40 protein-coding genes (1 of these 40 running past the window's edge) are annotated in these 57,671 nt (G+C 69.3%); 24 read left to right on the top strand and 16 right to left on the bottom strand.

Annotated elements, in window-relative coordinates; all coding sequences use genetic code 11:
• The 6 genes from ACFYY1_RS23795 to ACFYY1_RS23770 all read right to left on the bottom strand — a co-directional run.
• Window positions 1-548, bottom strand: partial view of an IclR family transcriptional regulator gene (locus tag ACFYY1_RS23795; protein ID WP_388588807.1) — the 5' portion only. The gene continues 268 nt to the left of window position 1, outside the view; 548 of the gene's 816 nt are visible here — the first part of the coding sequence; the start codon lies at window positions 546-548; its stop codon lies beyond the left edge, outside the window.
• 110 nt (window positions 549-658) lie between these two features.
• Entirely contained in the window at window positions 659-1,162 is a 504-nt protein-coding gene (locus ACFYY1_RS23790) for a MarR family winged helix-turn-helix transcriptional regulator (RefSeq protein WP_388588804.1), read from the bottom strand.
• A gap of 49 nt (window positions 1,163-1,211) precedes the next feature.
• Window positions 1,212-2,081, bottom strand: coding sequence for a fumarylacetoacetate hydrolase family protein (locus ACFYY1_RS23785; RefSeq protein WP_388588801.1), 870 nt, complete (start codon window positions 2,079-2,081; stop codon window positions 1,212-1,214).
• Window positions 2,082-2,111: 30 nt separating this feature from the next.
• Entirely contained in the window at window positions 2,112-3,149 is a 1,038-nt protein-coding gene (locus tag ACFYY1_RS23780) for a cupin domain-containing protein (RefSeq protein ID WP_388588799.1), read from the bottom strand.
• A 23-nt stretch (window positions 3,150-3,172) separates the two neighbouring features.
• Window positions 3,173-4,387, bottom strand: a complete 1,215-nt coding sequence (locus tag ACFYY1_RS23775; RefSeq protein ID WP_388589159.1) for an FAD-dependent monooxygenase — start codon at window positions 4,385-4,387, stop codon at window positions 3,173-3,175.
• Window positions 4,388-4,755: 368 nt separating this feature from the next.
• A complete protein-coding gene (locus tag ACFYY1_RS23770) occupies window positions 4,756-6,285 on the bottom strand; it encodes a helix-turn-helix domain-containing protein (RefSeq protein WP_388588796.1) in 1,530 nt (509 codons plus the stop codon).
• A 322-nt stretch (window positions 6,286-6,607) separates the two neighbouring features.
• Between ACFYY1_RS23770 and ACFYY1_RS23765 the strand changes: the two genes are divergently transcribed.
• The 4 genes from ACFYY1_RS23765 to acnA all read left to right on the top strand — a co-directional run bounded on the left by ACFYY1_RS23765 (window position 6,608) and on the right by acnA (window position 13,299).
• Window positions 6,608-8,101, top strand: coding sequence for a DUF4246 domain-containing protein (locus ACFYY1_RS23765; protein ID WP_388588794.1), 1,494 nt, complete (start codon window positions 6,608-6,610; stop codon window positions 8,099-8,101).
• Window positions 8,102-8,220: 119 nt separating this feature from the next.
• Entirely contained in the window at window positions 8,221-9,096 is an 876-nt protein-coding gene (locus ACFYY1_RS23760; RefSeq protein ID WP_388589156.1) for an aminoglycoside phosphotransferase family protein, read from the top strand.
• Between the two features lie 225 nt (window positions 9,097-9,321).
• Window positions 9,322-10,212 carry an aminoglycoside phosphotransferase family protein gene (locus ACFYY1_RS23755; RefSeq protein ID WP_388589153.1) on the top strand — a complete coding sequence of 297 codons (891 nt, stop codon included), beginning with the start codon at window positions 9,322-9,324 and terminating at the stop codon, window positions 10,210-10,212.
• A 372-nt stretch (window positions 10,213-10,584) separates the two neighbouring features.
• Window positions 10,585-13,299, top strand: a complete 2,715-nt coding sequence (gene acnA / locus ACFYY1_RS23750) for an aconitate hydratase AcnA (RefSeq protein WP_388588792.1) — start codon at window positions 10,585-10,587, stop codon at window positions 13,297-13,299.
• A gap of 87 nt (window positions 13,300-13,386) precedes the next feature.
• Here acnA and ACFYY1_RS23745 read toward each other — a convergent pair whose 3' ends face one another.
• Window positions 13,387-14,166, bottom strand: a complete 780-nt coding sequence (locus tag ACFYY1_RS23745) for a CHAP domain-containing protein (RefSeq protein WP_388588790.1) — start codon at window positions 14,164-14,166, stop codon at window positions 13,387-13,389.
• Between the two features lie 216 nt (window positions 14,167-14,382).
• Here ACFYY1_RS23745 and ACFYY1_RS23740 point away from each other — a divergent pair, with 216 nt between their 5' ends.
• On the top strand, window positions 14,383-17,244 hold the full coding sequence (locus ACFYY1_RS23740) for a BTAD domain-containing putative transcriptional regulator (protein ID WP_388588787.1): 2,862 nt from the start codon (window positions 14,383-14,385) through the stop codon (window positions 17,242-17,244).
• 74 nt (window positions 17,245-17,318) lie between these two features.
• Here ACFYY1_RS23740 and ACFYY1_RS23735 read toward each other — a convergent pair whose 3' ends face one another.
• The 3 genes from ACFYY1_RS23735 to ACFYY1_RS23725 all read right to left on the bottom strand — a co-directional run bounded on the left by ACFYY1_RS23735 (window position 17,319) and on the right by ACFYY1_RS23725 (window position 18,734).
• On the bottom strand, window positions 17,319-17,516 hold the full coding sequence (locus ACFYY1_RS23735; protein ID WP_388588784.1) for a DUF397 domain-containing protein: 198 nt from the start codon (window positions 17,514-17,516) through the stop codon (window positions 17,319-17,321).
• Window positions 17,513-18,343: a Scr1 family TA system antitoxin-like transcriptional regulator gene (locus tag ACFYY1_RS23730; protein WP_388588781.1), complete on the bottom strand. Its 831-nt coding sequence runs from the start codon at window positions 18,341-18,343 to the stop codon at window positions 17,513-17,515. The genes ACFYY1_RS23735 and ACFYY1_RS23730 overlap by 4 nt, the downstream gene beginning before the upstream one ends.
• Window positions 18,344-18,422: 79 nt before the next feature.
• Window positions 18,423-18,734, bottom strand: coding sequence for an ArsR/SmtB family transcription factor (locus tag ACFYY1_RS23725; RefSeq protein ID WP_388588778.1), 312 nt, complete (start codon window positions 18,732-18,734; stop codon window positions 18,423-18,425).
• A 149-nt stretch (window positions 18,735-18,883) separates the two neighbouring features.
• On the opposite strand from ACFYY1_RS23725, the gene ACFYY1_RS23720 reads away from it, so the two are divergent.
• Window positions 18,884-20,458 carry an MFS transporter gene (locus tag ACFYY1_RS23720; protein WP_388588775.1) on the top strand — a complete coding sequence of 525 codons (1,575 nt, stop codon included), beginning with the start codon at window positions 18,884-18,886 and terminating at the stop codon, window positions 20,456-20,458.
• A gap of 194 nt (window positions 20,459-20,652) precedes the next feature.
• Window positions 20,653-21,297 (top strand): histidine phosphatase family protein, encoded by a 645-nt coding sequence (locus ACFYY1_RS23715; RefSeq protein WP_388588772.1) that lies wholly within the window; start codon window positions 20,653-20,655, stop codon window positions 21,295-21,297.
• A 107-nt stretch (window positions 21,298-21,404) separates the two neighbouring features.
• Here ACFYY1_RS23715 and ACFYY1_RS23710 read toward each other — a convergent pair whose 3' ends face one another.
• The gene (locus ACFYY1_RS23710; RefSeq protein WP_388588769.1) at window positions 21,405-25,250 is read right to left on the bottom strand and encodes a GH92 family glycosyl hydrolase; all 3,846 of its coding nucleotides are present in this window, start codon (window positions 25,248-25,250) and stop codon (window positions 21,405-21,407) included.
• A 498-nt stretch (window positions 25,251-25,748) separates the two neighbouring features.
• On the opposite strand from ACFYY1_RS23710, the gene ngcE reads away from it, so the two are divergent.
• The 9 genes from ngcE to ACFYY1_RS23665 all read left to right on the top strand — a co-directional run bounded on the left by ngcE (window position 25,749) and on the right by ACFYY1_RS23665 (window position 38,142).
• Window positions 25,749-27,197: an N-acetylglucosamine/diacetylchitobiose ABC transporter substrate-binding protein gene (ngcE, locus tag ACFYY1_RS23705; protein ID WP_388588766.1), complete on the top strand. Its 1,449-nt coding sequence runs from the start codon at window positions 25,749-25,751 to the stop codon at window positions 27,195-27,197.
• A 50-nt stretch (window positions 27,198-27,247) separates the two neighbouring features.
• Window positions 27,248-28,171, top strand: coding sequence for a carbohydrate ABC transporter permease (locus ACFYY1_RS23700; RefSeq protein ID WP_388588763.1), 924 nt, complete (start codon window positions 27,248-27,250; stop codon window positions 28,169-28,171).
• A gap of 91 nt (window positions 28,172-28,262) precedes the next feature.
• Window positions 28,263-29,183, top strand: a complete 921-nt coding sequence (locus ACFYY1_RS23695) for a carbohydrate ABC transporter permease (RefSeq protein WP_388588760.1) — start codon at window positions 28,263-28,265, stop codon at window positions 29,181-29,183.
• A 193-nt stretch (window positions 29,184-29,376) separates the two neighbouring features.
• Window positions 29,377-30,576, top strand: a complete 1,200-nt coding sequence (locus tag ACFYY1_RS23690) for an ROK family protein (protein WP_388588757.1) — start codon at window positions 29,377-29,379, stop codon at window positions 30,574-30,576.
• Between the two features lie 122 nt (window positions 30,577-30,698).
• Window positions 30,699-31,796 (top strand): substrate-binding domain-containing protein, encoded by a 1,098-nt coding sequence (locus tag ACFYY1_RS23685; RefSeq protein WP_388588754.1) that lies wholly within the window; start codon window positions 30,699-30,701, stop codon window positions 31,794-31,796.
• A gap of 307 nt (window positions 31,797-32,103) precedes the next feature.
• Window positions 32,104-32,898 (top strand): ATP-binding cassette domain-containing protein, encoded by a 795-nt coding sequence (locus ACFYY1_RS23680; protein ID WP_388589151.1) that lies wholly within the window; start codon window positions 32,104-32,106, stop codon window positions 32,896-32,898.
• Window positions 32,895-34,223 (top strand): sugar ABC transporter permease, encoded by a 1,329-nt coding sequence (locus ACFYY1_RS23675; RefSeq protein WP_388588752.1) that lies wholly within the window; start codon window positions 32,895-32,897, stop codon window positions 34,221-34,223. The genes ACFYY1_RS23680 and ACFYY1_RS23675 overlap by 4 nt, the downstream gene beginning before the upstream one ends.
• Window positions 34,224-34,546: 323 nt before the next feature.
• Window positions 34,547-36,475: a 1-deoxy-D-xylulose-5-phosphate synthase gene (gene dxs, locus ACFYY1_RS23670; RefSeq protein ID WP_388588749.1), complete on the top strand. Its 1,929-nt coding sequence runs from the start codon at window positions 34,547-34,549 to the stop codon at window positions 36,473-36,475.
• Window positions 36,476-36,630: 155 nt separating this feature from the next.
• Window positions 36,631-38,142, top strand: coding sequence for an amino acid permease (locus ACFYY1_RS23665; protein ID WP_388588746.1), 1,512 nt, complete (start codon window positions 36,631-36,633; stop codon window positions 38,140-38,142).
• A gap of 101 nt (window positions 38,143-38,243) precedes the next feature.
• Here ACFYY1_RS23665 and ACFYY1_RS23660 read toward each other — a convergent pair whose 3' ends face one another.
• Window positions 38,244-39,341 (bottom strand): LCP family protein, encoded by a 1,098-nt coding sequence (locus ACFYY1_RS23660; protein WP_388589149.1) that lies wholly within the window; start codon window positions 39,339-39,341, stop codon window positions 38,244-38,246.
• 196 nt (window positions 39,342-39,537) lie between these two features.
• On the opposite strand from ACFYY1_RS23660, the gene galE reads away from it, so the two are divergent.
• The 8 genes from galE to ACFYY1_RS23620 all read left to right on the top strand — a co-directional run bounded on the left by galE (window position 39,538) and on the right by ACFYY1_RS23620 (window position 52,119).
• Window positions 39,538-40,548, top strand: coding sequence for a UDP-glucose 4-epimerase GalE (gene galE / locus ACFYY1_RS23655; RefSeq protein ID WP_388588743.1), 1,011 nt, complete (start codon window positions 39,538-39,540; stop codon window positions 40,546-40,548).
• Window positions 40,549-40,631: 83 nt separating this feature from the next.
• A complete protein-coding gene (locus ACFYY1_RS23650) occupies window positions 40,632-41,738 on the top strand; it encodes a hypothetical protein (RefSeq protein WP_388588740.1) in 1,107 nt (368 codons plus the stop codon).
• Entirely contained in the window at window positions 41,735-43,264 is a 1,530-nt protein-coding gene (locus ACFYY1_RS23645; protein ID WP_388588738.1) for a hypothetical protein, read from the top strand. Before ACFYY1_RS23650 ends, ACFYY1_RS23645 begins: the two co-directional genes overlap by 4 nt.
• Before the next feature lie 182 nt (window positions 43,265-43,446).
• Window positions 43,447-44,739, top strand: a complete 1,293-nt coding sequence (locus ACFYY1_RS23640; protein WP_388588735.1) for a CDP-alcohol phosphatidyltransferase family protein — start codon at window positions 43,447-43,449, stop codon at window positions 44,737-44,739.
• Window positions 44,736-49,289 (top strand): glycosyltransferase, encoded by a 4,554-nt coding sequence (locus tag ACFYY1_RS23635; RefSeq protein ID WP_388588731.1) that lies wholly within the window; start codon window positions 44,736-44,738, stop codon window positions 49,287-49,289. Before ACFYY1_RS23640 ends, ACFYY1_RS23635 begins: the two co-directional genes overlap by 4 nt.
• Window positions 49,279-50,082 (top strand): rhamnogalacturonan acetylesterase, encoded by an 804-nt coding sequence (locus ACFYY1_RS23630; RefSeq protein WP_388588728.1) that lies wholly within the window; start codon window positions 49,279-49,281, stop codon window positions 50,080-50,082. Before ACFYY1_RS23635 ends, ACFYY1_RS23630 begins: the two co-directional genes overlap by 11 nt.
• A gap of 13 nt (window positions 50,083-50,095) precedes the next feature.
• Window positions 50,096-50,839, top strand: a complete 744-nt coding sequence (locus tag ACFYY1_RS23625; RefSeq protein WP_388588726.1) for an Ig-like domain-containing protein — start codon at window positions 50,096-50,098, stop codon at window positions 50,837-50,839.
• On the top strand, window positions 50,836-52,119 hold the full coding sequence (locus ACFYY1_RS23620; protein WP_388588723.1) for a phosphodiester glycosidase family protein: 1,284 nt from the start codon (window positions 50,836-50,838) through the stop codon (window positions 52,117-52,119). Before ACFYY1_RS23625 ends, ACFYY1_RS23620 begins: the two co-directional genes overlap by 4 nt.
• 100 nt (window positions 52,120-52,219) lie before the next feature.
• Here the strand turns inward: ACFYY1_RS23620 and ACFYY1_RS23615 are convergent, their stop codons facing one another.
• From ACFYY1_RS23615 to ACFYY1_RS23600, 4 genes are all read right to left on the bottom strand, one after another.
• Window positions 52,220-54,349, bottom strand: a complete 2,130-nt coding sequence (locus ACFYY1_RS23615; RefSeq protein WP_388588720.1) for a 3-hydroxyacyl-CoA dehydrogenase NAD-binding domain-containing protein — start codon at window positions 54,347-54,349, stop codon at window positions 52,220-52,222.
• Complete coding sequence (locus tag ACFYY1_RS23610; RefSeq protein WP_388588717.1) at window positions 54,346-55,575, bottom strand: thiolase family protein; 1,230 nt, start codon at window positions 55,573-55,575, stop codon at window positions 54,346-54,348. Before ACFYY1_RS23610 ends, ACFYY1_RS23615 begins: the two co-directional genes overlap by 4 nt.
• 274 nt (window positions 55,576-55,849) lie before the next feature.
• Window positions 55,850-57,124, bottom strand: coding sequence for an HRDC domain-containing protein (locus tag ACFYY1_RS23605; protein ID WP_388588715.1), 1,275 nt, complete (start codon window positions 57,122-57,124; stop codon window positions 55,850-55,852).
• Window positions 57,125-57,239: 115 nt separating this feature from the next.
• A partial coding sequence (locus tag ACFYY1_RS23600) for a response regulator transcription factor (RefSeq protein ID WP_388588712.1) occupies window positions 57,240-57,671 on the bottom strand: 432 nt, incomplete at its 5' end.

Below are 57,671 nucleotides of genomic sequence, written 5' to 3'. Positions count from 1 at the left end.
TGAAGCGGTCGGGTCAGCGCGGCATCCTGCACATGGGCCGGGGCGTGGGCGAGCAGGACCAGTCCCACGCCGGTAGCCGTGATGGCGAGCCGTCCGCCCACGCGTGTCAGCGTGGGCACGGCGCTGCTGCAGCCGATGCGCTCCACGAAGACGATCTCCGACTCCTCACGGACGGCGAGTTGCACGTTCTCGCGTGTGAGGGCTGCCAGATCCTCCAGATAGGGCAGCGCGCGCTCACGCAGCCCTTGGGTACGGGGCGCCAGGGACCCGACCTCCCACAACCGAAGTCCGACGCGGTAGCGCCCGTGCTCGTCCCGTTCGAGGGCTCCCCAGGCGAGAAGCTCTCCCAGCATGCGGTGCACGGTGGACACCGGCAGGTCGGCCTTGCGGGCCAGTTCGCTCAGATTCAGATGAGGGTGCTGGGCCGTGAAGGTGTCGAGGATCTGCAGGGCGCGGCCGATGACGGGACCTGTGCCGGTGGCCAAGCGGGGCTGCGGCTGCTGCCGCAGGCTGGGCGGGGCTGCTTCAGGAATGCGATAGTGAGGCAAGATGTGACTCCTCATCCGGGCCCGGGGCGTGGGGCATCTCGTGCCTGCGTTGATGCGTGGGATGTCCAGGCGCCGAGTGGGCTGTCGCCGAGGCAGCTGCTTGACGGGCGTTACGCCTCGTCGTGGAACGACCTGCCGTCCATGGTGGCAATTCTCTGGAGGATCTCCACGGCCAGAGCCCGCTCGCTCGCGGGGAGTGAGCTCAAGAGTTGCTCGTTGACCCGTTCTGCCGGAGGGATCAGTGAGTCGAGCAGCTCGGCTCCCTGGTCGGTCAGACTCAGCAGGGTTCGTCTGCGGTCGTCCTCGTCCCGCACCTGACTCACGTAGTGCTGCTCGGTCAGACGGCGGATCATCTGGTTGACCGTGGAGCGGTCCAGCGAGGTGAGGTGCGCGAGGGTGCGCTGGTCGATGCCCGGTTTCTGGCGCAGAGCGTTCAGGACGGAGAACTGCTGGGAGGTGATCTCCCGGGACACATGCTGGGACCACAGAGCGGTGTGTACCTGTTCCGCACGTCGGATCAGGTGTCCGATGTAGTTGTGCAGATCCAGCGCGCGCGCCACAGTGCTCCGTTCGTCCGTCGCCGAGGTGGTGCCGGCCAAGGAGACGGCCGGCACGCCCAGGAGTCTACGAGTGCGCGGCACCACCTCGTGTGCGGCCCTTCCGTCAGCGATCTCGGCGCCCGGGTCGCTGCTCGTAGGGGGTGGCCCGGGATCCGTCGACGCCCACTTCCAGGCGACCGACCTGCTCGATCTCCAGAACGACCCGGTCGCCGTGGCTGAGCGGCCCCACGCCGGCCGGCGTGCCCGTCGCGATCACGTCGCCCGGGTGCAGCGTCATGACGGAGGAGGTGTAGGCGATCAGTTCACGGACACCGAAGATCAGGTCTGCCGTGTTGGTCCGCTGCCTGGTGGTGCCGCCCACGTCACATCGCAGATCGAGGGTGTCCGGGTCCGGGATCTCGTCCGCGGTCACGACCCAGGGGCCGATGGGGGTGAAAGTGTCGAACGACTTCCGCGTGGAGCGGTCCTCGCCGGAACGGACGGTGATGTCCAGCACGCATGTGTAGCCGAACACGTGGTCCAGTGCGTCGTCGGCGCTGACGTGCGTGGCGGTGCGTCCGATGACGACGCCCAGTTCGCCTTCCTGGTCAGTGCGCTTGTCGGTGTAGGGCAGGAGGATGTCCTGGCCGGGCCCGATGACGGACGAGTTCGCCTTGAGGAAGACGCCGAGTTCGGCGACCGAGGTGGTGTACTCCATCTCGGCCTTGTGGTCGAGGTAGTTGACCGGCGCGCCGACGATCTTGCCGGGGCGTGGCAGAGGGGCTTCGAGGACTGCCTCGGCGAGCGGGACGCGTGCGCAGCCGGCGAGGTCGATCTCTGTCGCGCCGCCGCGGGCGGCGGCCTCGATGTGCTGGTGGAGCGCACCGGCCGCACCGGGGGTGCGGGAGCCGGCGAGTTGTTCGGTCACATCGACGAGTTCGTAGCCGTCGACGAGTCCGAGTCGCCCCTTGTTGAACAGGGCCAGACGCATCATGGCCTCCTTCTGAGGTGTCGAATGGGCGGATCAGGCGCCGGGGTCGGCGCTTTCCGTGCGGTAGAGGCCGAGGGAGCGCATGACGGGCTCGTCGCTGTAGGAGAACAGGACGGCGTCCTGCGAGGAGGAGGCGTTCAGGTGCCGGTAGGACGCCCAGCCGGGCACGGCGAAGGTGTCGTTCTCGGACCATTCCAGCCGCACGCCGTCCACGATCGTGGCCCCCTCGCCGCGTACGACGCTGAAGATGGTGGAGGCCGTGTGCCTGCGTCCGGCTCCTCGGAAGCCGGGGCGCAGACGCTGGATGCGGCAGCCGATGGTGGGCATCACCGGACCGCCCGTCCACGGATTCGTGTATTCGAGGACGATGCCGTCGACATCGCTTCCTTCGGCGGTGTCGGCGATGCCTTCCAGGGCCCGATGCGTCTCCTGCCAGGTGTAGCGGGTGACGGGGGAGTTGGGCCCGTCCTGGGAGAGCCAGACGGGGGTCAGTCGGCCGTGCAGGAACTGCCTGCTGCCTGCTTCGTCGGGCCGGGTGACAGGCTGGAGACGCTGGGGGTACTGCTCGTAGAAGCCGGCTTCCAGAGCGTTGACGAGCGGGTAGTCGAGAGCATCGAGCCAAATCATCGGCTCGTGGCCCTCGTGGGTGTGGTCGTGCCAGTGCCAGCCGGGAGTGAGCAGCAGATCGCCGGGGGACATGAAGACCCGCTCGCCGTTGACCGTCGTCCATGCGCCGCTTCCCTCCAGGATGAAGCGGAAGGCGTTGGACGTGTGCCGGTGAGCCTGTGCGGTCTCGCCGGGCAGGATGATCTGCAGGCCGGCATAGAGGGTGTTGACGGTGGCGGGGGGATCGGTCAGGCCGGGATTGACCAGCATGAGGACTCGCCGTTCGGCCTCCTCCAGCGAGAGAGTCTTGGAGAAGTGCACCAGGTGCGGGCGCAGTTCCTGCCAGCTCCAGCGGTAGGGCACGGCGCGGCTGCGCGGTTGGGCGGGGAACAGGTTCCCGTAAAAGTTCCACAGCGGCGCTGCCCCCAGGCCCTCCAAAGCCTTGTAGGCGAGTTCGTCGGTCATCGTCTCCTCCTGCGGTTGCGGGCTCACAGGGCAGGAACGCCGGTTGCGGTCGGCGTCCACACCCAGGAGATGTCGTCGAAGTCGTCAGGCATACGGGATGAGAGGAGCACATTGCGCAGGGTGGCCCCCATGCCCTCCAGGTGACAGATCTCGCCGAAGCGGCGGGCGTTGGTCTGGATACGCGCCGCCCGCTCGCGGCGTTGGGCGGCGTACGCGGCGAAAGCGTCGGCCGGGTCGGAGAACAGGCCCAGTGCCTGTCCCAGGGCGACGGCGTCTTCCAGTGCCTGGCAGGCTCCCTGGGCCAGGTACTGCAGCATCGGATGGGCGGCGTCGCCGAGAAGCAGGATCCGGCCGTGCACCCAGTTGTCGATGGGCAGGCGGTCGTACAGCGGCCAGCGCCGATCGCGCGACACCAGCGGCAGAGAGTCGCGTATGGCCTGACAGGTGCCGGCGAAGCGTTCCTCAAGCTCTGCCTCGGTGCCCCAGTCGTCGGAGTCCGCCGTGTAGTGGTCGCTCTCGAAGACAGCGACTTGGTTGTACAACTCCCCGCGCCGCACTGGGTATTGCACCAGATGCATGCGGGGCCCGGCCCACACCATCACCGCCTCCGAAGCGGCATGCTGCGACATCCGGCCGGTCATCTTCCCGGTCGGCAAAGCGCCGCGGAAGGCCACGTAACGGGAGCAGACCGGTTCCCCATCGCCCACCAAGGCCTGGCGCAGACGTGAATGCAGGCCGTCCGCGGCAACGACCGCGTCCGCGGTCAGGATCTCCGACGATTCGTCGAAGTGCAGCTTCGCCCCGGATGCGCTCTGTTCGACGTGGGTGACGGTGTGCCCTGTGCGAAGTGTGATGGCAGGGTGCTCCCGGCAAGCGCTCAGCAGTGCGGCGTGCAGATCCGTGCGGTGCGTGACCAGGTAGGGATGCGTGAAGCGCTCGGTGTAGGCCGCACTGCGCAGGTCGAGGGAGGTGATCTGGTCCCCCGTCAGAGCATCCATCATCACGAGTCGGGGTGGGGTGACCGCGCTGCGCTGAACAGCCGTGAGGACGCCGAGTTCCTCAAGTGCGAGAGAGGCGTTCGGGGCGAGCTGCAGGCCGGCTCCGATCTCGCCGAACCGGGCGGCTCGTTCCACGAGCGTCACGTGGTGCCCGGAGCGGGCGACTGCCAGAGCCGCGGCCAGCCCGCCGATGCCGCCGCCGACGACGGCGATGCGGAGAGGATCAGGAGTCACAGGCATATGACCTCCTAGCGTCGAAGGGGTGGAGGACACCGAGAGAGGAGGCGGCGAGCGCGAAGCCTCTAAATGATCTGTACATCAATCATTGGTGTACGGATTATCTTGTGGTGGTGTTGCCCCGATGTCAATGGGTTGTCGATGGAGAGGTCCACATGGCGCGAACTGGTGGCTCGGGTGGTGCGCTTCTTGATCGGCAGGCGGCCGTGAGGGTCTTCGCGTGATCACGGGCCGGACGGTGTCCGGGCCGGACGGCGGCCGCAAGAGCCCCGCGGCGCAGGCCCGAAGTCCCAGAGAAGTCCCGGGTGCCGCCGCACCCCCTTCTGACCCGCATCCTGGCAGGTCGGACAGGGTGCGGCGGCGTTCGTCGGTCAGATGTCCCGGAAGATCTCGATCTGCGCGCCCACGGAGTTGAGCCGCTCCGCCAGCTCCTCGTAACCACGGTTGATGACATACACGTTGCGCAGTACGGAGGTGCCTTCCGCCGCCATCATGGCGAGCAGCACCACCACGGCGGGCCGCAGGGCCGGCGGGCACATCATCTCGGCGGCGCGCCAGCGGGTCGGGCCGTCGACCAGTACGCGGTGCGGGTCCAGGAGCTGAAGCCTGCCGCCGAGGCGGTTCAGGTCGGTGAGGTAGATGGCCCGGTTGTCGTAGACCCAGTCGTGGATGAGGGTCTGGCCCTGGGCCGAGGCGGCGATCGCCGCGAAGAAGGGCACGTTGTCGATGTTGAGCCCGGGGAACGGCATGGGGTGGATCTTGTCGATCGGGGCCTCCAGCTTGGAGGGCCGGACCGTGAGGTCGACCAGGCGGGTGCGGCCGTTGTCGGCGGCGTACTCCGTCGTGCGGTCGCAGTCGACGCCCATCTCCTCCAGCACCGCGAGTTCGATCTCCAGGAACTCGATCGGCACCCGGCGGATCGTCAGTTCGGACTCCGTCACCACGGCGGCGGCGAGGAGGCTCATCGCCTCGACCGGGTCCTCGGAGGGGGAGTAGTCGACGTCCACGTCTATGTGCGGAACTCCGTGCACGGTCAGTGTGGTCGTGCCGATGCCGTCCACGCGTATTCCGAGGGCCTCCAGGAAGAAGCAGAGGTCCTGGACCATGTAGTTGGAGGAGGCGTTGCGGATGACGGTCCTGCCGTCGTGCCGGGCGGCGGCCAGCAGCGCGTTCTCGGTCACGGTGTCGCCGCGCTCGGTCAGCACGATGGGGCGGCCGGGGGTGACCGAGTGGTCGACCTGGGCGTGGTAGATGCCCTCGGTCGCGGCGATCTCCAGGCCGAAGCGGCGCAGCGCGATCATGTGGGGCTCGATGGTCCGCGTACCGAGGTCGCAGCCGCCCGCGTACGGGAGCTTGAACCGGTCCATGCGGTGCAGCAGCGGGCCGAGGAACATGATGATGGAACGGGTCCGGCGGGCGGCGTCCGCGTCGATGGCGTCCATGTCGAGCCGGGCGGGCGGGACGATCTCCAGATCGGTTCCCTCGTTGATCCAGCGGGTCCGCACGCCTATGGAGTTCAGCACCTCCAGGAGACGGTAGACCTCCTCGATCCGGGCCACCCTGCGCAGCACCGTACGGCCCTTGTTGAGCAGCGAGGCGCAGAGGAGTGCCACGCACGCGTTCTTGCTCGTCTTGACGTCGATGGAGCCCGAGAGCCGGCGGCCGCCGACCACCCGCAGGTGCATGGGCCCGGCGTAGCCGAGCGACACGATCTCGCTGTCGAGTGCCTCACCGATGCGCGCGATCATCTCAAGGCTGATGTTTTGATTGCCGCGCTCGATGCGGTTCACGGCGCTCTGGCTGGTGGCGAGCGCCTCGGCGAGCTGACTCTGTGTCCAGCCCCGATGCTGACGGGCGTCACGGATGAGCTTGCCGATGCGTACGAGGTAATCGTCTGACATGGCGAAAGGCTATCTCAGATATGAGATGAGACCTGTGCCGGGGTGTGGTGTTCGGGTGATTCTCGGGCGTGTCGGCACGGTAGTTGCAGGTCGGGCCGGTATGGACCGCCCGCATCCGGAGTGTGCCGTGCGTTCCATGGTGCGTCCGGACCGCCGCCTCCGCGCGCGGTGCGCGTCCGTACGGGGGGCGGGTCCTCGCTCAGGTCCGCCGACGGCGCCGGTGTGCACTCCAGGGCCTGTCGTGATCGGACGGCGACGGACGTTGTCAGTGCGCTGAAGTAGTCTGCCCGCCACCGCACATCAACCGGGGGTACCAAAAGAAATGACCGACTCGTCCGCTTTTCCGCTGCCGTTCCATTCTTCCTGGGCCATATCGTTCGCGGAGCCCCGGACACTGCGAGAACTTCAGATGATGGAGTGCAGCGCCCATATTCGGGCGAAGTCGGAGTGGTTCGTCAAGATGAACGACGCCGGAATCGTCGCCAAGTGGACGCAGGAAGCGATTTCCCAGGGCCTTACCGAAGCGCAGATTCGCTATGTGCTTGCCGAACTCGCGTATTACGCCGGGCTGCGGGACGAGCGAACCGGCATCGAGGTGTCCGCCGCCGATGGGGTGTGGCATTCGGACACGCTGATCGATGACGAGCTCAGGTCCCGACTGCGCGAGGCGGTTCGGGTTCTGGAAGAGGTCCCCGAGGCGGAGAAGGACTGGCATCCGGGGTCCAACGGCCAGGTACTGGATCTGGTGCATCCCTCACTGTTCTGCCTCGTGCGAGAGGTGAGCGGCGTACCCGAAACGGCCTGGCAGACCCCGGCACCCGGCCCTTCGCGGTACGAACTCTCGGAGAAATTCCAGTGGCTGCCCACGGATGTCGAGGTCGGCGACGACGGCGATGTCGTCTTCCGCTCGTACGTCAACAATGTCCACCCCGTGGCTCATCGCGAACTCGACTCCGTCCTGCCGGTCCTGTTCGCACGCATGCGCCCGCTGCTGGAGAACGTGCTCACCGATCTGCGTCATCCCCGGCCCCTGCGGATCGACGCCGATCCCTACACGTGGTACGACCAGGCCCCGGGCAATCCGGACCTGATCCCCGACGACGATGACGACGCCGAAGCGCGGGACAGAGCCATGGACGACTGGTGGGAGAACCGCCGCCCGGTCGTCCCGGACGCCCCGGTCTTCGTCCCGCCCGCGTCGCCCGACGACTCGGCCCGGGTCGACCTGCGCGGCCGTCGTCTCCAGGTCATCGTCAAGCTGGCCACCATTCATCTCACTCCGGACCAGCCCGAGTACGCGGGCGGTTCCTGGCACGTCGAGGGGATGATGAACGAGCGGATCGTCTCGACCGGCATCTATTACTGGGACAGCGAGAACATCACCGAAAGCCGGCTGAGTTTCCGGTCGGCGGTCGACGACCCGGACTACGAGCAGAATGACGACGCCGGTATGCGTGACGTCTACGGCCTGGACAACGAAGACCCGCTGAATCAGGTGCTGGGATCGACGTCGACCCCGGCGGGCCGCTGCCTGGCGTTCCCGAACATCCTGCAGCACCGTGTCGGTTCTTTCCGCCTGGCGGACCCCACCCGGCCGGGGCATCGCAAGATCCTCGCGTTCTTCCTGGTCGATCCGTCGGTGACGATCGTCTCGACCTCCGATGTGCCGCCGCAGCAGCCGTGGTCCGCCACGTCGACCATGACGCTGGAGCAGGCCAGGGACTACCGCGAACAGCTCATGAAGGAACGCAAATTCTTCGTCGACGAACACAACGAGCAGCTCTACGAGCGAGAGTTCTCCCTGTGTGAGCACTGAACCATCGCCAATCGCCAATCGCCAATCGCCAATCGCCATCGCCCCAGCCTCGGGGAAAAGCGGTGGACAGGGATCGCGCGAGCGGCACACTGGCCCGTGTGAAACGAATTCCGGTGGATGTGGAGAGCGTCACCACGCGGTTGGTACGCCGATTCGGACCCCAGATCACCGAGTGGTGCGCCGGCACGCCGGATCTCGTCGCACGGCTGACGTCCCGGTGGGGGCTGTCGCTCGGTGAGCCCCTCCCGGACGGTGCTTCGTCGGTGACGTTGCGGTGCCATTGGCCCGACGGCACGCCGGCGGTGCTGAAGATCAGTCCGGAGCGGGCCCTTCTGGTCGAGCAGGCCGAAATGCTGGGGTGGTTCGCCGCCTCGGGCCGGGTGCCCGCCGTGCTGGCCGTCGATCAGGAAGCGGGCGCCATGGTGCTGGAGGAGGTCGTGCCCGGAGCACCGGCGCAGGACCTGCCCGCTGCTTCGCTTCCGGGACAGTGGTCGGATCTGCTCGCCGCCCTGCACGGAGTCGCTCCGCCTCCGCTGCCCACGCGTGTGCTGCGCGGGCGGTGCGAGGAGTCCTTCGCCCGGGTCGGCAGGCGGCTGTCCGAGCCTTCGATCAGTGCGCGGATGGACGTCAGCGTGTGGGACAGGGCCATCCAGCGGTGCGAGCGGCTGCTGGACACGGAAGCGACCACCGTGCTGCTCCACGGTGACCTGCACCTGGGCAACGTGCTCGACGGCGGCGCGGAGCGCGGTCTCATGGCCATCGATCCGAAAGCGTGTGTCGGTGATCCGTGCTTCGACGCCGTGGACTACGTCGTGGCCGGCGCCGGACTGGAGGGCGTCGAGAGCCGCTGTGCGCGCGTGGCGGCGGCGTGCGGGCTCGATGGTGACCGGCTCCATGCCTGGAGCCGGGTGATCGCGCCGTTCGCGGCCATCGCCCACCTCGGTGACGGTGGTGAGGAACCGGTGATCGATGAACTGCTCGCGTTGAGCCGGTGAGCCCACTCGGTGTTCCCGATCGCCTCGTGCCCCGTGCTCCCGCCGGGGACGGAACACCCGGCAGCCGACGCTCGGCCTTCGACGGGACCGCTCAGCCTTCGGTGCGACAGGACAATTCTCAGTTGATCCGGAACCTGTCGTCCGAATACTGGATGTCGTCTCCGTTGATCTGGACTGCTTCCGTCGTTTCGAGCTGGACCAGTGGAAGGGCTTGCGAGATTGACCATGCATGATGACCAAGTGGACGTGACCACCGACATGGTTGCGACCTTGATCCGAGAACAGTTCCCTCAGTGGAGCGGCAAGGCGATCCGACTCCTGTCGTCGACCGGGACGGTCCACGCCATCTTCCGTATCGGGGACGACCTCTCCGCGCGTTTCCCACTGCGTCCGACCGATGCCGCCAAGGCGCTGGCGGTTCTGGAACGGGAGGCCCGGGCGAGCGCGGAACTGGCGCAGGTGTCTCGGTTCCCCGTTCCGGAACCCGTCGCCCTGGGAAAGCCTGGAGCGGGTTATCCCATGCCGTGGTCCGTCCAGACATGGTTGCCGGGAACGGTCGCCTTCGATGCCGACCCGAGCGGTTCGGACGCTTTCGCCGAGGACCTTGCGGCCTTCATCGCAGCCCTGCGGGACGCCGGGACGCGGGGGCGGCGTTTCAGCGGCGAGAACCGTGGCGGCGTGCTCGCTCACCACGACGACTGGATGGCGCAGTGCTTCGAGGAGAGCGAGGAGCTGCTCGACGTGCCCCGGCTGCGCCAGGTGTGGAGCCACTTTCGGGAGTTGCCACGCACGGGTGCCGACGTGATGAGCCATGGTGACTTGATTCCCGGCAATGTACTGGTCGCGGGAGACCGGCTCAGCGGCGTGCTCGACACCGGCGGCTTCGGCCCGGCCGACCCGGCGCTGGATCTGGTCAGCGCCTGGCACCTGTTGCGGCCAGGCCCGCGGGAAGTCCTCCGGCGGACACTGGCCTGCGACGATCTGGAGTGGGAGCGCGGCAAGGCATGGGCCTTCGAGCAGGCGATGGGTCTTGTCTGGTACTACGTCGAGAGCAATCCGACGATGAGCAGAACGGGGCGCCGGACACTCGATCGCATTCTGGAGTCGATGGAGTGATGTCGCCCGGATCGTACGCCGTACGGCTCCGCAAGATCCGCCCCGACCGGTACGGCCACCCAGCCCCCGGTACGCCCCTCGTACGACCAGGTTCGTTTGCAAGGAAGCCGCAACGACCGGGTTCACCGTCAAACGCGTCGATGGGATGACAGCGGACGAGGCGCCCCCGCATGACCGTGCGGCGGTGATGTACTAGAGTTATCTCGACATCGAGATATATGCCGAAGGCGCACCGCAGTCCGCCGGCTGGTAAGGGTTACCTAACTAAGCCTTACCTTAGCGGATGGTCGAGGGGCCGTAGGCGGCACCACGCGGCGCCCGCCGTAACGAGGCGCGGCGCGGAGTACGCGCACATTGATGAAGGAGACTGTCGTGTCGGCGAACAGCTTCGACGCCCGCAGCACGCTGCGCGTGGGCGACGAGTCGTACGAGATCTTCAAGCTGGACAAGGTCGAGGGCTCCGCGCGCCTCCCTTACAGCCTGAAGGTGCTGCTGGAGAACCTGCTCCGCACCGAGGACGGCGCGAACATCACCGCCGACCACATCCGGGCCCTCGGCGGCTGGGACTCCCAGGCCCAGCCCAGCCAGGAGATCCAGTTCACGCCGGCCCGCGTGATCATGCAGGACTTCACCGGTGTGCCGTGTGTCGTGGACCTCGCCACCATGCGTGAGGCCGTCAAGGAGCTGGGCGGCGACCCGGCCAAGATCAACCCCCTCGCCCCGGCCGAGCTGGTCATCGACCACTCCGTCATCGCCGACAAGTTCGGTACGAAGGACGCCTTCGGCCAGAACGTCGAGCTGGAGTACGGCCGCAACAAGGAGCGCTACCAGTTCCTGCGCTGGGGCCAGACCGCCTTCGACGAGTTCAAGGTCGTCCCCCCGGGCACCGGCATCGTCCACCAGGTCAACATCGAGCACCTGGCCCGTACGGTCATGGTCCGCAATGGACAGGCGTACCCCGACACCCTCGTCGGCACCGACTCGCACACCACCATGGTCAACGGCCTCGGTGTGCTGGGCTGGGGCGTCGGCGGCATCGAGGCCGAGGCCGCGATGCTCGGCCAGCCGGTCTCCATGCTCATCCCGCGCGTCGTCGGCTTCAAGCTGACCGGCGAGCTCCCGGCCGGCACCACCGCCACCGACCTGGTGCTGACCATCACCGAGATGCTCCGCAAGCACGGTGTCGTCGGCAAGTTCGTCGAGTTCTACGGTGAGGGCGTCGCCGCCACCTCGCTCGCCAACCGCGCCACCATCGGCAACATGTCGCCGGAGTTCGGCTCCACCGCCGCGATCTTCCCGATCGACGACGAGACGCTGAAGTACCTGCGCCTGACCGGCCGCGACGAGCAGCAGGTCGCGCTCGTCGAGGCGTACGCCAAGGAGCAGGGCCTCTGGCTCGACCCGGCCGCCGAGCCGGACTTCTCCGAGAAGCTGGAGCTGGACCTGTCGACGGTCGTCCCGTCGATCGCCGGCCCGAAGCGCCCGCAGGACCGCATCATCCTCGCGAACGCCAAGGAGCAGTTCGCCCTGGACGTGCGCAACTACGTCGCGGACGACGAGGAGTCGGGCAAGGAGTCCTTCCCGGCCTCCGACGCCCCGGCCGCCCACAACGGCGTCCCGTCGAACCCGACCACGGTCACGGCCCCCGACGGCACGACGTACGAGATCGACCACGGCGCCGTCACCGTCGCCGCGATCACCTCCTGCACCAACACCTCGAACCCGTACGTCATGGTCGCCGCGGCGCTCGTGGCGAAGAAGGCGGTCGAGAAGGGCCTGACCCGCAAGCCGTGGGTCAAGACCACCCTCGCCCCGGGCTCGAAGGTCGTCACCGACTACTTCGACAAGGCGGGCCTCACCCCGTACCTCGACAAGGTCGGCTTCAACCTCGTCGGCTACGGCTGCACCACCTGCATCGGCAACTCCGGCCCGCTGCCGGAGGAGGTCTCCAAGGCGGTCAACGAGCACGACCTGGCCGTGACCTCGGTGCTCTCCGGCAACCGCAACTTCGAGGGCCGGATCAACCCCGACGTCAAGATGAACTACCTGGCGTCCCCGCCGCTGGTCGTCGCGTACGCCATCGCCGGTTCGATGAAGGTGGACATCACCAAGGACGCCCTGGGCATCGACCAGGACGGCAAGCCGGTCTACCTGGCCGACATCTGGCCCTCCGAGGCCGAGGTGAACGATGTCGTCGCCAACGCCATCGGCGAGGACATGTTCAACAAGTCCTACCAGGACGTCTTCGCGGGCGACGCCCAGTGGCAGGCGCTGGCGATCCCCACCGGCAACACCTTCGAGTGGGACCCGCAGTCCACCTACGTGCGCAAGCCCCCGTACTTCGAGGGCATGACGATGGAGACGACCCCGGTCGCCGACATCACCGGCGCCCGGGTGCTGGCCAAGCTGGGCGACTCGGTCACCACCGACCACATCTCCCCGGCCGGTGCGATCAAGGCCGACACCCCGGCCGGCAAGTACCTCACGGAGCACGGCGTCGAGCGCCGTGACTTCAACTCCTACGGCTCGCGCCGAGGCAACCACGAGGTCATGATCCGCGGCACGTTCGCCAACATCCGCCTGCGCAACCAGATCGCTCCGGGCACCGAGGGCGGCTTCACCCGCGACTTCACCCAGGCGGACGCCCCGGTGTCGTTCATCTACGACGCCTCGCAGAACTACCAGGCCGCCGGCACCCCGCTGGTCATCCTGGCGGGCAAGGAGTACGGCTCCGGCTCGTCCCGCGACTGGGCCGCCAAGGGCACCGCGCTCCTCGGCGTCAAGGCCGTCATCGCCGAGTCCTACGAGCGCATCCACCGCTCGAACCTCATCGGCATGGGCGTCCTCCCGCTCCAGTTCCCGGAGGGCGCGAGCGCCGAGGCCCTCGGCCTCACCGGCGAGGAGACCTTCTCCTTCACCGGCGTGACCGAGCTGAACGACGGCACCACGCCGCGCACCGTCAAGGTGACCACCGACACCGGCGTGGAGTTCGACGCGGTCGTCCGCATCGACACCCCCGGTGAGGCGGACTACTACCGCAACGGCGGCATCATGCAGTACGTGCTCCGCAGCCTGATCCGCAAGTAGCCGATCCGGCGGGACACCGGGCCGCACCTCTTCGCAGGACGAAGGGGTGCGGCCCTTTCCCGTACGCACCGGCTCACCGTCGTCAGGTCACGGCTTGAGTGCCTTGGGCGAGGTGAAGCCGACGACGTACTTCGCCAGCGCCGACTGCTTGGTGTTCTTGTAGTTGAGCTTCTCGCTGGAGTTGCCCTCGACCGAGAAGTACGCCTTGTACTTGGTGCTGTAGGCCGTGATGACACCGACGTGGTCGATGATGCCGTCCCCCTTCCAGTCGTAGACGACGACATCGCCCTTCTTCGGCACGTAGGGGTTCTTCTTCCTGGCCACCTCGGCGCGGCTGTGCCAGGTGTGGTTGGTGCGCCCGTAGCTGCGGAAGGAAGCGGCCGACGCGTTGAGTCCCGTCACCTTCGCGCCACCCCAGTACCAGGTGTACTTCGCGAAGTCGGAGCACCAGGCGCGGGACTTCCACTTCACGGGCGTCCAGGTCTTGGTGCCCTTGACGTACATGTAGCCCTTGCTCGTGCCGCAGGTCGCGCGGTTGGTACCGGTGCGCGGGGCCTTCGTGCCGTCGAAGCGGCGGTTGCGCGGGTCGGTCCAGAAGCCGGTGTAGAAGTTGCAGTTGTTCTTGGCGTTGACGCCGTTGGCCGCGCCCTCGTACTTGCGCTTCTTCACCTCGGCGTTCTTGCTGGTGTACTGGCCGAGCGCCTGCGCGGCTATCTTGTTGCCGAGCGCGCCGGCAGCACTGACCGTACTGGCCGAACGGGCCGTGCCGGCCGTGTCGGTCTGGACGGCGGTCGCGGGGTACGTCGTGACCCCCAGGGTGAGCACGGTGCCGAGGCCGGCCGTCGCCAGGGCATGGCGGATACGCATGTCTGCTCCTTGAGATCGGGCTGCTGTCCTGCTTCGCCACAGGCGGGTCCTCGGCTGCCGGCTGTGCTGTCTTCTCCGGTGCCCAGTCCCCGAACCTGTCCGGCGGGATGGACATCACCGTCCTCGGGCGACCCTGTCGCAACCTTGGAAAGAGCTTGAAACAGCTGCTCCGAGCCCCTGGCCCCGGTCTAGGATCACGCCCGGGGGGTGGGTGGCGTGGCCGTGGAATTCCGCGTGCTCGGAGGGGTCGAGGCCTGTGCCGACGGTCACCGGCTGGACCTGGGGCCCGCACGGCAGCAGCGCGTCCTCGCCGTGCTGCTGCTCGAAGCCGGCCAAGTGGTCACGGCGGACGAACTCGTGGACCGGGTCTGGGGCGAGGGCCCGCCGCAACGCGCCCTGCCGACGCTGTACAGCTACCTCTCCAGACTGCGCAACGCGTTGCGCACCGCGGGCCAGGACGAGCCGATCGCGCGGCGGTCGGGAGGATACGTACTGACCGTCGCGGCCACCGCCGCCGACCTGCACCGCTTCCGGGCCCTCCTGGCCAGGGCCAGGGCCACCGCGCAGGCGGGGGACGAGACGGCGGCGGCACACCTCTTCGAGGAGGCCCTCGCGAACTGGCAGGGCGAGCTGTGCCCCGGCATGGACACCCCGTGGTTCAACTCCCGGCGCGAGGCGGCGCAGGTCGAACGGCTCGCCGCCGTGCTGGACTGGAGCGATCTCCAGCTGCGCCGCGGGATCCACACCGAGCTGGTGCCCGTGCTGGCCCCGCTCGCCGAGGACAACCCGCTGGACGAACGGCTCGCCGGACAGCTGATGCTCGCCCTCTACCGCGGCGGGCGCCCCGCCGACGCCCTCAACCACTACCAGGAGCTGCGCCGTCGTCTCGTCGAGGAGCTGGGCATCGACCCGGCACCACCGCTGCGGAGCCTGCACCAGCAGATCCTGATCTCGGATCCGCGGCTCGCCCCGCCGGCCCGCGACACCGTGCCCGCCCCGGCGACGCGGACCACGACGACACCCCCCACCACGACGCACCCCAGACAACTTCCCGCGCCGCCGCCCCTGCTGGCCGGTCGGGACAACGAACTGGTCGGCCTGGACAAGCTGTTGGCGCCGCAGGGCGAACCGCAGGGCGGGACCGTGCTGATCGCGGTGATCTGCGGCACCGGCGGCGTCGGCAAGACCTCGCTGGCCCTGCGCTGGGCCCACGGCTGGCAGGAGCGCTTCCCCGACGGTCAGCTCTTCGCGGATCTGCAGGGCTTCACGCCCTCCGGTGAACCCGCCGACCCGTACGCGGTCATGCGAGCTTTCCTGGAGGCCCTCGGCGCCGACCCCGGGAGCCTGCCCACCGCCCCCCAGGCCCAGGCCGCGCTGTACCGGAGCCTCACGGCGGGCCGGCGCCTGCTCATCGTGCTCGACAACGCCCGGGACACCGACCAGGTGGTGCCCCTGTTACCCGGCAGCCCCAGCTGCACGGTCCTGATCACGAGCCGTCACCGGCTGCCCGGACTCGCCGCCTCCCACGGCGCCGCCCAGCTCACCCTGGAGACCCTCGACCCCGCCGAGGCGCGCGATCTGCTCGTCCGCCGCCTCGGCTCCGACCGGATCGCCGCCGAACCCGGAGCGGCGACGGAACTCCTGCGCCACTGCGCCGGGCTCCCCATCGCCATCAGCGTCCTCGCCGCCCGCCTCACCACCGACCCGATGCTCACCCTGGTCGCCCTGGCGGCCGAACTCCGGGAAGCGGCGACCCCGCTGGACGCCCTGGAGACGGGCGAACCGAACGGCGACATGCGGATCGTCTTCGCCTCCTCCTACCGCGCACTCGACGCCGATTCCGCCCGGGTCTTCCGGCAGTTCGCCCAGGCCCCCGGAGCGGACATCGGCCTGCCCGCCGCCGCCGGCCTCACCGGCCTGCCGCTGCCCCGCCTCCGTACCCGGCTGCACCGCCTCCAGGCCCACCACCTCGTCCAGGAACGCGTCCCGGGCCGCTTCACCTGCCACGACCTGCTGCGCGCGTACGCCCTGGAGATGACGGAGACCGTCGCCCCCGCCGGGGAGGCGAAAGCGGCACTCACCCGCGTACTCGACCACTACGCGCACACCGCGTACGCGGCCGACCGGCTCCTGCTGCCCCACCGCGACCCGCTCACGCCGGCGACTCCGGCGGACGGCACGCGCGTCGAGGAATTCACCGACGCCGACCGGGCCATGGCGTGGTTCGCGGGCGAGCACACCGTGCTGACCGCCGCCGTCAACCACGCGGTACGCACCGGACACGATGCCCAGGCGTGGCGGATGGCCTGGGCGCTCACCACCTTCCTCGCCCGCCGGGCGTGGTGGGTCGACGTCACCGCAGTGCACAGCACCGCGCTCGCCGCCGCGGTCCGCCTCGGGGATCCGGCGGCCCAGGCGGAGTCCCGCCGCGCGCTCGCCTGGGCCTGCACGGAGACCGGGCGCTTCGCGGAGGCCCACCAGGAACTGGCCCACGCGCTGGCCCTCGCGGAGAGCCACGGCGACCTCCTCTCCGCTGCCCACACCCACCTCGCCCTCGGCTGGCAGTACGAGCGCGAGGGCGACAACGCCGCCGCGCTGCGCCACGACCGCAGCGCCGTCGAGTACTTCACCTCGGCCGGAAACCTCCCCGGACGGGCCCGCGCCCTGAACGCCGTGGCCTGGGACCACACCCAGCTGGGGGACCACGAGGCGTCGGTGAGCCGCTGCCAGGAGGCGCTGGTGATCCAGCGGGAACTGGGCGACGACCGAGGCCGGGCCGGCACCTGGGACACCCTCGGCTACGCCTACCACCGCCTCGGCGAGCACGCGAAGGCCATCGACTGCTACCAGCACAGCCTGGACCTCAACCGCGCACTGGGCCACCGCTACAACGAGGCCGAGACGCTGGTCCATCTGAGCCAGGCCCACTGCGCGACCGGAGCCGTCGAACCGGCCAGGGCCGCCCTGCACGAGGCCCTGCGCATCTACCTCGACATCCACGCGCTCAACCCCGAGGTGAACCAGGTCCGCGCACTCCTGCGCGAGCTCGGCGGTCCGCCGGAACCGGAGAGCAGCTGACCGGCGCGGCGCCGGACGGGCCGTACGAGCCGGGCCCTTCACGCCGGGCGAGTCGGCCGCAGCCGTCGCTCTAGCTACCGCTTGACGCCTTGCACGAAGGCCGCCCAGACCGACGTACGGAAGGGCAGGACCGGGCTGTCCGTCAGCTTGGTGTCGCGTACGGGGACGAAGCCGGGGACGTTGTCGGCGACCTCGACGCAGCTTCCGCCGTCTCCGTTGCTGTAGGACGAGGTCCGCCAGGCGGCACGGCTGAGATCGGGTGTGCTGTTCATCGGTCGTAGTCCTTCGCCGCCGAGGCGATCAGTGCCAGGGACGCCTCCGGCGACAGCGCGACGGCCCTGGCCAGATCGTATGCCGACCGATACTGCGCCACCAGAGCTGCTTCCTCGATGAGTTGGCCCGCGTAGGCGCCCTCCGTGTACACGACGGGCGGCGCATCGGCGAACTGCATCAGCGAGGACATGGTGTTGAGAAACGGATGGAAACCGGCGGAGAAGGGCAGGACCTGCACGATCACATGCGAATGAGCCCGAGCCGTCTCGACGAGGTGGTCGAGCTGCTCCTTCATGGTGCGCAGGCCGCCGATCGGCACGCGCAGTGCGGCCTCGTGAATGATCGCCCAGAAGTCCGGCCCGTTCTCGCAGCTGAGGAGTTGAGCGCGCTCCATGCGAGCGCCGACCGTCCGTTCCACCTCTTCGTCGGACGCCCGCCGCTTCGTGCCTCTGGTCAACGTCGTGGCGTAGGCGCGTGTCTGGAGCACCCCCGGCACCAGCATCGGCGCGTACTCCTCGATGGACCTGGCCCGTTTCTCCAGTTCCGCCGCATCCGCGAAGTACCCCGCCACCTTCGACTTCCGCGCCAGCCGGCACAGCCGCTGAAGGTGCTTGCCGCTCCCCAGCAGTTCGTCGAAGGCGCGGGACATGTCCTCCTGCGGGCGACGCTCCGCCATCTCGAACAGTCCGATGTACGTCCCCGAGCAGAACGCCTTGTCACCCAGCTCGGTCTGGGACATCCCGGCGGCCTCGCGCAGGCGGCGCAACTCGGAGCCGTAGAAGGAACGGGCGTCGGCGTACGGATCGAGATCCTTGGGCTGCGGCATACGCCGGAACGTAGCGGCGCACGGACGCGCCGGACCGGGAATCGGGGAACGCGCCACTCGCACGTGGTACCGGCGCGAGTCAGGAGTGGGCGCGGATCAGGTCCAGCAACCCCGGGAAACGCTTGTCCAGCTCGTCCTTGCGCAGGGTGGTCGCGCGGCTGTTGCCCCGGTCCACCTGCCGGACCAGACCCGCCTCCCGCAAAGTCTTGAAGTGGTGCGTGGTCGTCGATTTGGAGACCGGCAGGTTGAAGGACGCGCAGGTGCGGGCCGTCCCCTCCGGCTCATGGAGCAGGGCCACCACGATTCCCCACCGCAGGGGGTCGGAGATCGCGTTCAGGACCGTGCGCAGGTCCATCTCCTCAGGTGCCGGGTGGCCTTCCTCGTCTGGCATCGCCGCTCTCCTCTCCTGAACCCGTACGCGGGCTGCTGCCCCCCATTCTAGGTACGGCTTGCTTCATACCTCGGGGTGTGCCAGCTTTAGGTACGACATAAATCGTACCTGGCCCATCGGTGGGTCGGCCGAGCCCGGAGTCCACCCCCATGAGTACGCAGACCGTGTCGTCCGCCTCACCCTCCATGCCCCTGGCGCAGAGGAGGTCCGGCCGGGCTCCGGCCCTGATCGCCGTGCTCCTCGCCGTGTTCGTCGTACCGATGTCGATCTCGGGCACCGCGGTCGCGCTCCCCGGCATCGGCGCCGCCACGCACGCCGCACTCGCGCCGCTCCAGTGGGTGGTCAACGCCTTCAACGTGGCCTTCGCCTGCTTCACGCTGGTCTGGGGGTCGGTCGCCGACATCATCGGCCGCGTCAGGGCCTTCGCCGCGGGCGTCGCGCTCTACGCCGCCGCCTCGCTCGGCTCCGCGTTCGCCACCGATGTGCTGTGGCTGGACGGAGCTCGCGCCCTCGCCGGAATCGGTGGGGCGGCCATCTTCTCCTGCGGCGCCGCGATCCTCTCCACCGTCTTCGAAGGCCCCGCCCGCGCCCGGGCGTTCGCGCTCTTCGGCACCGTCGCGGGCGTCGGCGTGGCTCTCGGCCCGTCCCTGTCCGGCGTGCTCGCCCAGACCCTCGGCTGGCGCTGGGTGTTCGCCGCGCCCGCCGTCGTGCTCGTGGCCGTGCTGATCGCCCTGCCCACCGTCTCCAGGGCGATGCCCGCCACCCCCTCCACCGGTGCCCGGATCGACGTTGCGGGGAGCACCCTCTTCGTCGTTGCCATGGTGCTGCTGACCACCGCCATCGTGCAGGGCTCCCAGTGGGGCTGGGGCAGTGTCGGTGTCGTCGCCCTGTTCGCCGGGGCGCTCGTCGTCCTCGCCGTCTTCGCGTACGTGGAGAACCGGCGCGAGCACCCCATGCTCGACCTCGGTGTGCTGCGCAACCGCCGGTTCGTCGGCCTCTGTCTGGTTCCGGTCGCCGGTTCCATCGGCTTCGTCACCATGCTGACGTACCTGCCCAGCTACCTCACCGCCGTCACCGGCCGCGACACCGGGGCCGCGGGCCTGGTCATGGTGCTGCTCACCGCGCCCGTGCTGGTCTGCCCGATGCTCGCCGCCAGGCTCGTCACCCGCGGCGTTCCCGCCCTCACCCTGATCCACGTCAGCCTCGGCTGCCTGGTCGTCGGTGACATCGCCCTCCTGCTCTTCTCGCCGGACGTCGCCATCGCCGTCGTCGCCCTGCCGATGATCGTCACCGGCGCGGGCATGGGGCTGGCCGCCGGGCTCGTCGACGGCCAGGCGCTCGCCGAGGTCGACCCGGCGAAGGCCGGCATGGCCGCGGGCTTCCTCAACACGCTGCGGCTCGGCAGTGAGGCCGTCGCCGTCGCCGTGTACGGCTCCGCGCTGGCCACTGCCCTCGGCTCGCGCATCTCCGGTTCCATCGGCGCCCACGCCGGGGCCGGTCACGCAGATCTGGTGGCGGGACAGGCGGCGGGCGGCGATCTCGCCCGTGCCGCCGAGGTGTCCGGTGCCACGGACCGGCAGGGGTTCGCCGACTTCCTCACCCGGGCCTACGACTCCGCCTTCCACAGCGTGCTTCTGGGGCTCGCGGTGGCCTGCCTCGTCCTGTGCGCCGTCGTCCTCGTCCTGCTGCGTGGCGGCAACCGCCCGGAGCAGCACGCCGCGTGACCGGTCACGGCCCTGCCGGTGTCGGTCCGTCGGCTGGGGCATTTGACGGAATGTCGCGGATCGTGCGGCTGCCGTACCCGGAAACGGTCCACCGTCCGCCTCGTCCCGGGCGCGCGGAATGCGATGGTGGACCCGCGTGGTTCACAGATCTGCGAACCACGCGGAACGAACGGCACACAGAGCGGATGACACCCATGGGCGAGCTGATCCTGATCCGGCACGGCGAGACGGAGTGGTCGCGGTCCGGGCAGCACACGAGCTACACCGATCTGCCGCTGACCGCCTTCGGGGAACGGCAGGCCCGAGCGCTCGCGCCGCTGCTCACCGACCGGCGGATCGCGCTCACCCTCGTCTCTCCCGCCGTACGCGCCCGGCGCACCGCCGAGCTCGCCGGGCTCGTCGCGCCCCGCATCACACCCGAGCTGCGCGAGTGGGACTACGGCGGCTACGAAGGGGTGACCACCGTCGAGATCCGCCGCACCCGCCCCGAGTGGAATCTCTGGACGGACGGGGTCGCTCCTGGACCCGAGGCGCACCCCGGTGAGACCCCGGCCGAGGTCGGGGCGCGTGCCGACCGGGTGCTGGCCGAGGTCGCGGAGGCGGCCGGGCGGGACGAGGACGAGGACATCGCGCTCGTTGCGCACTCCCACTTCCTGCGCGTGCTCACCGCCCGCTACCTCGGTCTGACACCGGCCGAGGGCACGCTGTTCCAGCTCGCCACGGGGGCCGTCTCCCGGCTCGGCACCGAGCACGGGAAGCCGGTCATCACGGCGTGGAATGTGACATTGCCCGAGAGCCTCTTCCCCCGGGCCGTTCCGGAGGCCCCGGAACGGGACTGAGCGGAACGGGGCTGAGCGGGAGCCGCGCCGGCTCCTGAACGCACCGACGGCCGGTACCCCGCCCAGGGGTGCCGGCCGTCGGCCTCGACGCAGGTGGAACAGCAGGATCAGGCGAGCAACTCCACTTCCGCGAGCGTGCCTTCACCGGCGAACACCAGGCGGTAGTGCGCGTACGAGCCCGGCTCGGCCACCGAGAACACCCTCGTCTGCCGGTCCCAGGCGAAGGACTCGGCCGACCGCTTGTCCAGGTCCTTCCACGTCGTGCCGTCCGAGGAGCCCTGGAGGACCCAGCCGCTCGGGGCCCCGGCCGCCTTGTCCGATGTCAGGGTGTAGCGGACCGCGTCCGTGGCCGAGGGGACCGGCAGGTCCACCGTGGCGACCTTCGCGGAGGTGGCCGAGGTGTTGTCGAACAGGGCGCCGTCGCCCTTCACCACGTCCGCCTGCGGTGTCGCCACCTCGTCGTCCGTGGTGATGGACGTCGGTGCCGCGTTCTTGCCGGTGCCCCACGACGACGGCCTCGGGCCCATGTCGAAGTCCAGCACACCGCCCTTCGCCAGCAGGTCGTGCGGGAGCGAAGTGGAGGTCCACTTCTTGCCGTTGACCCGAAGGCCCTGCACGTAGATGTTCTTCGCGCTGTTCTTCGGTGCCCTGACGACCAGGTCATGGCCGTTCTCCAGGTGGACGGTCGTCTTCTTGAAGAGCGGGGAGCCGATCGCGTACTCGCCACTGCCCATGACCAGCGGGTAGAAGCCGAGCGAGGAGAAGAGGTACCAGGCCGACTGCTCGCCGTTGTCCTCGTCGCCGTGGTAGCCCTGCCCGATGTCGCTGCCCGTGTAGAGGCGGCCCAGGACCTCGCGGACCTTCTCCTGTGTCTTCCAGGGCTGCGAGGCCGCGTCGTACATGTAGGTGACGTGGTGCGCGACCTGGTTGCTGTGGCCGTACTGCCCCATCCGTACGTCACGCGCCTCGGTCATCTCGTGGATGACACCGCCGTACGAGCCGACGAACTCGGGGCCCGCCGTCTCGGGGGTGGAGAAGTACGTGTCGAGCTTCTTGGCCAGGCCGTCCCGGCCGCCGTACAGGTTCGCCAGGCCCCGGCTGTCCTGCGGGGCCGTGAACGAGTAGCCCCAGCCGTTGGTCTCCGTGTAGTCGTAGCCCCAGACCCGGGGGTCGTACCGGTCCGAGGGGAGCCGCCAGTCGCCCTCGGCGTCCCTGCCCTGGAAGAAGCCGGCCTTGTCGTCGAAGAGCTGGACGTAGTTGCGGGCGCGGTTCAGGAAGTACTCGGACTCCTCCCTGTAGCGCTCCTTCTTCGTCTTCTCGTAGAGGGCGCGGCCCATTCGCGCGATGCCGTAGTCGTTGAGGTAGCCCTCCAGGGACCAGGACAGGCCCTCGTGCGTGTCGGTGTTCGCGTAGCCGGTGAACGGGGACGTCACCATGCCCTTGCGGCCGACGCCCGAGGACGGCGGGACCACCGTGGCGTTCTTCAGCGCCGCCTCGTACGCCGCCTCCGCGTCGAACTTCACGCCCTTGACGTAGGCGTCCGCGAACGCGACGTCCGAGGAGGTACCGGTCATCAGGTCGGAGTAGCCGGGGGAGGACCAGCGGGAGATCCAGCCGCCGTCCTTGTACTGCTGGACGAAGCCGTCCACCATCTCGCCGGCCTTGTCCGGGGTGAGGAGGGAGTAGGCGGGCCACGTCGTGCGGTAGGTGTCCCAGAAGCCGTTGTTGACGTAGACCTTGCCGTCGACGATCTTCGCCCCGGTGTGCGTCGGGGTGTCGGAGCCGACCTGCGGGGAGAACGGACTGGCGTACCTGTCCTTGCCGTCGACCCTCTCGAAGCCCGAGTTCGGGTACAGGTACAGCCGGTACAGGCTGGAGTAGAGGGTGGTCAGCTGATCGGCCGTGGCACCCTCGACCTCCACCTTGCCCAGGATGTCGTCCCAGGCCCGCTGCGCCCGTTCCTCGACCCGGCCGAAGGAGCGGGCGGCGGGGATCTCGGCGGCCAGGTTCCGCTTCGCCTGGTCGATGCTGATGAGGGAGGTCGCCAGGCGCAGGCCGACCGTGCGGTCCTGGCCGGCGTCGAAGCGGAGGTAGCCCGTGACGTCGTCGCCACCGCCGCCGGACAGTTTGCCGCTCGCGGTGACCGGCGCGTCGAAGACGCCGTACACGAAGAGACGGGTGGCGCCGGTCGAGCCGCCGCTCTTCACGTCGGAGAAGCCGGTGAAGGAGCTGGTGGCCGGGTCGAGGGTGAGGCCGCCGTCGTTGGAGACGTTGTCGAAGACGATGCTCGCGTCGTCACCGGGGTAGGTGAACCGCATCCGGGCCGCGTGGTCGGACGGTGTCATCTCGGCCTTGAGGCCGTTGTCGAATGTCACACCGTAGTAGTGCGGCTTCGCCGTCTCGTTCTCGTGGTGGAACGGCAGCGCGCGCGCCTTGCGCGAGGCGTCCGGAGTGCCGGCGACCGCCGAGGGCATCAGCTGGAAGGTCTGCCGGTCGCCCATCCAGGGGCTCGGCTCATGGCTGGCGCTGAAGGCCTGGAGGGTGGGCAGGTTGTCTTCGTTGTTGCCCCGCGCGTAGTCGTACAGCCAGCTCGTCGAGCCGGCGTTGGTGACCGGGGTCCAGAAGTTGAAGCCGTTCGGGACCGCGGTGGCGGGGAAGTTGTTGCCGCGGGAGAAGGCGCCGCTGGAGTTGGTGCCGCGGACCGTGGACGCGTAGTCGGACAGGTGCGCGCGGCGCTTCTCCGGCGCCTTCGGGGCGATCTCGATGTCGTCGATCCAGCCCTGGAACTTCGGTGTGCCCTTGGGGGAGTCGTACGCCACCAGGATCCGGTCCACGGTCCGGCCCGCCGCGACCGTGCCGATCGCCGACTCGACCTTGTTCCACTGGTTGACGTACAGCCGCTTGGCATCGGCCTGGCCCTGCGGCGTCAGCAGGCCGCCGTTGCTGTCGGTGGCCCGCAGCTCGCTCAGATACGTGCCGTCCGTGAACGCCAGGTCCACCGAGACATGGGTCGCCGGGTAGTCGAGGTCGGTCTCGCCCATCTGGGGATAGACCAGGTACGACAGTGAGGTGTCACGGGTGACAGCGGTGTCGACGTCGAAGACCTTGTTGTACGAGTACGCCCGGCCGTCCGCCTTGTGCGTCCCGGCGTACCGCAGCGCCCGCTTTCCGGTGTAGCCCGCGCCCGCCTTGGCGGTGGGGGAGCCGGAGGGGCCTCGGTCGACCTGGCTGCGCATCTCTTCGGGGGCCGGGGTGGAGGTGTCGCCGTCGGAGAACTGGACGTCGGCGAGCTGGGTGGCGTCGTCGGCGCCGTTGTTCCTCGTGATCTGCAGGCGGAAGTGCTGGTATGCGGTGTCAGATGTGAAATCGTACGACTTCGTCTGGAACCGCTCGCTGAACGTCTGACCGGTCCGGGCGTCGAGGTCCTGCCAGTCCTTGCCGTCGGCGGAGCCCTGGAGGGTCCAGTCCTTCGGGTCGCGCTCGTCGTGATCGTTGGCCGAAGTAAGCGCGTATGTCACGACCTTGGCCGGTTCGGCCAGATCGAATTCGACCCACCCGGTGGGCTCGAAGGTCAGCCACTTGGTGCCGGACTCCACATCGATCAGGTTTTCCTTGACCTCCCCGCCGCCGGTGTTCTCACCACTGGCGCGGACGTCTGTCACCTTGTCGGTGATATTGCCCGGTATTCCTGCGGAGAATCCGCCATCGACACCCGATGACCGCTTCTTTCCGTCCGGACCCTCTTCCACGGTGTTGCGCCAGTCCGGCTGTTTTTCATCCGCTTCGAACGACGAGTTGAATGTGCGGTCCCCCGAAGGGGGCCGACTTTCTTCGTGTGCGGCGGCCGACTGTGCGGCGGCCGCGGAGGGGGCGGTCACGACCAGAACGAGTGCGGCCGCGATCAGTGCGGCCGTACGGCTTTGCCTCTTGCGAGAACCATGTCGGGGCTGCATGCCGAGCCATTCCTCCCGAGGAGTGCATCCGGACAACGTTGTCAGAGAGATGCGCAGGGTCCAGTAGGGAGCCAAGTGCAGGGATGTGTCAAGGGTGTTGGACGGGAAGCGCATGGTGAATCGACCGTATTGCGGAAATCGTTACACCCGGGCCGGGAGCGTGCGGGGGCCATGTATCCGCGAGGTCTCAACTCGGGAAAGACTGCTGCTCAAAGTCGCATTCGATCTTGCTCAGTCGGCGGGAAGTGGACTATACCTGTCGGCGTCTGCACAGCTTTTCCGGCGACGCGGACAAGGGGGACACGGGGAAGGGCCGCGGACAGCACGACGGGTGCGTCCGATGCCGGGTCTTCCCGGCCCCCCACTGCACCTGGCTAGCCTGAAATCAGCATGACCCAAGCGCAACTGACCGCGGTGGCGGGGCCCTTCGCCTGAGGCGAATATCTACGGGCGACCGGTACACACCGCCTGAGTCCTGGAGAAGGCGAGGACTTGAGCATGGGATCCACCTCCGCCCACAAGAATGAGGGCCTTGGCCGTCGCGATGTGATCAAGCGATCGGCCGCACTCGGCCTGATCAGCGTTCCGGCGATGGGCTTCCTGTCGGCGTGCGCCAGCGGCGACAGCGGCAGCGAGAAGAAGGTCGAGAAGGGCAAGGTCACCAAGACCAACCCGCTCGGCGTCAACGAGACGGCGCCGCTCGAGGTTGTCATCTTCGACGGCGGCTTCGGTCAGCAGTACGCGATCGACGCGGAGAAGAAGTACAACGCGGCGTTCCCGAAGGCCCCGAAGGTCAAGCACGTCGCGACCCAGAAGATCCAGTCGCAGCTGCAGCCCCGCTTCAACGGCGGCACCCCGCCGGACCTGATCGACAACTCCGGCGCCGAGCAGATGGACATGGGTGTCCTGGTCGGCAAGAAGCAGCTGCTCGACCTGACGCCGCTGATGGACGCCCCGTCCATAGACGACCCGAGCAAGAAGGTCCGCGACACGCTGCGCCCCGGTGTCCTGGAGATGGGTCAGTTCGACGGCGACCCGGTCTGGATCATGTACTACGCGTACACCGTGTACGGCGTCTGGTACTCGCAGACCGCGCTGGAGAAGCTCGACGCGGAGTACCCGGAGGACTGGGACGCCATGCTCGCCCTCTGCGCGAAGGCGAAGAAGCAGGGCATCGCGGGCTGGACGTACGCCGGTAAGTACCCGTACTACCTGCCGTTCTCGCTCTACCCGTTCATCGGCAAGATCGGTGGCCGGGAGGTTCTCGACAAGATCGACAACCTGGAGCCGAACGCCTGGAAGGACCCCGCGGTCAAGGCGGCCTTCGAGGCGTACTACGAGCTGTACAAGAAGGGGTACATCCTCAAGGGCACCCCCGGTCTGACCCACATCCAGTCGCAGACCGAGTGGACCAAGGGCAAGGCGCTCTTCCTCCCGAACGGTTCGTGGGTGGAGAACGAGGCCGCGCCCACCACGCCCAAGGACTTCAAGATGATGGTCGCGGCGCCGTCCAGCCTGGACTCGTCCGACAAGATGCCGTTCGGCACCATCTGGGCCTCCGGCGGCGAGCCCTTCGTCGTCCCGGCCAACGCGAAGAACCCCCAGGGCGGCATGGAGCAGCTGCGCATCATGCTCTCCGAGGAGTCCTCGAAGAACTTCACCAAGCAGGTCAAGTCGCTCAGCGCGTTCAACGGCGGCACCGACGGTCTGACCCTGTCGACCGCCATGCAGTCCGGTGTCGACGCGCTGAAGAAGGCCGGCGACAACGTGGTGAACCCGCGCCTGCAGGACTGGTACGTGAAGCTCCAGAAGGAGCAGATCGGTGTCGCCGGCATCGGCGAGATGATGGCCGGCCGCGCGACCCCTGCGGAAGCCATCAAGAAGATCCAGGCCTTCGCCGACGCGGCGGCCAAGGACCAGTCCATCAAGCACTACAAGCACCAGTGAGCAACCGTCACCAGCGGCGGCACCCGCGGAAAGATCGGGGTCGGTAAACGATGCAGCACGGCAAGTACCGTTTCATCGTGGGATTCTTGGTAGTCCCACTCGCGTTGTACGCGGTCTTCGTCATCTGGCCGTTCATCCAGTCCATCTACTACTCGTTCACGGACTGGACCGGCCTGAGCCCGGACTTCAAGATGGTCGGGTTCGACAACTACACGAGGATGCTGAAGGACGACATCTTCTGGAAGTCGTTGCAGCACAGCGTGTTGCTCGTGCTGCTGCTGCCGCTGGTGACGCTGGGTCTGGCGCTCTTCTTCGCCTTCATGCTCAATGTCGGGGGCCGGCGGCGCAAGAACGCCGCGGTCTCCGGCGTGCGTGGCTCAAGTTTCTACAAGATCGCCTATTTCTTCCCGCAGGTGCTCTCGATCGTCATCGTGGCCCTGCTCTTCCAGTTCGCTTTCAACCCCACCAGCGGGATGCTGAATTCGACACTGAAGTCGATCGGTCTGGACTCCATCCAGCCGGACTGGCTGGGCGATCCGAATCTCGCGCTGATCTGCGTCATGTCGGTGCTGGTCTGGTCGACGGTCGGATTCTTCGTCGTCCTGTTCTCGGCCGGAATGGCATCCATCCCGAAGGACTTCTACGAGGCGGCGCTGCTCGACGGCGCCAACCGCTTCACCACGTTCTTCAAGATCACACTTCCGCTGCTCTGGGACACGGTGCAGTCGGGCTGGGTCTACATGGGGATCCTGGCCCTCGGCGTCGAGGCGTTCACCGCCGTGCAGGTCATGACCGTGGGCCCCGGTGGCCCCGACTACTCGACCACCGTCCTGCCGCTGTACGTGTACCAGACGGCCTTCCGCGACGGGCAGGCCGGCTACGCGACGACGATCGGTGTCGGACTGCTCATCGTCACCATGGCCTTCGCCGCCATCGTGATGCGACTGGGCCGGCGCGATCGGCTGGAGTTCTGATGCTGCGATTCCCGGGAGACGACCCCCGGACCCCCAGCAGGCACCACAGGTCGGCCTCCGTGTCCGGCTCGACAGTACGAGGTGAGTACACGTGAAGACGACTGACACCCCGCCCGCAGCCGCCCCGGCCGCCGACCCCGCCCCGGTGGCCAAGGCGCCCGCGTCCGCCGCCAAGGAGAAGAGCAGCGAGGGCCAGGTCCTCAACGTCTTCTCGCACGGTGTGCTGATCATCTGGGCGATCCTGGTCGTCCTGCCGCTGCTGTGGGCGGTGATGGCGTCGTTCAAGACGGACGACTCGATCCTGTCGACGCCGTGGGCACTGCCCGACAAGCTGCACTTCGAGAACTGGTCGCGCGCCTGGAGCCAGGCGCACATGAGCGACTACTTCTTCAACACCGTCGTGGTGGTGGGCTGCTCGCTCGTCGGCACCCTGCTGCTCGGCTCGATGGCGGCGTACGTACTGGCGCGGTTCGACTTCCCCGGCAACCGCTTCATCTACTACCTGTTCATCGGCGGGATGAGCTTCCCGATCATCCTGGCGCTGGTCCCGCTGTTCTTCGTCATGAACAACATGGCCCTGCTGAACACGCGGCACGGACTGATCATGGTCTACATCGCGTACTCGCTGCCGTTCACCGTCTTCTTCCTCACCTCGTTCTTCCGTACTCTGCCGAGCTCGGTGGCGGAAGCCGCGATGCTCGACGGTGCCTCGCACACCCGGACGTTCTTCCAGGTGATGCTGCCGATGGCGAAGCCCGGCCTGATCAGCGTCGGTATCTTCAACTTCCTCGGTCAGTGGAACCAGTACATGCTGCCGACGGTGCTCAACACGGAACCGAACAATCGGGTGCTCTCCCAGGGCCTGGTCGAACTGGCCACCAGCCAGGGGTACAAAGGCGACTGGTCCGGGCTCTTCGCGGGTCTGGTGATGGCGATGCTGCCGGTCCTCGCGGCCTACATCATCTTCCAGCGCCAGGTCGTCGCCGGCCTCACCGCGGGCGCGGTGAAGTAGCAGCCGGGCACCGCTTCCCCCGTACACACGAACCGCCCGTCGGCCACGCGCCGGCGGGCGGTTCCTGTGTGTTCGGAGGGCGGCCGGGGCGCTCATCCGAGGCTTCGCTTGCTCAAGGTCTTGACGGGGGGTGTGGCAAAACGTTGAGCTTAGAGTTCACATGTTAGAGAAAACGGTAGGAGTGAGAGAGTCGATGGAGACTCCGGGGTCGCAGACATCTCTGCATCGCGCCAACCTTGAGCGGGTCGTGCGTGCCGTACGCATGGCCGGTTCGCTCACCCAGGCGGAGATCGCACGGAGCACCGGCCTGTCAGCGGCCACCGTCTCCAACATCGTTCGTGAACTGAAGGACGGCGGCACGGTCGAGGTCACCCCCACCTCGGCGGGCGGCCGCCGGGCCCGCAGCGTCTCGCTCAGCGGCGACGCGGGCATCGTGATCGGGGTCGACTTCGGCCATACGCATCTGCGGGTCGCGGTCGGCAACCTCGCCCACCAGGTGCTCGCCGAGGAGGCCGAGCCGCTGGACGTCGACGCCTCGTCCGCGGAGGGGTTCGGGCGGGCGGAGCAGCTGGTCAGGCGGCTGATCGAGACGACCGGCATCGGTCCGGACAAGGTGATCGGGGTGGGCCTCGGTGTACCCGGCCCGATCGACGTGGAGTCCGGCACCCTGGGCTCCACGTCGATCCTGCCGGGCTGGACGGGCATCAACCCCGGCAAGGAGCTGCAGGGCCGGCTCGGAGTGCCGGTGTACGTCGACAACGACGCCAACCTCGGCGCGCTCGGCGAGCTGGTGTGGGGGAGCGGCCGGGGCGTCAAGGATCTCGCCTACATCAAGGTCGCCAGCGGGGTCGGCGCCGGCCTGGTGATCGACGGGCGCATCTACCGGGGTCCGGGCGGCACGGCCGGCGAGATCGGGCACATCACGCTCGACGAGTCGGGCCCGGTCTGCCGCTGCGGCAACCGCGGCTGCCTGGAGACCTTCACGGCCGCCCGGTACGTACTGCCGCTGCTCCAGCCCAGCCACGGGCCCGACCTCACCATGGAACGGGTGGTCCAGCTGGCCCGCGAGGGCGATCCGGGCTGCCGCCGGGTGATCGGGGACGTCGGGCGGCACATCGGCAGCGGGGTGGCCAACCTGTGCAACCTGCTCAACCCCAGCCGGGTGGTCCTCGGCGGATCGCTCGCCGAGGCGGGCGAGTTGGTGCTCGCACCGATCCGTGACTCGGTCTCGCGCTACGCCATTCCGAGTGCCGCCCGGCAACTCTCGGTGCTGCCAGGGGCGTTGGGCGGCCGGGCCGAGGTCCTGGGCGCCCTGGCCCTGGTGCTCAGCGAGATGGGGGATTCGACCCTTTTGGAAAGCACCCTGCCGAAGACCACTGCTGCCTTCACTTAGATAACGAATGGCACCGTTGTCATCTCGTTAAGGATTTACTCCTTGACGCTGACGGTGCGGCCGAGTTGACTGCCAGCCACCTCGGCCGCAACGTTGCGGCCTCGTCAGGGAGGCAACCCGTAATGAACGCAACGACGCGACGCATCGTCATAGGGACGGCCGCACTCTCCATGGCCGTCTCCCTCGCGGCCTGTGGCAAGGCCGGCGACGACAAGGACTCCGGCAGCGGCGGCGACGGCAAGACCATCGGCCTGCTCCTGCCGGAGAACAAGACCACGCGTTACGAGACGTTCGACCGCCCCATCATGGAGGCGAAGATCAAGGCGCTGTGCTCCGACTGCGAGGTCAAGTACAACAACGCCGCGCAGGACAGCGAGACCCAGAAGAAGCAGTTCGACGCGCTCGTCACGCAGGGCGTGAAGGTCATCATCCTCGACACCGTCGACTACAAGGCCGCGAAGTCCTGGGTCCAGCAGGCCGCGAAGAAGGACGTCAAGGTCGTCGCGTACGACCGTCTCGCCGAGGGCCCGATCTCCGCCTACGTGTCGTACGACAACGAGAAGATCGGCCAGCTCCAGGGCGAGGCGCTGGTCAAGGCGATGGGCGCCAAGGCCAAGGAAAGCAACGTTGTCATGATCAACGGCTCGCCGACCGACCCGAACGCCCCCTTCTTCAAGAAGGGCGCGCACAGCGTCCTCGACAAGCAGGTCAAGAAGGTCGTCTACGAGCAGGACATCCCGGACTGGTCGGCGGACGAGGCCAACAAGAAGATGGGAGCGGCCATCGACTCCCTGGGCAAGGACGGCTTCCAGGGCGTCTACTCCGCCAACGACGGCATGGCCGGCGGCATCATCACGGCCCTGAAGAAGCAGGGCGTGAAGGTCCCGGTCGGCGGCCAGGACTCCGAGCTCGCCGGTCTGCAGCGCATCCTCGCGGGCGAGCAGGCGTTCTCGATCTACAAGCAGATCAAGCCGGAGGCCGAGACCACCGCCGAGATCGCGGTCCGGCTGCTGAAGGGCGAGAAGATCGACGACCTGGCCCCGGTCAAGGTCGACAGCCTCTCGGGCGAGTTCAAGGGCACCCCGTCCAAGCTGTACGACGCCTCGGTCGTGACCAAGGAGAACATCGCCTCCACGATCGTCGCGGACAAGGTCTACAAGGTCGAGGAGATCTGCACCGCCCAGTACAAGGCGGCCTGCGACGCAGCCGGCATCAAGTAATCCGCCGCCGGCAGGCGTCACCCGATCCGGTCCGGCACCCGCCCCGTCCATGCCCCGCAGCAAGGGGCGGGCGCCGGACTTCTCACCGGTCCCGGTCACCGCGCACGGCCGCCCTCCCGGGCACGGCCTGGGCCCCGGCCGGCCCGGAACCCCCTTCCCGGGCGCGGTCTCGGCGCGTGGTCGTCCCCCGGCGACGACGTTCCGAGGCGGACCGGCGAAGGCGTTCCGGCCCTCCCGGCGGCCCGGTGACCGGCACCGCCCCCCTGTGCTCAGCAGCACCATCCCCGCCGGTCAGGCGGCGAAGGAGATGATTCACGTGTCCGCTACGCCCGTGCTGGCGTTGCGCGGAATCTCCAAGCGGTTCGGCGCCGTCCAGGCGCTCACCGATGTGGACCTGGAGATTCGTTCCGGCGAAGTCGTCGCCCTGGTCGGCGACAACGGCGCCGGCAAGTCGACGCTCGTCAAGACCATTTCGGGTGTCCACCCGATCGACGAAGGCTCCATCGAGTGGGAGGGCACGCCGGTCCGGATCAACCGGCCCAACGACGCCCAGGACCTCGGAGTCGCCACCGTCTACCAGGACCTGGCGCTCTGCGACAACCTCGATGTGGTCGCCAACCTCTTCCTCGGCAGCGAACTGCGCAAGGCCTCCGTGCTCGACGAGATCGGGATGGAGAAGCGCGCCAAGGAGCTGCTGGACACCCTGTCCATCCGGATCCCCAGCGTCCGCATCCCGGTCGCCTCGCTCTCCGGCGGTCAGCGCCAGGTCGTGGCCATCGCCCGCGCCCTGATCGGTGACCCCAAGGTCGTCATCCTCGACGAGCCGACCGCCGCCCTCGGCGTGGAGCAGACGGCCCAGGTCCTCGACCTCGTCGAGCGGCTGCGCGAGCGCGGCCACGGCGTCATCCTCATCAGCCACAACATGGCCGACGTGCGTGCCGTCGCCGACAAGGTGGCGGTGCTGCGCCTGGGCCGCAACAACGGAGTCTTCGACGTGGCGACCACGTCCCACGAGGAGATCATCTCCGCGATCACCGGTGCCACGGACAACGCCGTCACGCGCCGTCAGGCCCGCACCGTCACGAAGGAGGACGCGAAGTGAGCGACCTCGCCAAGACCCCCGAAACCGCTACCGACGAAGCCGCTGCCGGTAAGCCTGCCGCGGCGACACCCGCGGCCGAGCCCTCGGCGGCGCCCGTACCCGCGGTGGACCCGCGCCTCCTCGTCCGCGCGGAGGGACTCGCGGGCTACTGGACCGAGTTCCGCCGCAAGGTGCGCGGCGGTGAACTCGGCTCGCTGCCGGTCCTCGTCGGCCTGATCGTCATCGCGATCGTCTTCCAGTTCCAGAACAGCAACTTCCTGTCCGCCAGTTCCATCGCCAACGTCGCCGTCTACAGCTCCGGCCTCGGCATCATGGCGGTCGGCATCGTCTTCGTGCTGCTGCTCGGCGAGATCGACCTGTCCGTCGGCTCGGTCGCCGGCGTCGGTGCGGCGGTCTGGGCCGTGCTCAGCGTCAACCACGGCTGGAACGACTGGTCGGCGGTGCTCGTCGCGGTGCTCTCCGGCATGGTGCTCGGCGCGCTGCACGGCTTCTTCTTCGCCAAGATCGGGGTGCCGGCCTTCGTCGTCACCCTGGCCGGCTTCCTCGGCTGGAGCGGTCTGCAGGAGTGGATGATGGGTGGTGAGGGCTCGATCAACACACCGTCCGGCAGCATCGTCGAGAACCTCACCAACTACTTCTTCGAGGACAAGGCCGTCGCGTACGGCGTCGCCCTGGTCGCCGTCCTCGCCTACGCCGCCTCGCTCCTGATGGACAGCCGGCGCCGCGGGGCCGCGGGCCTGCCCGCCCGTCCCACCACCGAGGTCCTGCTCCGCACGGGCATCGTCGCGATCCTCTGCTTCGCCGTCGCGTACGTGCTGAACGAGCCCTCCGGTGCCCGCGGCCTGCCGCTGGCCCTGGTGCTCTTCCTCGCCGTGCTGGTCGTCGCGGACTTCGTGGCCCGCCGGACCACCTTCGGCCGCCAGGTCTTCGCGGTGGGCGGCAACCCGGAGGCGGCACGCCGCGCCGGTATCAACGTCGACCGGATCCGGATCACCGTCTTCGCGCTCTCCGGCATGCTGGGCGCCTTCGGCGGACTCTTCATCGCCAGCCTCTCCGGCGGCGCCACCAAGAGCGTCGGCGGCGGCAACACACTGATGCTGGTCATCGCGGCCGCCGTCATCGGCGGCACCAGCCTCTTCGGCGGCCGGGGCAAGGTCTGGTCCGCGCTGCTCGGCATGATCGTGATCCAGTCGATCCAGCAGGGCCTGAACATGATCGGGATGGCCAACGCCATCCAGTACATGATCACCGGCGCGGTGCTGCTGGCCGCCGTGGTCATCGACTCGGTCTCCCGCCGCACGCAGAAGACCGCGGGCCGCGCGTAACAGGTCGCACGACGTGGGTAACAGTTCGCGCGACGTGGGTAACAGTTCGCGCGACGTGCGTAACAAGGCATCACGACGCGCGTAGGGGTCCTGCGACGCACGGAGAAGGTCCTACGACGCGTGTGAAAGGCCTTGCGAACAGCCCCGGAATATCACATCCGCACCGTCCAGTGCCCGGCGCCCCGACAGGGAGCCGGGCACTGCGCGGTGCGGGGCGCCCGGGTGTGACAGCACTCTCCCCGCCCGATGCCCGCGCGGGCGGACGGAACATTAGACTCATCGGATCGGCATGCTCGACCAGCTCAATACGCAAGGAGGCACGGGTGGCTCTGCTGACCCGCATCGGTGGACCGCGTGACCTGGACCGGCTCACTCCCGAGCAGCTGGACCAGCTCGCCGAAGAGATCCGGACCTTCCTGGTCGACGCCGTATCGAAGACCGGCGGCCACCTCGGCCCCAACCTGGGCGTGGTCGAGCTGACCATCGCCCTGCACCGGGTCTTCGATTCACCGAAGGACAAGGTCCTCTGGGACACCGGCCACCAGAGCTACGTGCACAAGCTGCTCACCGGCCGCCAGGACTTCTCGAAGCTCAAGATGAAGGGCGGCCTGTCCGGCTACCCCTCGCAGGCCGAGTCCGAGCACGACGTCATCGAGAACTCGCACGCCTCCACGGTCCTCGGCTGGGCCGACGGCCTCGCCAAGGCCAACGAGGTCCTCAAGAAGGACGACCACGTCGTCGCCGTCATCGGTGACGGGGCGCTCACCGGCGGCATGGCCTGGGAGGCGCTGAACAACATCGCCGCCGCCAAGGACCGCCCGCTCGTCATCGTCGTCAACGACAACGAGCGCTCCTACGCGCCGACCATCGGCGGCCTCGCCAACCACCTCGCGACGCTGCGCACCACCGACGGCTACGAGCGGTTCCTGGCCCGTGGCAAGGATCTCCTGGAGCGCACCCCCGTCGTCGGGAAGCCGCTGTACGAGACGCTGCACGGCGCCAAGAAGGGGCTGAAGGACTTCATCGCCCCGCAGGGCATGTTCGAGGACCTCGGCCTGAAGTACGTCGGCCCGATCGACGGCCACGACATCGAGGCCCTGGAGTCCGCGCTCCAGCGCGCCAAGCGCTTCGGCGGACCCGTCATCGTGCACTGCCTCACCGAGAAGGGCCGCGGCTACACCCCCGCCCTGCTGGACGAGGCGGATCGTTTCCACGCCGTCGGCAAGATCCACCCCGACACCGGCCTCCCGGTCGCCACGTCCGGACTCGACTGGACCTCCGTGTTCGGCGAGGAGATGGTCAAGCTCGGCAAGGAGCGCGAGGACATCGTCGCGATCACCGCGGCCATGCTCCAGCCGGTCGGCCTGACCAAGTTCGAGAAGGCGTTCCCGGACCGGATCTACGACGTCGGCATCGCCGAGCAGCACGGCGCGGTCTCCGCGGCCGGCCTCGCCACCGGCGGACTGCACCCCGTCTTCGCGGTGTACGCCACCTTCCTCAACCGCGCCTTCGACCAGGTCCTGATGGACGTCGCGCTGCACAAGTGCGGTGTGACCTTCGTCCTGGACCGGGCCGGTGTCACCGGCACCGACGGCGCCTCGCACAACGGCATGTGGGACATGTCGATCCTCCAGTGCGTGCCCACGCTCCGGATCGCCGCCCCGCGCGACGCCGACCAGGTCCGTGCCCAGCTGCGCGAGGCCGTGGAGGTCGACGACGCACCGACCGTGGTCCGCTTCTCCAAGGGCGCGGTCGGCCCGGCGGTCAAGGCCGTCGGCAGGGTCGGCGGCATGGACGTGCTGCGCGAGCCCGGCACCACCCGCCCGGACGTACTGCTGGTCTCCATCGGCGCGCTTGCCCCGATGTGCCTGGAGATCGCCGATCTGCTGGAGGCCCAGGGCATCTCGACGACCGTCGTCGACCCGCGCTGGGTCAAGCCGGTCGACGAGGCCATGGCCCCGCTCGCCGAGCAGCACCGGGTCGTCGTCACCGTCGAGGACAACAGCCGGGCCGGCGGCGTCGGCTCCGCCGTCGCCCAGGCGCTGCGCGACGCCGGGGTCGACGTACCGCTGCGTGACTTCGGCATCCCGCCGCGCTTCCTCGACCACGCCTCCCGCAAGGAGGTCATGGCCGAGATCGGGCTGACCGCGCCGGACGTCGCCCGCCAGGTCACCGGCCTCGTGGCCAAGCTGGACGGCCGCTTCGAGAGCGCTGCCGACAGCCGCTCCGTGATCGAACCCGCCCGCGACTGACGCGAGCGGACACCGATACGGCCGATGGGCCGGTCGGGGCACCCTGTACGGGTGGTCCGACCGGCCCATTTGCGTGAAATCGCCCGGTCCGGCGCGCTGGGCGGCCGGTGCGATCCCAATCATGGCGTACACGACGAGTGCGTGGAGGTACGCCGGTGACTGCCCAGCAGGACACACCACCCAGCAGTGACGGACTGTTCCGGACCAAGACGGTCGAGCAGTCCATCCGCGACACCGAGGAGCCGGAGCACGCACTGCGCAAGTCCCTCTCCGCCCTGGACCTCACGGTCTTCGGAGTGGGTGTCATCATCGGCACCGGCATCTTCGTCCTCACCGGCAAGGTGGCCAAGGAGACGGCGGGACCCGCCACCGCCCTCGCCTTCGTGATCGCCGGCGTCGTCTGCGCGCTGGCCGCGCTCTGCTACGCCGAGTTCGCCTCCACCGTCCCGGTCGCCGGCTCCGCCTACACGTTCTCGTACGCCTCGCTCGGCGAACTGGTCGCCTGGATCATCGGCTGGGACCTGGTGCTGGAATTCGCGCTGGGCACGGCGGTGGTGGCGGTCGGCTGGTCCGGCTACGTCCGCTCACTCATGGACAACTTCGGCGGGCACATGCCCACCGTGCTCTCCGGACCCGATGTGGCGAAAGGATTCGGCTTCGACATCCTGGCCTTCGCCCTGGTGCTCGTCCTGACCGTGGTGCTGGTGCTCGGCATGAAGCTGTCCGCCCGGGTCACCACCGTCGTCGTCGCCATCAAGGTCGCGGTGGTCCTGATCGTGATCATCGCGGGGCTGTTCTTCGTGAACGCCGCCAACTACTCGCCGTTCATCCCCGAGGCACAGCCGCAGCCCCCGGGCTCCGGACTGACCGCGCCGCTGGTCCAGCTGATCTTCGGTTTCGCGCCCACCAACTTCGGCGTCATGGGCATCTTCACCGCGGCCTCCGTCGTCTTCTTCGCCTTCATCGGCTTCGACGTGGTGGCCACCGCAGCCGAGGAGACCAAGCAGCCGCAACGTGACATGCCACGTGGCATCCTTGCCTCGCTCTTCATCTGCACCGTGCTCTACGTCGCCGTATCGCTGGTGGTCACGGGCATGGAGCACTACACCGAACTGTCGGTGGAGGCGCCGCTGGCCGACGCCTTCAAGGCCGTCGGCCATCCCGTCTACGCCGGGCTCATCAGCTTCGGTGCCGCGATCGGGCTCACCACGGTCTGTCTGATCCTGCTGCTGGGACAGACCCGGGTCTTCTTCGCGATGAGCCGGGACGGGCTGCTCCCGCGGTTCTTCTCCAAGACCCACCCGAAGTTCGGCACCCCGTACCGCCCGACCATCCTGCTCGGCGTGATCATCGCGATCGTCGCCGGATTCACCAGCATCAACGAGCTGGCGACGCTGGTGAACATCGGCACGCTCTTCGCGTTCGTCGTCGTGGCCCTGGGCGTACTGGTGCTGCGCCGCACCCGCCCCGATCTCCACCGGGCCTTCCGCACGCCGTGGGTACCGCTGATCCCCGTCCTGTCGGTGGCCGCCTCGGTGTGGCTGATGCTCAATCTGCCCGCGGAGACCTGGCTGCGGTTCGGCGTCTGGATGGCCATCGGTGTGGTCGTCTACTTCGCCTACGGGCGTGGGCACAGCCGGATCAACGAGCCCGTGGGCCGGCCGTAGCGCGAGGCCGTGGGGCGGGGCCGGTACGCGAAGCCGGTGCGCGACGGAGTGTCAGGCACCGGCCGCACCGGCCGCACCGGCCGCACCGGCCGCACCCGCCGTCAGCCGCCGGTGGCGGGGGACTTCTTCGCGGACTCCGGGATCGCGGCGTCCTTGCGGATGGCCTTCCAGAGGTCGCCGGCCTGCGGCTGGGCCGCCACCACGCGGTTGCGGTCCTGCTTGTCGTAGGCCACCGGAAGCATGATCGTTTCCATGGTGCCCGGGTCCACGCCGTTCATCGACCGGCCGAACTCCGCGAGGGACTTGAGCGAGGCAAGCCCCTCGTCGGTGGTCAGCGACTTGGTGGCCGAGCTGGCGATCTTGTAGGACTTGGCCGGACTGCCCAGCAGGTCCTGCGACTTGACCTCGCTCAGCAGGGCGAGCATGAACTGCTGCTGGAGCCCGATCCGGCCGAGGTCGCTGCCGTCCCCGATGCCGTGGCGGGTACGGACGTAGGCGAGGGACTCGGTGCCGTCGAGCTTGTGCGTGCCCTTGGTGAGGTCGAGGCCGGACGACTTGTCGTGGATGTCCTGCGGGACGTCGATCGTGACGCCCCCGATGGCGTCCACCAGATCCTTGAACCCGGCGAAGTTGATCTCCAGGTAGTGGTCGATCCGGACCTCGGACATCTTCTCGACGGTCTTGACCACGCAGGCCGGGCCGACCTGCGAGTAGACGGAGTTGAACATCACACGGTTCGCCGACGGCACCGTCGAGCCGTCCGCCTTGGTGCACTCGGGCCGGGTCACCAGGGTGTCGCGGGGTATGGACACGGCGACCGCCTTGGAGCGGCCCTCGGGGATGTGCACCACCATCGCGGTGTCGGACCGGGCGCCGCTGACGTCACCGCCGCCGCCCAGCTCCTTGTTCTCGGCACCGGCCCGTGAGTCGGAGCCCAGCACCAGCAGGTTCTGACCGCTGGTCGGCAGCTTCTCGGGGCGGTCCTCACCGAGCGCCTTGTCGATGTCCACGCCCTGGATGTTTCCGTCGAGGCGGCTGTAGAGCCAGTAGGCGGTGCCGCCGCCCGCGAGCAGCAGGACGAGCAGGACGCTGAGGGTGATCTTGAGGCCGCGGCGGCGCTTGCGGGGGCCCTCCCCGCGCTTCCGGCCGCCACCATGTGACGCCAAACGGCCTTCGCGCGTGCCCGGGGACTGGGACATGGCGTCGTGGCTCATCGTGGTCGAGTCCTCAAATCTCGTGGCCCGAAGCGGGCTGTGGAGTGCGTGGGACTCGGGTGGGGGGCGTGGCCGGTCCGTGCGTGCATGGCTGAGCGTGCACTATAGAACAGAGGATCGTGCGAATGGGTGTTTTGGGGCCCGGAATCACGATCTGAGCAGCCCGAATTACTATTCGTTCATGACTTGGTTGATCACGGGTGGGGCCGGTTTCATCGGGGCGCATGTCGTCCGTGCCATGAGCGAGGCCGGTGAGCGGGTCGTCGTGTACGACGACCTCTCGACCGGCGATCGCTCCCGCCTGCCCGCCGGCATCCCGTTCATCCAGGGTTCGACGCTCGACGCGGACCGGCTGCGGCACACCCTGGCGGAGCTGGGGGTGCGCGGGGTGGTGCACCTCGCCGCGAAGAAGCAGGTGGCGGAGTCCGTCGAGCGCCCGCTGTTCTACTACCGGGAGAACGTGCAGGGCCTGCAGACCCTGCTGGAGGCCGCGGCCGACAGCGAGGTGCGGGCGTTCCTCTTCTCCTCGTCGGCCGCCGTCTACGGCATGCCCGATGTGCGGCTCGTCACGGAGACGACCCCGTGCGCCCCGATCAATCCCTACGGCGAGACCAAGCTGACGGGCGAGTGGATGGTGCGCGCGGCCGGGAAGGCGCACGGCATCGCCACCGCCTCGATGCGGTACTTCAACGTGGCCGGCGCGGCCACCCCCGCCCTCGCCGACACGGGTGTCCACAACCTGGTTCCCATGGTCTTCGAGAAGCTGACGCGGGGCGAGGCCCCGGTGGTGTTCGGCGACGACTACGACACCGCCGACGGCACCTGCGTACGCGACTTCATCCACGTCGACGACATCGCCTCGGCCCACCTCGCCGCGGCGCGGGCCCTCCTCGACCGGGAGCCGGGCACCGACCTGACCGTCAACATCGGCCGCGGCGAGGGCGTCTCGGTGCGCGAGATGATCGAACTGATCGGTGAGGTGACGGGGTACGGGGCCGAGGCGGCCCCGGTCTCGGCGCCGCGCAGGGCGGGCGACCCGGCCAGGGTGGTGGCCTCGGCCGACCGGATCCGCGGCGAACTGGGCTGGTCCGCCCGGCACGACGCCCGCGAGATGGTCGCCTCCGCGTGGGAGGGCTGGTGCCTCAGGCACCCCGGTGCGCGTCGGACCGCCACCACCACCAGCTCGACCTGAGCATGCCATGGCTTGTTTATGATGTCTCGATCCAGTAGCCGTGACGTGCACGGGCCTGCTCACAGGGAGGGTGACGAACAGCGATGCGCAGCGCCTCCCCACGTGAAGCGAAGCAGCGGAACGAGCCGGTGGCGGAGGGTTCCGCACGGCTCGACCGGGTCCTCGGCGGTCCCTGGCTGCTGACCGGACACGACGGCAGGCTGACCGCGTACGTCCATGTCGAGGGCGCCGTGCTGCGCTGGACGGAGTCCGCCCCCGGCGCCCGGCGGTGGGCGGGGCCGGACGTCCTGCCCGCGAAGGACATCGAACGGCTCACCGTGGTCCAGGGGCAGAATCGTTACGCCCATCTGCTGGGGCGCCGGGTCAGGCCCCGCGCCGACGGCTGGACGAACGTGGACATCATGTACGCCACGCAGTACCAGACGGCCCGCCCGATGACGCAGTGGCGCTCGCTGGGCAATCCGTTCAAGGAGATCGACAAGGCGGTCGAGACGGGCGTCCCGGCCGCCGCGGTCGCCGTCGACGGCGCGCTGCACGTCTGCGTCCCGACCGGACCGGGCGGCGTCGCCCTGCGCCGCGAGGACAAGCGCGGCCGCTGGGAGGCCTGGATCCAGCTCCAGGTGTCCGGCGCCACCGACGGCCCGGCGCCCGCGGCGGCCTCGTCCGGCCTGGTGGAGGTCCTCGTCCCCACCCGGACCGCGGCCCTCCAGCTCCGGCAGCCGGAGCCGGGCGGCGCCTTCGTGCGCGGCCACGACGCGGCCGTTCCCCCGCTGCCGGGATCGGTGACCGCGCTGGAGACCGCCCCGGGCCGGCTGACGTACTACCTGACCGACGCGCGGGGCGGCGGTGTGGTCGCGGTCCGGGCGGGCAGCTGGCCCGTACCGCTGGGGGGCAACCCCGGGGACGGCCGCATCGCCGCGGTCCGGACGACGGTGGACGGCTTCGACTGCACGGTGCTCGCGGTCCGCGGGGCCGACGGGACGGTGAACCTCGGGGTCTGCGCGACCGAGGGCGAGCAGGCCGGCTTCTGGTGGACCGGCACCGGAATGAGCTGCACCGGAGATCCGGCGCTGGCGGCCGACGGCCACGGAAGGGCGGTCGTCGCGGCCCTCGGCGCCGACGGCTCACTGGCCGTCGCACGCCAGGAGGACGGCCAGGGACTGACCCTCGGAGACTGGAGCCGGGTATGAGCGCCACGGGACCGGCCCGGCGGGTGGCGATCGTCGCCGCACGCCATCGCGAGGCGGTGGCGCTCGTCGCGGCGGAGGGAGCAGGCGCGGAGATCGGCGTGCTCTGCGTCGAGGAGGACGGCAAGGACGGGCGGGCGGCACTGGACCGCGCGCTCGCGGACGCCGAACGGCGCGGCTGCAGGGTCGTGGGCTCCCCCCGCACCGTCGGTACGCAGGACGGCGGCGACGCGCTGCTGCGGGAGCTGCGCGCGCTGGACCCGCAGCGGGTGCGCCTGGCGGACCCCGATCCGGTGCACGTGTCGTACGACAAGGAACGCGATGTCCCCGTGCACGACGAGCCGGCCGAGAACTCCGCCGCCGCGCTCGCCGGGCTGGCCGCGGCCCGCGAGCACCAGCTGGAATCGGGCGCCCCGGTCTTCGTCGACTGTCACCGCGCCGGCGCGGACGGGCAGCCCGGCACCGCCCCGCAGCCGCGCTACCCGCACCCGGCGCACTGGCTGACCGAGGGATTCGACGGCAGGCTCTCCGCCTTCCTGCCCTCCGCGGCGGGCGTCGTGCGCTGGACGCAGCGCGAGCCGGGGGGCGCGGCCTGGCAGGGGCCGGAACTCCTTCCCGGCCCGCGGCTGATGCCCGGCCTCCGGGTGGTCCGGGACGCGCACGGCTTCCCGCACCTCTTCGCGCTGCGCCGGACCCCGCTCAAGGGCGGCGGCGAGGACGTCGCGGTGGTGCGGGCCACCCAGTACCGCACCGGGCACCCCCTCACCCCCTGGCACTCCCTGGGCAGCCCGAACCCCGGCCACCAGCACCGCAGCCGGGAGGTCGGCTTCCCGGCGGCCGCGTTCGACGGCGCGGGCGGCCTCTTCGTCTTCGTACGCAACTTCGGGCACAGCGTGAGCTACCGGCACCAGGGGGCGGACGGCGTCTGGACCCCCTGGCAGCATCTGAGCGGCGTCCGCGTCGCCGACGAACTCGTCGCCGTGACCACGGCCGGGGGCGGGGTCGAACTCTTCGCGCGGGCCCGGGACTCCGCCGCCGTGCTGCGCTGGTACCGCTCGGGGCCCGACGGCGCCTGGACCGAGGACCGGTCGGTGCCGCTCTCGCCCCGTCCGGGATCCCTGGCGGCCGGGCCCGAGCCGGGAACGCTGCTCCTCCGTGACGCGAGGACCAACGAGCCCTGTGTGTGGTGGCCGGGCGCGACGGGACCGGTGCCGCTCGGCGGCGCCGACGACGGTGCGGGACCGGTCACCGGTGTCCGGGGCGTCGAGGCGGACGGCTGGTCGTACTCCCTGCTGGTCCGGTCCGGACCCGCAGGCGCCTGCGCGGTCGGGGTGCACGCCGAGGGCCGGGCGGACGCGGGCGTGTGGTGGAACGCACTTCCTGTGGATTCCGCCGTGATGCCCGCAGTTGTCCGGGATCGTGCGGGGGCTGTTACCTTGGCGACCCTTGTGGCCGGATCGCAACTGAGGCTCTCTCACCGAGAGTCACCGACTGACGGGTTCGACTTCGATCGTTGGTACACAGCGTGACGGCATGGTGGCCCTGATGATCTTTTTTGCCACCCGGTTGGCTGAAACCTGTTAAGTCCTTGATAAAGTCTGTGAATCTTTCATGTGAAGGATTCGGGGGAGTCTCGTGAACATCCGGGCGTCCCTCGGCCGTGTATGGATCGACGGGGGCCTGCCGCTTTCGTTCTCGTGACTGAGGGGTTATGGCCAAGCTGTCCTTGCGTGCCGTCCAGAAGCTCACCTGCAAGAAGCGTGACGCCTGGTGGACGGTGATCCTGGTCGATCCCGTGGCCACCCGGATGCTCATCGTGATGGCGCGGTTCAACTTCATCACGCCCAACCGCGTGACGTGGGCGGCGCTGTTCGTCGGACTCGGCTCCGCCGGGTTCTTCCTCAAGGGCGACATGCAGTCCCTGATCATCGGGGCGGCGCTCTACCACCTGAGCTTCATCCTCGACTGCATCGACGGAAAGCTCGCGAGGCTCAAGGGCAACGGCACCGTCTTCGGCGGCTGGCTCGACTACGTCTTCGACCGCATCAGAGTGCTCTTCTGTGCCCTCGCCCTGATGGGCGGGCAGTACCTGCGCAACGGTGATGAAAGGTTTCTGCTCGCCGCGCTGATGGTCGTCTTCCTCGACATGCTCCGGTACGTCGACGCGCTCCAGATCTACAAGATGCGCATGTCGATGCGGACGAAGATCGAGAAGGTCACCCGGGAACGCCAGGAGGCCGAACGCGCGGCCGCCGCCGCCGAGGGCCCGGTGGAGCCCGAGGCGCAGGAGATCCGGTTCATGGAGGACCTGCTGCGGGAGAACCCCGAGGCCGAGGCCGAGCTGCTCAAGGAGCAGGCGGGCGCCGGACACGTCGTCGACCTGCACGCTCAGTTCCGGCACCGCTTCCCCTGGTACCTGCGGGTGCGGCAGGCGCTGCTGCGCAGCCGGATCAGGCCGCACCTCATCAGCGGCATCGAGTTCCAGATGTTCGTGTTCATCGTGGGGCCGCTGATCGGCCAGATCCTCCTGACCACATTGGTCTCCGCGGTTCTGCTGGGGATCTTCGAGCTGATCATCATGTACAAGTTCTGGCTCTCCACCCGTGACTTCACCCATGTGATGGCCGAGCTGGCCGAGCCGCCGTCCGGCGCGGGCTCCATCGCCCCCCACCTCCACCGGGGCCGGCACCGCCGCGGTGTGCAGGAGGACCCGCTCTCCGCCCCGGAGTTCCAGGCGCCGCCCGCCTACGAGGACCCCGGATTCCAGCCGTACCCCGAGCCCTACGCCGCGTACGGGGTACCGGACCAGCCGTTCCCGGACCAGCAGCCGACGCAGGCGTTCCAGCAGCTGCCGACGCCCGGGTACCAGCAGATGACACAGGCGTACCAGCAGGTCCGGACGCAGGGGTACGACCAGCCGACGCAGGGCCGGCCGGTGTACGGAGCCCCCGGTGGGACGGAGCCGAACCACGGGTACCCGGGCGATCGAGAGGGTGTCGGATGAACCACGAGCAGGACACACCCGACGTCTGGGTCACGGTGGTCATCCCCGCGTACAACGCGGCCACGACGATCGGCAAGGCGCTCCAGTCCGCCGTCAACCAGACGTACGAGCTGGTCGAGGTCGTCGTCGTCGACGACGCCTCCACGGACAACACCCTCGACGTCGTGAAGAACTTCGCCGGGACCAACGGCCGCGTCCGCGTGCTGCGCCGGCCCACCAACAGCGGCGGCGTCGGCGCGCCCCGCAACCTGGGCATCGCACAGGCCGCCGGCCGGTACGTGATGTTCCTCGACGCCGACGACGAGCTGCCGCCCCGCGCCTGCGAGCTGCTGCTGGCCGGTGCGCTGGAGAGCGGCAGCGACATCACCGCGGGCAAGGCCGTCCGGGTCAACCGGGCCACCGGCGAGAGCGAGGGCTGGGCCCCCGAGGTGTACGCGCTGGCGCGCACCGTGCCCGGCCTGGCGGAGTTCCCGCTGATGCTGGCCGACCCGATCGCGGCGGCCAAGCTGTACCGGGTGGACTTCCTGCGCTCGGGCGGGGTCTGGTTCCCCGAGGGCGTCTTCTACGAGGACACGTACTTCTCCACCGTGGCGGGCTGCCTCGCCGACGGGATCACCATCATCACCGACCCCGTCTACCGGTGGATGTGGGAACCCGAGGGCGGATCGATCACCGGTCGCACCGGCGAGCTGCGCTCCATCAGCGACCGGGTCGCGGTGCACCGCGCCACCGACGCGTTCCTCCTGGACCGCGGCCTGTGGCAGCTCAAGGTCCGCAAGGACTCCAAGTTCCTCGCCCACGACCTGCGCCTGTACATGCGGGCGCTCGCGGAGGGCGACCCGGAGTTCCAGCAGGGATTCGCCGAGATCGCGAGCAACTACCTCTTCTCCATCAGCGACGAGGCGTTCGAGCTGTGCGACCCGGTCGACCGGGTCAGGGCCTACCTCGTCATGTACCAGGAGACCGAGGCCGCGCTCACCACGCTCGACTACGTGCAGCGCAAGAGCGTGCTGTCGTCCTTCCTGGTGGAGGAGGACGGCCGGGTGTACTGGTCGGGCGACCATCTGCACCTGCCGGACGCCCGGCGCATGCTGGATGTGACGGAGCTCGGTCTCTCGGCGGCGAAGCTCGCCCAGGAACCGCTCTTCGCCCAGCTCGACGAGTGGTCCGTGGACGAGGGGAAGCTCCGCTTCGAGGGCAGGCTGGTCAACCGCTTCGGGCGGATCGAGCCCGGACACGACCTCAAGCTGACCCTGGCCGTACGCAACCGCCACACGAAGAAGGACGTCACCGTCCCGGTCGAGGGCATCGACGTCGACGAACGGTTCGTCGGCTTCGGCGGCACCGTCGACCTGCCCGCCGTCCTCGGCGACGATTTCTCCGAGAGCACGGTCTGGAACGTGTCGGTCGTCGTCGAGTGGAACCGGGCCAGATCCCGCTCCCCGCTCAACGTGCGCGACGTGGACCTGACCGGGCTGACCTTCCTGGCGAACGGGGAGGAGCTGGAGGGCTACCGCACGGTCAGCGGCAACCTCGCCCTGCGGGCCGCCACGGCGGGCCGCAGGTCCTTCGAGTCCGCGCAGAACGACCCCGACGCGCCGTGGATGTGGTGGCGCGACCGGATCCACCCGCCGATCTCCCGCCTGGACCATCCCTTCGAGATGGCCGTCGTCGTGCCCTGCTACAACGTGGCCAAGTACCTGGACGACTGCCTCGGCTCGATCGCGGCGCAGGAGGGCTTCGCCGCCACCCAGGTCATCCTGGTGGACGACGGCGCCACCGACGAGACGCCCCGGATCCTCGACAACTTCGCGCAGTACTACGCCAACGTCACGGTCGTCCACCAGACCAACGGCGGACTCGGAAACGCCCGGAACAACGGCCTGGACCGGGTCACCGCGCCCTACGTCACCTTCCTCGACTCCGACGACATCCTCGGCGAACGGGCCCTGTCGCACATGCTCCAGGCGGCCTGGCGGGACGGCTCCGAGCTGGTCGTGGGCGACCTGGTGAACTTCCCCGACCGGCCCTACGGCCCGTGGAAGCAGTACTTCGGCAAGGGCGACCGCCTCATCGACGACTTCGCCTCCGTACCCGACCTGATCTTCAGCGGATCCGCGTGCAACAAGCTGTTCAGCACCCAGCTGCTGCGCCGGCTCGGGGTGCGCTTCGGCGAAGGGGTCCACTTCGAGGACTCCTGGGTGACCCTGCCGAGCATGCTGCGGGCCAACGCCATCAGCCTCGTCGACCGCCCGGTGTACTACTACCGCGGGCGTCCCGACGGCTCCTCCATCATGGACTCGCTGTGGAGCAAGCCGGCGAACTACCGCGACCACCTGCGGCTCAACCACTTCCTGCTGGACTACACCGCCGCCGAGCGGGCCGACGTCCGGCACATGTTCCAGCGCTATGTGACCCGCACCTACAAGGGCTTCCTGTGCAACGCCCGTAACGTCATGGGCCGGACGCAGCTGGAGGAGATGTTCCCGGGCATCTGCCGCCACTACGCGCAGATACCCGACGAGGTCATCCTCGAATACGCCACCAACCCCGCCCAGCAGCTCGACCACTACGCGGCGAAGAGCGGGAACTTCGAGCTCTTCTGCAACCCGGAACCGGCGCTGGAGAACGCCCCGCTGGCGCTGGAGATCGACGACGACGGCTTCCACCGGACTTTCCCGGGCGGCGCCCGGAACACCCGGACCGCCCGCGTCAACGACCCCAACGTCGTCGTCGAGTCGGTCCGCACCCGGGGCGACGTGCTGGTCGTGGAGGGCTGTCTGGCCTTCCCCGGCATGGACATCGGCGGCCCCATGGAGAACGAACTGGAGTTCGTCTACCAGACGGCGCACGCCAAGGTCGTCGTACCGCTGCGCCAGGTCGCCCGCCGAGACCTGTGGAACACCCGCAACGGCCGCGACCTGTACGCCGGCTGGTACGCGGAGGTCCCGGTCAAGGACCTGAGGAGCGGCGGATTCGGGGTCGGCGACTTCCGGCTCCGGGTGCACCGCGTGGACCGCTCGCGGCAGCGCAACGTCGTCATGAAGGCGCGCCTTCCGCTGCACCGGCTCAAGGGCCCCGGCCGGATCGCCGGCCACCCCTACATGCTGACCATCGGCGGCCAGGACGCGCTGCACCTGCGCCTGATCGACAAGAAGCCCGTCGCACGGGCGAAGCACGCCCTGTGGCGGACGGCCCGTGAGATACGCATCCTCAAGACCCGCAACCCGGGCTGGCGCATGCGCCTCGCGTACTGGCTCATGTACCCGTTCCTCAACTCCCGTGAGATCTGGCTCATCGGCGAGCGCTCGGACACGGCCCAGGACAACTCGTACCACTTCTTCAAGTGGATGCGGACCCACCGCAAGCGCCGCAAGGCGTACTACGTCATCGACGGGAACTCCCCCGACTACAAGAAGGTCGCCCCCTACGGCCGGGTGATCAAGCTCGGTTCGTTCAAGCACCGGATGTATCTGCTGCACGCGACCAAGCTGATCGGGTCCTACGACTCCGAGTCGTACCTGCTGCCCGAGGGCTACCGGAAGGTGCTCTTCCTGCACCGGTTCGGCGAGCTGCTGAAGTACCAGCGGGTCTTCCTCCAGCACGGAATCATCTACAACGACGTGACCTCCGGTGTGGACCAGCGGATCACCAGTTACGACATGATCGTGACCACCGGCCGTCAGGAGCGCGCCTACCTGGCGCAGGAGGCCGGCTTCGGCGACCGCGCGGTACTGGCGGGCCTGCCCAGGTTCGACGCGCTGCGGCGGGAGCCGGGGGAGCGTCCGCGCATCCTGCTCATGCCCACCTGGCGGCAGTGGATCGTCACGGCCTCCTACAAGAAGTCCGCGGGCCCGGCCAAGACCGCCTTCACCCAGTCCGAGTACTTCCGGTTCTACCGGTCGCTGCTCTCCGACCGGCGGCTCGCCGCGGCCCTGGAGCACTTCGGCGTCGACCTGGAGTTCTTCCCGCACTACGAGATCCGGCCCTACCTGCACAACTTCCGGATCGACTCGCCCGCGATCGAGGTCGCCGACCCCGGTACGCGCAACGTCCAGGAAGCCATGAAGGAGTGCTCCCTCATGGTCACGGACTACTCCTCCGTCTTCTTCGACGTGGCCTACATGGGGATCCCGCTCGTCCATGTGCCCTTCGACGAGGAGGACTTCTACGGACGGCACTACAAGCGGGGCTACTTCAACCTGACGGAGCACGGCTTCGGCCCGGTCTGCCGCACGGTCGACCAGGCGGTGGACGAGATCATCGCCTCGATGGCCAGGGGCTTCACCGTCGAGAGCCCGTACCGCGAGCGTGCGGAACACTTCTTCGCGCACCGCGGCGAGGGCAACTGCGAGCGGGTGTACGAGGCGATCGACGCGCTGGGGACGGCGAGCGCCGCCGCTCTCGGCCCCTCCGGCCCCGTCGCCGCCCTGCCCGCCGCCCGCGCGCACCGGGACGACGACATGCACGGCGCACCGGACGCCGGCACGACGGCCTTCGACACGGCCGGCCGGGGAACGAACGAGAACGGGTGGGACCGTGCAGTCTGACTGGAATCCCGAACAGGGCAGGGCCCGCCGGATCTTCCTCGCGGGCGACTCCGCCGCGGTGACGCGGGAGGCGAGCAAGGCACCCATGACGGGCTGGGGCCAGGTGCTCCACTTCTTCCTCAGCTCGCAGGAGGTGGAGGTCGTCAACTGCGCACGGGCCGGAGCGAGCGCCCGCACGTTCAGTGAGCGGGGCAGGCTCGACTGGATCCTCCAGCACATCCGCCCCGGCGACTACCTGTTCACCTCGTTCGGCATCAACGACGCCAAGCCGGAGGAGTGGCTCCGCACGGAGGCGTACGGCGACTTCCCGCACCACCTGCGGAAGTTCGTCGACGGCGCGCGCGAACGCAATGCCCACCCGGTGCTGATCAGCCCGCCGGAACGGGACACCCACGATGTGCACGGCAACCTGCCGAGGAGCATCACGGAGTACGTGATGGCGATGCGCGACCTCGCAGCCGAGTGCAGCGTGCCCTACGTCAACCTCTACGACCAGACCCACGGCTGGTGGGAGGGGCTGGGGCCGGAAGGCATACGCCCCTTCTTCATCCACCTGGAGCCGGGGGAGCACCCGAACTACGCGGAGGGGTTCCACGACCCCGGCCACATGACGCCGGAGGGGGCCATCGCGTGCGCGCGCTATGTCGCCTACGCGCTGGTGGAGCAGCGGATCGTGCCACCGCACTGGGCCGTCAACCTCGACCGCGCGGACTTTCCCCCGGAGTGGGTGAGCTGGCTCGACGAGGAGACACACGCCGAACTGACCAGGTCACGCACGCTGGGCTCGAACTGAGAGTCGGACGATCATGAGCACCTTCACCCTCACCGGAATGCGCAGCGTCCAGCAGGACAACCCCTCGATCGTGGCGCACATGGAGCTGCGGTCCGCCGCGGATCCCCGGCTGCCCGTCGGGCCCGGCAGCCGGATCGACTTCGAATGGATCCTCACCCCGCAGGGCGACGGCACCCGCTACTACGGGTATCTCATGGCCGATTCGTTCGACAAGGTCGCCACCATCGAGAACATGGCCGGTATGAGCCTGCTGCCCTCGGGCGACCGGTACGCGACATCGACGGGGCCCGGCGTCGAGCGCGTCGCCAGGTTCACGCTCCAGGTGAACCGGCACGTCGCACCCGATGCCTTCCTCGTCCCCGTCCTGCGGGCGGGCATCATCGCCGACGGCGGGAAGGGCCTCACCTCCACCACGTTCTCCCTGAAGAACCACGGCTACCGGATCGCCTCGCTGCCCCCGCAGGGACGGAGCATGACCGTGGTTCCCGGACACCGCGGAGTGCTGACCGACCTCACCGCCGGGATGGGCGAGGACGTCAGGCTGGTCGGGGTCGGCCCCGCCCGGCACGGGGTGACGAGCGTCGAGGTGGACGGAGCGGTGACGTACCACCCGTTCAACGGCCACCTGGGCTACGACTGGTTCGACTACGTGCTGGACGCCGGTGGCGGCCGTCTGGTCTCCGGCCGGGTGACCGTCCATGTCGGGGACCTCGGCGCGACGCCCGGGGTGCTCGGAGGCTGGGCACCGGCACCGTGAGACCGTACCGGGACCGCCTCGTGCGCTGGTGTGCGGTCCTGCTGGTCCTGGGGGTGACGGCCGCCGGATGCACCGGCCGGAGCCCCGCCCGGCGCGACGACCTGCCGCGCGCGTCCCCGTCGGCCGACGGGTGCTGCGGGGTGGCGGCGCAGCGGATCACCCGCCGGCTGGCGGACGGGGCGCGGGTCCTCATCAGCACGGTGACCGTCCGGCCGTCCGCCCGGGTCACGGTGAAGCCGGATGCCGGCGACCATCTCGCGACCACCGAGACCGTCGGCCGGACGGCGCGGCGCGAACGAGCCGTGGCCGCGGTGAACGGCTCCTTCTTCGACACCACCGGTTCCGCCGTCTCCAGCGGCTATCCGGGAGATCCGCTGGGCGTCCTGGCCGTCGACGGCCGACTGCTCAGCGAGGCGGCGAACGGACGCACCGCGCTGATCCTGCCCGGCCCCGGAGACCGGCCCCGCATCGACGAAGTGCGTTCCGACATGTGGCTGACCGCGCCGGACGGAGCGGTGCGCGAGCTGGACGGGGTGAACCGGGCGCCGGGAAGAATCGTCGGCTGCGGAGGCACGGGCGGGGACCGACTGGCCCGTACGGGGCTGCCGGAGCAGCGGCCCCGGCACAACCAACTCTGCCTGGACGACAGCGAGATCGTCGCCTTCACCCCCGACTGGGGCGTGCGTACACCACCCGGCGCACCCGGCAGCGCGGAGGCCGCACTCGACGCGGACGGGCGGGTGACCGCGCTCCGCAGCCCGGCGGGCGGGGAGATCCCCCGGACCGGCTCCACCCTCACCGGGGTCGGGGAGGGCGCCGACTGGCTGCGGACGCACGCACGTCAGGGGCTGCCGCTGAGCCGGCGGACCGGCGTCACCGACAGCAGCGGGCACGACGTCCTCACTCCGGGAGCGTCCGTGCTGGGCGCGGGCCCCGCGCTGCTGCGCGGGGGAGCGACCTGGATCAACGGCGCGGCCAACGGGTTCACCGGCGACACGTCGACCGAGCGCCAGCCCCGTACCGCCGTCGGCATCAAGGCGGACGGCACCTTGCTCCTCGCCGTCTTCGACGGCCGTGGCCCGGACAGCGCGGGCGTCACCCTGCGGGAGGCGGCGGCGCTGCTGCGCGACCTGGGGGCGGTGGACGCCCTCAATCTCGACGGCGGCGGCTCCAGCACGACGGTGGTGAACGGCCGGCTCCACAACCGGCCCAGGGGTGCTCGGGGAGCGCCGGTACAGGAACGCGCCGTGGCCGACGCCCTGCTCGTCCTGGAGCGCTGAAGGACGCGCGCGTGCGGTCTGCCCCACAGCCGCCGGCGTACACGGAACGGGCCGTACGGGGAGATTCCCGTACGGCCCGCCCGTCGATACCGACCCGGTGTTACGCCGGAACGCTCGCCACGCCCTGCGCGAGGAACTTCTTGCCGTTCACCCGCTCCGAGACGCCCTCACGGTCCAGGTACGGCGTGATGCCGCCCAGGTGGAAGGGCCAGCCCGCGCCGGTGATCAGGCACAGGTCGATGTCCTGGGCCTCGGCGACGACGCCCTCGTCCAGCATCAGACCGATCTCCTGCGCCACCGCGTCCAGGACCCGGTCGCGGACCTGCTCCTCGGACAGGACGACATCGCCCTGCTTGAGGAGCGCGGCGACCTCCGGGTCCAGCTCCGGCTTGCCGGAGTCGTAGACGTAGAAGCCGCGCTTGCCGGCCTTGACGACCGCGGCCAGGTTCTCCGAGACGGTGAACCGGTCCGGGAAGGCGCGGTTCAGGGTCTCCGAGACGTGCAGACCGATGGCCGGACCGACCAGCTCCAGGAGCACCAGCGGGGACATCGGCAGGCCGAGCGGCTCGATGGCCTTCTCGGCGGCCTCGACCGAGGTGCCCTCGTCGATGACGTTCTGGATCTCGCCCATGAAGCGGGTGAGGATGCGGTTGACGACGAACGCCGGGGCGTCCTTCACCAGCACCGCGGTCTTCTTCAGCTTTCGCGCCACCCCGAACGCCGTGGCCAGCGAGGCGTCGTCGGTCTGCTCGCCGCGGACGATCTCCAGCAGCGGCAGGATCGCGACCGGGTTGAAGAAGTGGAAGCCGACGACCCGCTCGGGGTGCTTCAGCTTCGACGCCATCTCGGTGACCGAGAGGGACGAGGTGTTGGTGGCGAGGATCGCGTGCGCCGGGGCGACCGCCTCGACCTCCGCGAACACCTGCTGCTTGACGCCGATCTCCTCGAAGACGGCCTCGATGATGAAGTCGGCGTCGGAGAAGCCCTCCGCCTTGTCCAGCACACCGGAGACCAGGGCCTTGAGGCGGTTGGCCTTGTCCTGGTTGATCCGGCCCTTGCCGAGCAGCTTCTCGATCTCGGCGTGGACGTAGCCCACACCCTTGTCGACCCGCTCCTGGTCGATGTCGGTCAGTACGACCGGCACCTCCAGGCGTCGCAGGAACAGCAGCGCCAGCTGCGAGGCCATCAGACCGGCACCCACGACGCCGACCTTGGTGACCGGACGGGCCAGGTTCTTGTCCGGGGCACCGGCCGGGCGCTTGGCGCGCTTCTGGACCAGGTTGAAGGAGTAGATCCCGGAGCGCAGCTCGCCGCCCATGATCAGGTCCGCGAGGGCCTGGTCCTCGCGGTCGAAGCCGGCGCCCAGGTCGCCGTCCTTCGCCGCCGCGATGATGTCCAGCGCGCGGTACGCGGCCGGGGCGGCGCCGTGCACCTTGGAGTCGGCGATCGCCTTGCCCCGCGCGACGGCCTGGTCCCAGGCGTCACCGCGGTCGACCTCGGGACGCTCCACCGTGACCGTGCCGTTCAGCACGTTCGCGGTCCAGATCAGCGACTGCTCCAGGAAGTCAGCGCCCTCGAAGAGCGCGTCGGCGATGCCGAGCTCGAAGACCTGCTTGCCCTTGAGCTGACGGTTCTGGTTCAGCGAGTTCTCGATGATGACCGAGACCGCGCGGTCGGCGCCGATCAGGTTGGGAAGCAGCGCGCAGCCGCCCCAGCCCGGAACCAGACCGAGGAAGACCTCGGGCAGCGAGAAGGCGGGCAGCGCCTTGGAGACGGTGCGGTAGGTGCAGTGCAGACCGACCTCGACACCGCCGCCCATCGCCGCGCCGTTGTAGTACGCGAACGTCGGGACCGCGAGGCCGGACAGGCGCCGGAACACGTCGTGGCCGCCCTTGCCGATGGCGAGCGCGTCGTCGTGGTTCTTCAGCAGCTCGACGCCCTTGAGGTCGGCGCCGACCGCGAAGATGAACGGCTTGCCGGTGATGCCGACACCGGTGATCGCACCCTCGGCGGCCTCCTTCTCGACCTGGTCGACGGCGGCGTTCAGGTTCGCCAGCGACTGCGGTCCGAAGGTGGTCGGCTTGGTGTGGTCCAGGCCGTTGTCCAGCGTGATGAGGGCGAAGCGGCCCGCACCGGCCGGAAGGTCCAGGTGGCGTACGTGGGCCTGGGTGACGACCTCGTCGGGGAACAGCTCGGCCGCACCCTTCAGAAGCTCAGTGGTGGAGCTCACTTGTTGCCTCCGTCTGCCTCGTTGAAGTGCGGGTTCTCCCAGACGACCGTCGCGCCCATGCCGAAGCCGACGCACATCGTCGTCAGGCCGTAGCGGACCTCCGGCTGCTCCTCGAACTGGCGGGCCAGCTGCGTCATCAGACGCACACCGGAGGAGGCCAGCGGGTGACCGTAGGCGATGGCGCCGCCGTACTGGTTGACGCGCGCGTCGTCGTCGGCGATGCCGTAGTGGTCGAGGAAGGCCAGCACCTGGACGGCGAACGCCTCGTTGATCTCGAACAGACCGATGTCGTCGATGGTCAGCCCGGCCTTGGCCAGGGCCTTCTCGGTCGACGGGATCGGGCCGTAGCCCATGACCTCCGGCTCGACGCCCGCGAAGGCGTACGAGACCAGGCGCATCTTGACCGGGAGGCCCAGCTCGCGGGCGACGTCCTCGGCGGCGAGCAGGGAGGCGGTGGCGCCGTCGTTGAGACCGGCGGCGTTACCGGCGGTGACCCGGCCGTGGGCACGGAACGGGGTCTTCAGACCGGCGAGCGACTCCAGGGTGGTACCCGGGCGCATCGGCTCGTCGGCGGTGACCAGGCCCCAGCCGGTCTCGCCGGCCTCGGCGTTGGTGCGGCGCACCGAGATCGGCACCAGGTCCTGCTGGATCTTGCCGTCGGCGTACGCCTTGGCGGCCTTCTCCTGCGAGCGGACCGCGTACTCGTCGGCGCGGCCCTTGGTGATCTGCGGGTACCGGTCGTGCAGGTTCTCCGCGGTCATGCCCATGAACAGGGCGGACTCGTCGACCAGCTTCTCCGACACGAAGCGCGGGTTCGGGTCCACGCCCTCGCCCATCGGGTGGCGGCCCATGTGCTCGACACCACCGGCGACGACGACGTCGTACGCGCCGAAGGCGATGGAGCCGGCCGTCGAGGTGACGGCGGTCAGGGCGCCGGCGCACATGCGGTCGATGGAGTAGCCGGGCACGGACTGCGGCAGCCCGGCCAGGATTCCGGCGGTACGGCCCAGCGTCAGACCCTGGTCGCCGATCTGGGTGGTCGCGGCGATGGCGACCTCGTCGATCCGCGCGGGGTCCAGGTCCGGGTTGCGGCGCAGCAGCTCCCGGATGGCCTTCACGACGAGATCGTCGGCGCGGGTCTCGTGGTAGATGCCCTTCGGGCCCGCTTTGCCGAACGGGGTGCGGACGCCGTCGACGAAGACGACGTCCCGGATGGTACGAGGCACGGTGGCTCTCCTCCAGGGTGCGGGATGGCACTGCTGCGCGGCACGCCCGGAAGCGCGCCGCCACCATCATGCTACTTGCGGGTAACCAGACTGCCCACCCCCCGGGGCGGGAGCGGCGAAGGTCACATCCGGCGGGTCCGCTCCGGCCCCGGAACGCCGATCGCCGGGCGGGGCTGAAAATCAGCCCGGCCGGCGATCGGGAACACGACGTGGCCGCGGCCCCGCACAACCTGGCGCGATTACGCCCCTCGAAGAGCCCTTCGGCGACGGCCGCTCAGGCCGCCGTTGCCAGCGCGCGGACCAGCAGCGGGGCCACCTGCTCGATCTGCCAGCGGCGCGCCCCGTACCCGGCGAGCGCGGTCTCGACCGTGTCCGGCGTCAGATGCTTGGGCGGCTCCCAGCAGACCCGGCGCACCGTGTCCGGAGTGATCAGGTTCTCCTGCGGCATGTGCAGCCGCTCGGCGAGCTCGGACACCGCGGCACGGGCGGCCGAGAGCCGGGCCGCCGCGGCGGGGTCCTTGTCCGCCCACGCGCGGGGCGGCGGCGGGCCGGCGAGGGTCTGGCCGGGCTGCGGCAGCTCGGTGTCCGGCAGCGCCTTGGCCCGGTCGACGGCCGCCTGCCACTGCTCCAACTGACGACGCCCCATGCGGTGGCCGAACCCGGGCAGCGCGGTCAGCGCCTGGACGTTCGGCGGGAGTGCGAGGGCCGCCTCGACGATCGCGGCGTCGCCCAGCACCTTGCCCGGCGAGATGTCGCGGCGCCGGGCGACCTGGTCGCGTGCCGTCCACAGCTCCCGTACCACCGCCATCTGGCGGCGACGGCGGACCTTGTGCATGCCGGACGTGCGGCGCCAGGGGTCCTTGCGCGGGGGAGCGGGCGGCGCGGAGGCGATCGAGTCGAACTCCTCACGGGCCCATTCCAGCTTGCCCTGCCGGTCGAGCTCCTCCTCCAGGGAGTTGCGCAGGTCGATCAGCAGCTCGACGTCGAGCGCCGCGTAGCGCAGCCAGGGGTCGGGCAGCGGGCGGGTGGACCAGTCGACGGCGGAGTGGCCCTTCTCCAGCGAGTAGCCGAGCACGCTCTCGACCATGGCGCCGAGGCCGACGCGCGGGAAGCCGGCCAGCCGCCCGGCCAGCTCCGTGTCGAAGAGCCCGGTGGGGGTCATCCCTATTTCGCGCAGACAGGGCAGGTCCTGGGTGGCGGCGTGCAGGATCCACTCGCTGCCGCTCAGGGCCTCGCCGAGCCCCGACAGGTCGGGACAGCCGACGGGGTCGATCAGCGCGCTGCCCGCGCCGTCACGGCGCAGCTGTACGAGGTAGGCGCGCTGGCCGTAGCGGTAGCCGGAGGCTCGCTCGGCGTCGACGGCCACCGGTCCTGAGCCGGCCGCGAAGGCGGCGATCACCCGGGCGAGGGCGTCGTCGGATGCCACCACCGGGGGAATGCCCTCGCGAGGTTCGAGCAAGGGGATCGGCGCCGGGGCGACGTCGTCCGGGGGGGCGCCCCCGGTGGTTCGCAGTGAAGTGTCTGCTGCGGTCTCTTGGGCGTCGGTCACGTGTCAAGGGTATCTGTGTATGTACGGCGCCCGTCGACGGAACGTTCCGTCGACGGGCGCGGATGAATGCAAACCAGCCGGTCCGCGCCTGCGCGGGCCCGCCGGGGCACGGACGTCAGTGGATGATTCCCGTTCGCAGGGCGACGGCGACCATTCCGGCGCGGTCCCCGGTGCCGAGCTTGCGGGCGATTCGGGCGAGGTGGCTCTTGACGGTAAGGGCGGACAGGCCCATCGAGACGCCGATGGCCTTGTTGGACTGGCCCTCGGCGACCAGCCGGAGGACCTCGACCTCGCGGCCGGACAGTTCGCGGTAGCCGCCCGGGTGGCTCGGGGTGCCGGGGGGCCGGCGGTGCATACGGGCGGCGTTGGCGCCGATGGGGGCGACGCCGGGACGGGTGGGGTGGCCGATATTGGTACGTGTGCCGGTGACTACATAGCCCTTCACGCCGCCAGCGAGGGCGTTGCGCACGGCGCCGATGTCATCGGCGGCGGAGAGGGCGAGGCCGTTCGGCCAGCCGGCTGCTCGGGTCTCGGACAACAGGGTCAG

This window comes from Streptomyces sp. NPDC001890 (assembly GCF_042891445.1).
Lineage (GTDB): Bacteria > Actinomycetota > Actinomycetes > Streptomycetales > Streptomycetaceae > Streptomyces.
The sequence above is the reverse complement of the archived record's forward strand: the minus strand, read 5'-3'. Positions and strand labels throughout refer to the sequence as shown.

Coding starts and splice junctions, on each gene's coding strand:
- ACFYY1_RS23785 (WP_388588801.1), bottom strand. CDS start 2,081: ATGATGCGTCTGGCCCTGTTCAACAAGGGGCGACTCGGACTCGTCGAC.
- ACFYY1_RS23780 (WP_388588799.1), bottom strand. CDS start 3,149: ATGACCGACGAACTCGCCTACAAGGCTTTGGAGGGCCTGGGGGCAGCG.
- ACFYY1_RS23775 (WP_388589159.1), bottom strand. CDS start 4,387: ATGCCTGTGACTCCTGATCCTCTCCGCATCGCCGTCGTCGGCGGCGGC.
- ACFYY1_RS23770 (WP_388588796.1), bottom strand. CDS start 6,285: ATGTCAGACGATTACCTCGTACGCATCGGCAAGCTCATCCGTGACGCC.
- ACFYY1_RS23765 (WP_388588794.1), top strand. CDS start 6,608: ATGACCGACTCGTCCGCTTTTCCGCTGCCGTTCCATTCTTCCTGGGCC.
- ACFYY1_RS23755 (WP_388589153.1), top strand. CDS start 9,322: ATGCATGATGACCAAGTGGACGTGACCACCGACATGGTTGCGACCTTG.
- ACFYY1_RS23745 (WP_388588790.1), bottom strand. CDS start 14,166: ATGCGTATCCGCCATGCCCTGGCGACGGCCGGCCTCGGCACCGTGCTC.
- ACFYY1_RS23735 (WP_388588784.1), bottom strand. CDS start 17,516: ATGAACAGCACACCCGATCTCAGCCGTGCCGCCTGGCGGACCTCGTCC.
- ACFYY1_RS23730 (WP_388588781.1), bottom strand. CDS start 18,343: ATGCCGCAGCCCAAGGATCTCGATCCGTACGCCGACGCCCGTTCCTTC.
- ACFYY1_RS23725 (WP_388588778.1), bottom strand. CDS start 18,734: ATGCCAGACGAGGAAGGCCACCCGGCACCTGAGGAGATGGACCTGCGC.
- ACFYY1_RS23720 (WP_388588775.1), top strand. CDS start 18,884: ATGAGTACGCAGACCGTGTCGTCCGCCTCACCCTCCATGCCCCTGGCG.
- ACFYY1_RS23715 (WP_388588772.1), top strand. CDS start 20,653: ATGGGCGAGCTGATCCTGATCCGGCACGGCGAGACGGAGTGGTCGCGG.
- ACFYY1_RS23710 (WP_388588769.1), bottom strand. CDS start 25,250: ATGCAGCCCCGACATGGTTCTCGCAAGAGGCAAAGCCGTACGGCCGCA.
- ngcE (WP_388588766.1), top strand. CDS start 25,749: ATGGGATCCACCTCCGCCCACAAGAATGAGGGCCTTGGCCGTCGCGAT.
- ACFYY1_RS23700 (WP_388588763.1), top strand. CDS start 27,248: ATGCAGCACGGCAAGTACCGTTTCATCGTGGGATTCTTGGTAGTCCCA.
- ACFYY1_RS23690 (WP_388588757.1), top strand. CDS start 29,377: ATGGAGACTCCGGGGTCGCAGACATCTCTGCATCGCGCCAACCTTGAG.
- ACFYY1_RS23685 (WP_388588754.1), top strand. CDS start 30,699: ATGAACGCAACGACGCGACGCATCGTCATAGGGACGGCCGCACTCTCC.
- ACFYY1_RS23680 (WP_388589151.1), top strand. CDS start 32,104: ATGATTCACGTGTCCGCTACGCCCGTGCTGGCGTTGCGCGGAATCTCC.
- ACFYY1_RS23660 (WP_388589149.1), bottom strand. CDS start 39,341: ATGTCCCAGTCCCCGGGCACGCGCGAAGGCCGTTTGGCGTCACATGGT.
- galE (WP_388588743.1), top strand. CDS start 39,538: ATGACTTGGTTGATCACGGGTGGGGCCGGTTTCATCGGGGCGCATGTC.
- ACFYY1_RS23650 (WP_388588740.1), top strand. CDS start 40,632: ATGCGCAGCGCCTCCCCACGTGAAGCGAAGCAGCGGAACGAGCCGGTG.
- ACFYY1_RS23645 (WP_388588738.1), top strand. CDS start 41,735: ATGAGCGCCACGGGACCGGCCCGGCGGGTGGCGATCGTCGCCGCACGC.
- ACFYY1_RS23640 (WP_388588735.1), top strand. CDS start 43,447: ATGGCCAAGCTGTCCTTGCGTGCCGTCCAGAAGCTCACCTGCAAGAAG.
- ACFYY1_RS23635 (WP_388588731.1), top strand. CDS start 44,736: ATGAACCACGAGCAGGACACACCCGACGTCTGGGTCACGGTGGTCATC.
- ACFYY1_RS23625 (WP_388588726.1), top strand. CDS start 50,096: ATGAGCACCTTCACCCTCACCGGAATGCGCAGCGTCCAGCAGGACAAC.